Origin of the sequence: Hyphomicrobium sp., assembly GCF_041674905.1 — a bacterium.
Classification (GTDB): Bacteria; Pseudomonadota; Alphaproteobacteria; order Rhizobiales; family Hyphomicrobiaceae; genus Hyphomicrobium_B.
Map to the genome: position 1 here is coordinate 1 of NZ_JBAYUV010000024.1, position 51,151 is coordinate 51,151.

Sequence of the window (51,151 nt, forward strand, 5' to 3'; positions counted from 1 at the left end):
ACACCACCCCGGGGGGCGGACCCCCGGGGAGGCCAAACGCCACAACCCGCGCATCAAGGAGGGGAGGGAATTTCTGGCCCACGGGTCTGGGGGGGGGGGGGGGGGGATCATCGGACGCTACAGCTACAGCGTCAGCGGCGATCTGCAGACCTATTCAGACGGTATTTCCGCCGGGTGCAAGCCGATCGGGGGCATGAGCCTCTCCGACGATCTCGCCATCGCGCGCCATTACGTGACCGGCGGGTTTGAGGTCGGGCATCTCGATCTCGGCGGGCTCGACGTGCCGCACATCGCCGATACGAGGGCGCAGTTTCTGCCGTTGCTGGAGCAATGGCAGCGCGCCGGGCTGGTAGTGATGGAGAGTGACGTGGCCAATCTCACCCTCGCAGGCCGCTTCTGGTACAGCAACCTGATCGCGGCATTCAACGACATCATCACCAGCACAGCGCCGGTTTCTCACGCGACGCATGGCGCGTCGCCACCGCACTTCACCCCCCGATCGAAAACAGGAGACTCCGCATGAACGACATGGTCCCAGTCCTAAACCGCGTCCGCGAGGAACTGGCGGAGAAGCCGGACGGCGTGCTCGAGGCTGTGGCCTCCGCGCATGGCCTGTCGCTTCAACGTGTCGTCGAATGTCTTCCCGCCGGAATGGGAAAGCGCATCGCGGGCGCGCATTTCATCGATGTCATGCAAGATATCGCTGGCTGGGGCGACATCACCTTCATCGTCCATACCAAGGATGCCATCGTCGAATATGAAGGTCCGCTGCCCGGCGGTACGGTAGGCCACGGGTTCTATAATCTCAAGGGCGGCAACGGGCTGAGCGGGCATTTGCGTGCCGGCAACTGCCATGCGATCGTGTTTTTGCGCAGGCCGTTCATGGGGGTCGAGACGATGTCGGTTCAGTTCTTCAATGCCGACGGAGAGGCGATGTTTAAGATTTTTGTCGGGCGCGACAAGGAGCGCAAGCTCAAGGCCGACCAAGTCGAGCGGTTCACGGCGCTCGCAGCCAAATTCGGTTCGGACGGCGAGGCGTGAGATGCGTCCGATCCTGATTTTCGGCGCCAGTCGCGGAGTCGGGCTGGTGCTGGCCCGGCTCATGCAGCAGCACGACGTGCCGGTTACGGCCATGCTGCGTCCGGCGACGGCGAACGACTATCTGGCGTCCATGGGTGCTCACATCGTGCGCGGGGATGCGTTGTCGAAAAAGGACGTTGCCGGTGCCTTCGCGGGTATCCCAACCGGGTGCGATGTCGTTTCGACGCTCAGCGGGCGGGCGCCGGACGGCACCTATGTCGATGAAACCGGCAACATCAACGTCATCGACGCCGCCGTGGCTCACGGTGTCCACCGCTTCGTGCTGGTCACGTCGATCGGTTGCGGCGACATGGCGCCGTATCGCTCCGAGCGTGCCATCGCGGCATTCGGCGCCGCAGTCGATGCCAAGACGCGGGCCGAAGACTACTTGCGGCGCGTCATGCCTGCGGCGACCATCATCCGTCCCGGCGGGCTGCGGTCGGACCCGGGAACGGGCCGGGGTATTCTGAGCCGCGATCCGGAGATGCATGGTTTCATCAACCGCGACGACGTCGCCGAGCTCATCGTTCGCGTCCTGGGCGATCCGGCCACGATCGGGCAGGCTTTTGCAGCCGTTGACGCCGAAACGGCCCAGACGGTCAATCCGATCCGTCCTTTCGAGCTGCGGCCTGCGATACCGGTCGTCTCGTAGGGCGATACTCGACGTGAGGCGGAATCGCATTTCAATAATGCATGCTTCGCCGCTTAAGCTTTTATTATCTGTAAACTAATGTTCCGGTAACTTCAGCATACGGACGACTGATCGGATCGATCAGGGCATGAAGCCGCCTCGTTCCGCTCCGGCTTGTCCGGGATGATCTGAACTGCTTTCCAGTTTTCTCATATACGAGCGTTCGACGTCCTGTCGGCGCGTATCGTTTGCACGTGTTTTGACCACCGCCGGCTGTGTGATAACGCGCGGCCCAGATTATATCCGGAGATGGACACCACCATGTTTTTGAAATGGACCCGCCAGGCAGAACCCGAGCAAACAAAACAGGTGCATGTCGAAGCTCCCATCATAGATCCTGCAGAAGCGGAGCGAATCAAGGATCTGGAAGCGAAAGTCGCCGCCATGAACCGTTCGCAGGCCGTCATCGAGTTCAATCTCGACGGCACTGTGATCCAGGCCAACGCTAACTTTCTGTCGGTCCTGGGGTATTCGGCGGAAGAGGTCGCTGGGCGTCATCACCGCATGTTCGTCGAGCGCGATTATGCAAGGAGCGATGAATATCGCCAGTTCTGGGACCGGCTCAATCGCGGCGAGTTCGTCGCCGAAAAATTCCGCCGTATTGCCAAGAGTGGCAAGGATGTCTGGATCCAGGCGTCCTACAACCCGATGATCGATGCCAACGGCAAGGTTTACAAGTTCGTCAAGTTTGCGACCGACATTACCGCCGCCGAAGAAGAGCGGGCGCGTAACGAGCAAGATCGCGAAGCGCTTGCCGCGCGACAGAACCAGGTTGTCGACGCGCTCGGAGAGGGGTTGCGCAAGCTTACGGAAGGCAAGCTGACATTCCGCATCAGCGATGCCTTCTCGGAAGAGTATGAGCAACTTCGTAGCGACTTCAATGTCGCGATGGGCAAGCTTCAGGATGCTCTGAAGGGCATCAACGTCAACGCCAATGCGGTCCGTTCCGGCGCGGCCGAGTTGGCCGGTGGGTCGGATGATCTCTCCCGGCGGACGGAACAGCAGGCCGCCTCTCTGGAGGAAACCGCTGCCGCGCTCAACGAGATCACAACCACCGTCGGCAAGACCGCGGACAGCTCCAAGCAGGCCAGCGCGACCGTTACCACGGCGCGATCGGAGGCCGAGCACAGCGGCGAAATCGTGCGTCAGGCCGTAACCGCCATGCAGCAGATAGAGGCGTCATCGCGAAAGGTTTCGCAGATCATCGGCGTCATTGATGAGATAGCTTTCCAAACCAACCTTCTCGCCTTGAACGCCGGCGTCGAAGCGGCACGCGCGGGCGACGCCGGTCGCGGTTTTGCCGTCGTGGCGAGTGAAGTGCGCGCCCTGGCGCAGCGCTCGGCGGAAGCTGCGAAGGAGATCAAGGGGCTCATCTCAACCAGCTCGCATCAGGTTGAAACGGGGGCAAAGCTGGTGAGCGAGACGGGCGACGCCTTGAACCGCATCGTTATGCGTGTGAACGAGATCAGCGATCTGGTGCGGCACATTGCGAGCGGTGCCGAGGAGCAGGCGACCAGCCTGAGCGAAATCAACAAGGCCATCGCCCAGATGGACGAAGGCACACAGCAGAACGCGGCGATGGTCGAGGAGAGCACGGCCGCCGTTCATGCCTTGTCGGCGGAAGCCGATACGATGGCTAGCCTGATGTCCAACTTCGACATCGGCGAGGGAGATGCGCTGCGAAAAGACCTTGAACGGGCGGCGCCGCATGCCTTCCGGAGCGCGCCCAAAGCTCCTGCCGCGAGGGGGGCTGCACGGCCGCAGCTGGCCTCGTCTCGGTCTGCTGCCAAATCAGCTGCTTCGGGGCGCAAGGTCGTCAATGGCGCCGATGATGGTTGGACGGAATTCTAGAAATCGCGCGCATAAAGCCCGAGGGTTCTGGCGCGAGCCTCGACCCTCGAATCTCACCCAAGGGATGAAATCATGACGACAAGCTTGAAATCCGACGGGGCTCAGGGCCGCGAACTGATTGCGTTTCGACTGGGCCAGCAGGAATTCTGTCTCGACGTGATGAACGTTCGCGAAATCCGTGGCTGGACGCCCGTCACGCAGCTTCCGCATGCTCCGAGCTATATGCTGGGCGTTATCAATTTGCGCGGAACGGTCCTGCCGATCATCGATCTTTCCGCGAGGATGGGATTTCCGCCGGCAGAGCCGTCGACGCGCCATGCCATCATGGTCGTGGAGATGGGAAAGCAGGCGATCGGATTTCTCGTTGATGCCGTGTCGGAAATCTTCAGCGGCAAGGACGACGATATTCAGCCGACGCCGGATGTCGCGTCTGCGACAACACGAAGCCTGATCCAAGGTGTCATCGCGGGCGAAGGCCGGATGATCAGTGTTCTGTCGCTCGACAAGATTGCAGCAACGTCGGAAGTGCTGGCAGCGTAACACAAGGGCTTAACGATCGAGGCGATGCGGGGCGACGTTCCGCACCGCTTGAACTGTGTTGCCGACTGCGCGACGCGTATCAATAGCGATGGAAAATTTCGAGCTCGTGGGTCGTTGCGAACGCATCCAGTCGCTGACCCTGATGCGGGAAGGCCTTCTCGTCCCAATCGATCCGCCATTCCTGAAACTCTTCATTGAAGTGAGCTTCGGGAAATTCCTTCAGGAGCAGCTCGGTCAGCCTGCCCTCCTTGGGCAATGCAAACGCATGACTTGGAGGTTTGTCGAAATGGCGAGCCTCCGTGGCATGATGCATGCGAGTTCTCCGAGAAAAGCGCTGATTAAGGGATTTGGGAATCGCCGGGCGGGTTCGTCAGGACTCAGCACTTGTCGACGTGGACTACGGATGCGCCGTTGTCGTGAAAAAACGCTTCGAGGCGTGCATTGGATTCGGCGTATGCGCCCTTCTTCCAGACCATGCGCCATTCGCGAGCGGACTCGTCGAATGCGGCTGTCGGGAAGGCCTTTTGAAATTGCTCCGCGAGTTCGCCGTCGCGGGGCATCGCGATGGAATGCAGTTCGCACATCTTGGTCAGGGTTACGTGCTTCTCGCTGACGTCTGTCATCGCGTTTTAAAATCCTTATCCCTATCGTCATAAGATGGGTCTAGCCCGGCTCATGGAGAGCGCATCGCCAATGCCAGCGTTCGATGCAACGCCAAGGTTGTGAACGCCTATTCATAGCCTAACGACTACATTGGATTTTTGCAGCGTTCAAAAGCGCGCACCATGAGCCAAATCAAACTGAAAAATGCCGGCCCTGCTGCTGCGCCGCAGCAACGTGACCGGCACCCCGAATATCTCTCTTATAATGCGGCGGCACAGGGAGAAGGCGGACGCTAGTCTTCCTTCGTTCCGGTCTCCTGAATGCCTTGCTCGTTACCGTAATACTTGTACGGCAGGAACTTGCCCGACATCGATATTTGCACGCGATCGCCTTTGGCGTGCGGCTGGCGTTCGATGCTCATGTCGAAATCAATCGCCGACATGATGCCGTCGCCGAATTCTCCCTCGATCAAGGCTTTCCAGGCCGGTCCGTTGATCATGACGAGTTCGTAGAACCGATAGATCAGAGGGTCGGTCGGGGGCATTTGCGCGCCGCGATTTGGGACCTCATTGAGTAGGCGCTCTTCACTTTCCGACAAGCCGAAAAGGTTAGCTGCTTTCTTTGCCAGAGGCTTGATGAGCTTCTGCTGTCCGAGCAATGCGCCGACAACAAGGACAGGCGAAATACCGCCGATCGCATCGGTGATGTGCTTCCAGCTCCAGCCTTTCGCACGCTTGATATCAAGAATCTTCTCGGTCAATTGATCGCGACGCATGATGCTCTCCAAGATGGTGATGAGGCGGCAAGCGTTGCCGCTCGCCGCCGATTGTCATGTTGGGCTTGACGTTCTAGCGCTTGAATTTCGCGGCTTCTTCCGAGCCGCCCGTCGCGTTGCCGGCGCTGTAAGAATGCGCGCCGACGCCCGCAAGCTTGCCGCCCTGGACGATCAGGTATTCGTTGCGGATCGGCTTTTTCGCGAAGTAGCACTCGAGGATTTCGCGCGTGCCGGCCGCATAGCGAGCCTGCGCCGAAAGCGACGTGCCCGAGATGTGCGGGGTCATGCCATGATGGGGCATCGTCCGCCACGGGTGGTCCTGCGGAGCCGGCTGCGGGAACCAGACGTCGCCGCCGTATCCTGCAAGCTGGCCGCTTTCGAGCGCGCGCACGATCGCGTCGCGATCGCAGAGCTTGCCGCGTGCGGTGTTGACCAGATAGGCACCGCGCTTGAAGTTCTTCAGCGTCTTCTCGTTGATCATGTGCTCGGTTTCAGGATGCAGCGGGCAGTTGAGCGTCACCACATCGCAAACCTTCGTCAGGCTTTCGAGGCTCGTGTGATGAGTGAGGTTCAGCTCTTTCTCGACGGCTTCCGGCAAACGGTAGCGATCGAGATAATGCAGGTGAACGTCATGCGGCTTCAGCAGGCGCAGAACGCGAAGACCGATGCGGCCGGCGGCGACGGTGCCGACATGCATGCCTTCGAGATCGTAAGAGCGCGTTACGCAGTCGGCAATATTCCAGCCGCCCTTGATCACCCAGTTGTAGGATGGGATGTAGTTGCGGACGAGCGCCAGCATCGTCATCACGACATGTTCGGCGACGCTGTTGCTGTTGCAGTAGGTGACTTCGGCGACCGTGACGCCGCGATCCATCGCGGCCTGGAGATCGGTGTGATCCGATCCGATGCCGGCCGTCACGATCATCTTCAGCTTCGGCGCCTTGGCGATGCGTTCAGCCGTCATGTAAGCCGGCCAGAACGGCTGCGAAATGACGATCTCGGCGTCGTGCAGTTCCTGGTCGAGCTTGGAATTCGCGCCGTCCTTGTCGGATGTCACGACGAGCGTGTGGCCATTGCTTTCCAGATATTTGCGCAGGCCGAGTTCGCCCGAGACGCTGCCGAGCATTTCGCCTGGTTTGAAATCGATCGCCGACGGCGTCGGCGTCGTCTGGCCGTCGGGGTATTTGGTGATGTTGGGAATATCGTCCCGGGCATAGGACTTCGGGTGTCCGGTAACCGGATCATCGTAGAGCACACAAACGACTTTTGCCATTTTCATTTCCTTCATGGATTGAGCCATGAGGAAGCGCGCCCGCACTCGCGTGCAGGAGGACGACGGATCGGATGAGGGGCTAAAGTGCGGATCGACCGCGGCCGATCGGCTAAGCTGCTCCTCGCGCTTCCTCACCTCGACGGCGTGGCAATGTCTCCTGCCGTTGTCGCGCGTTAAGGTCAGTGGACTGTCGCGGCGTGCGACAGGATCGTCAAACAAATGGATTTTGTCGTTTGATCGATGGCATCGATCAGAACGCGATTATGGCCGCGTTTACGTTGTTACCATTGCGGCGTCGTCAAAATTCAAACGCGTTGCGCATTGCATGAGGGCGTGGGCGAGCGGTGTCATCGGATCGCGATCGGACGTGACGAGGCCGATGTACTGGCCATGTACCGGCTCAACGAGTTCGATCAATTTCAGCTCTTTGCATTCGGCGAACAGATACGAAAACGTATGCGGGATGATGCTCGACCATACGCCGCTGGTTACATAGGAACATACGGCGAGAAATGAATTTGTCGTTACCGTCGGGGTGAGCTTAAGGCCGACTGAACGCGCGATATTATTGAGCACGCGTCTGTTCTGCATGCCCTCGTGGAGCAGGCACAGATTTTCGTTCGATGCGTCGTGCCAGGTAATGTGGGGAAGTTTCGCGAACGGTCCGTGGGCGCTGGTCACGAACATATATTTCTCTTTATAGAGCTGGCGTTTGCGGACGTTCACCAGAGGCTCGTTGTCGAGATAGGTCAAGCCGGCGTCGAGTTCGAACTTGTCGAGGCCGCTCTGGATTTCGATCGATGTCATGGAGTTGACGTCGACGCAAACGTGCGGGTGGCGGGCGCAGAATGCGGCGGTCAGTCTCGCGAGGGCGGGTATCGCTGCGGGAATGACGCCGAGGCGCAACGTCCCTTTTAGTCCCTCGCGCAGTCCTTCGACATCCTGTTTCAGGCTTTCATAGTCGATGATGATCTGGGCTGCCCATTCGACGACGCGCTCACCTTCGGGGGTGAGGCCCATGAAACGCGGTTCACGGATCACAAGGCGCATATCGAGTTCGCGCTCGAGCGCCTTCAATCCGGCCGAAAGCGTCGACTGGGTGACGTTGCATTTCTCAGCGGCGCGCGCGAAGTGCTTTTCGCGTTCCAGCGTCACCAGGTAAGTCAATTGACGAACAAACATAGTGCGATCGGGCTTTCAGAGCACATGTTCAACGCATCAGTGAAATAGCAATGCGGATATATCGATCTTCAAGTCAAATTTATTCATAAAACTTCCCGCAGCCACTGTTGGCGCCGGATTTAGAACGTTTCGCAATTCTATTTGTGTTCCTACGATAGGTCTCTTACGCCATCGTTACAATGGACGGCTGCAGTTGCCCGACCGCATCTTGGAGGGAGCGTCTGCTGCCTTGATCAAGGCCCAACGCCTCAAACGTCCGCTCGAGGTATTGGAGAAAGACCCTCCAATCGCTCGCCGTGATCGGCAGATGCGCGTGAGCGCTTACCATATCGCGCCCGGCGTATCGCGTCGGGCCTCCAAGCTCTGAACACAGATACTGGATGAGAAGTTTCTCTTCCTGACGAATTCCGACGATGCTGCGATCGGACCAGAACCGTCCGACCTGCGGATCGGCTTGCATCCGGCCAAGAAGATCACGAGCCAACGCGGTGATCGTTGCGCGTCCTCCGATCCGCAAATACAGCGAGTCTGGCGCGGGGCGCTGGATATCCAAAGCCCGGAGGCGTGAGGCCAGCGTCGATGGGTTCATGCGCAGCAGATCGGCGGCGCCGCCTTTGCCGGATACGCGCCATTTCGCGACTTCCAGCGCAGCGATGAGATTATTGCGCTCGAACGCCAGAACTTCGTCGGCGGTCACGTAATCGCCATCCACCGTCTCGGTCGGCGCGCGCGGAAGCGCGGCGGCTCTCGGTTTCGGGGCAGGCGGCAACACGGCGTCCAGATCCGCGCTGCCAAGTATAATGGCGCGTTCGAGCACGTTGCGAAGCTCGCGAATATTGCCGGGCCAATCGTACGCGCAGAGCTGCCGCACTTGCTGTTTCGAAAGACGCGGCGGCTTGCGCCGCAAACGGCCCGCGATCTCGGCCAGAAAGTGATCCGCGAGCATCCCGATGTCGTCGGCGCGCTCACGAAGGGGCGGCACCTCGATCGGAAACGTGCTCAGCCGGTAGTAGAGATCCGGCCGGAACCTACCCGAAGCCGCATCATCGGCCAGGCAGCGATTGGTCGCCGCGATGACACGGACATCGACCTGCCGAGTCTGATCGTCGCCGACGCGTTCGAACGACATTTGCTGCAGCGCGCGCAGAAGTTTTCCCTGCAGCTCGGGCGGGATCTCGCCGACCTCATCGAGGAGGAGTGTTCCTTGATGCGCGGTTTCAAGACGGCCCTTCCGGTCACGCGTCGCGCCGCTGAAGGCGCCTCGCACATGTCCGAAGAATTCGCTTTCGAACAAGTCTCTCGGGACGGCCGCGCAGTTCACCACGACAAGGGGCTGGCGCGCGCGCCGGCTACGCTCGTGAATGCGCCGGGCGATCAGTTCCTTGCCGACGCCCGACTCTCCCAGGATGAGAACGGTGGCATCGGTGAGGGCGACCGCGTCCGCGCGCTCCACGCATTGCCGGAGGCTTCGGCTTTGCCCGATGATATTCGACGCGCCGGTATCGATCATTGTGAAAATTCGCGAGCGGTTGCGATTTCTCACGATAGCGCGGTTGTGACATTTCGCAAATGAGTTCGTCGCGAATTTTGGAGATGCCGTAACCCTATCATAGCGCAGAGAGATTTGCGTCTGGGCTAGGGTGGCACGCAAAATGCTCTTTCTTTTAGACAAAGGACACTTAGGGAGAGACATCGCATGATCAAAGCATCGGTTTTTCTGTCAGCGCTGTTCCTGGCCGCGCAGTCCGTCAGCGCGGCCGAGATCGGTTCGAACGTGCAGCCGCTGTCCTTCGGCAAGGACCAGACGATTGTCGATATCGGCAAGGCCGTTTGGGGCCCGCTTAAGGTTGAGGGACTGCCGGAAGGGGGCGAAATCGCGGTGCTCCGGGGCGACCTTTCGAAGGGCGATGCTGAGGTTCTGCTGCGATTTCCACCGGGATATGTCGTTCCCAATCACAGTCACACATCGGATGAAGTCTATCTCTGGCTCAGCGGGGCATTCACGCTCGTCGCGCATGATGGGACGAGGACGGCCTTCAATGGACCCGCCTACATCAGCTTTCCGGGTAATGCGCCGCCGCACGGCCTCGAGTGCGGCGCGGCCGCTCCGTGCGTGCTCTATCTGAAGTATTCCCGGCCGTTCGACATCCAGTATTTTCCTGAGCCGCCGCCGAAACGATAATTCGTGCGTCGGTCTTCTTGACGGAGACGCAAACGAAAGGGAAGGGCGATGGGACTTGGAAACGCGCCTTACCGCGTCGGGGTGCTTGCCGTCTTGGCAACGGCGATCGCCCCGATCGAGACGCACGGCACGGGTTTGAATCATGTCCTGCAGCCGGGCAGCTATCAGGTTGACGTGATTGCCGAAGATCCCGCGACCGGAGCACAGCGAACCGTCCGGCAGGTCGAGCGCTGCCTCGAAGTACCGGCGATCGTCAATCACGAGGTCTTCGCCATCCTGAGCGATATGCCGGCGTCAGCGTGCCCCAAATACGAGGTCTGCGCCGGCGAAACTCGAACCGGTTTCATCGCGCAATGCGCCTCGGCCGATCCATCGAGGGCCGTGGGCATGTTCGCCCTCGAGCCCACGGCGTTTCGCGGCCGCATCGAGGTCAAGGACGCGGCCGGAAAGGTGACGAACGTCGAAATCCAGTATGGGCAACGGATGGGGGCCTGCCGCGCGCCCGGAGCGCCGTAATCAACGGGAAATGGGTGCTCTGACGTCGAAAAATGCGTCTGCCGCGTCTCCACTGGCATGGGAGGCGTTCCCAAGCTCTCGCTAACCCCACGGCGTGTTACCGCATTGCCAGCAGGGCAGGTATGTTGGCCTATCGTGGCGCAGCATGGTGACAATTGCGTCACGGCGTGCTCATCCTCAAATCTCCGCTCAACAATACGGAATTCGACATGCCTCCCTATCGTTCACGCACGACGACGCACGGCCGGAACATGGCGGGGGCGCGCGGACTATGGCGCGCGACCGGCATGAAAGATGCGGATTTCGGCAAGCCGATCATCGCGGTGGTGAACTCATTCACGCAATTCGTTCCGGGGCATGTGCATCTCAAGGACCTTGGCCAGCTCGTCGCTCGTGAGATCGAGCGGGCGGGCGGCGTCGCGAAGGAATTCAACACCATCGCGGTCGACGACGGCATCGCGATGGGCCACGACGGGATGCTCTATTCCCTTCCCTCGCGGGAGCTGATCGCGGACAGCGTCGAGTACATGGTCAACGCGCACTGCGCCGATGCGATGGTGTGCATTTCCAACTGCGATAAGATCACGCCCGGCATGCTGATGGCGTCGCTTCGCGTCAACATTCCGACGGTCTTCGTTTCCGGCGGTCCGATGGAAGCGGGCAAGGTCGTGCTCGGCGGCAAGGAGCATGCGCTCGATCTGGTCGACGCCATGGTCGCTGCGGCCGACGACAATGTCTCGGATGAAGACGTCAAAACGATCGAACGAGCGGCGTGCCCGACGTGCGGGTCGTGCTCGGGCATGTTCACGGCGAATTCGATGAATTGCCTAACCGAGGCGCTAGGGCTTGCGTTGCCCGGCAACGGCTCGACACTTGCGACACATGCGGATCGCAAGCGTCTGTTCGTTGAAGCGGGGCACCTCATCGTCGATCTCGCGCGCCGCTATTACGAACAAAACGACGAAAGCGCGCTGCCGAGGTCGATCGCCAGCTTCGCGGCGTTCGAGAACGCGATGACGCTGGATATCGCGATGGGCGGATCGACGAATACGGTGCTGCATCTTCTGGCGGCGGCGCACGAAGCCGAGATTCCGTTCACCATGCAGGACATCGATCGGCTGTCGCGGCGCGTGCCGTGCCTCTGCAAGGTTGCCCCGGCGAAGTCGGACGTTCACATGGAAGACGTGCACCGGGCCGGAGGCATCATGGCCATCCTTGGCGAGTTGGACCGGGCCAGCCTGATCAATACCGAGCTTCCGACCGTTCATTCGGGAAGTCTGGGCGAAGCCTTGGCGCGCTGGGACATCAAGCAGACCAACGGCGAAACGGCTTATAAATTCTACAGCGCGGCACCGGGCGGCGTGCCGTCGCAAGTCGCATTCAGCCAGGATCGCCGCTATTCGGAACTCGATCTCGATCGCGAGAAGGGCGTGATCCGCGATAAAGCGCACGCATTTTCGCAGGACGGCGGGCTGGCCGTTCTTTACGGAAACCTCGCCGACGACGGCTGCATCGTGAAGACCGCCGGCGTGGACGACAGCCTGCTGACGTTCTCTGGCCGCGCGCGCATTTTCGACAGCCAGGACGCGGCGGTTTCCAGCATCCTCGGTGGTGACATCAAGCCGGGCGATGTCGTCGTCATCCGCTATGAAGGGCCGCGCGGTGGTCCGGGCATGCAGGAAATGCTTTATCCGACGAGCTATCTCAAATCGAAGGGTCTCGGCAAATCGTGCGCGCTCGTCACCGATGGCCGCTTCTCGGGGGGATCGTCGGGGCTGTCGATCGGGCACGTCTCGCCGGAAGCGGCGGAAGGCGGCGCGATCGCGCTGATCCGCGATGGAGACGTGATCGATATCGACATTCCCAATCGGAAAATACAACTTCGGATCGACGACAAGGAACTTGGCGAGCGGCGCGCGAAGCAGGCGGCGATTGGCTGGCAACCGGCCGTGCCGCGCAAGAGGCAGGTTTCGAAGGCGCTTCGGGCTTATGCCGCGATGGCGACGAGCGCCGCAAACGGCGCGGTTCGGAAGGTCTGACATCCGGATTTTGATCTAGAGCCTCTCCGATTTGATGGAATCGCGGAAAGGCTCTAGCCCTTTGTTTTGTCGTGCTTCCTGCGTCCGGCGCGGCCGTTGTCGCGCGCTGCGCCGGAGCTTGGCGGCGGCTACTGGCCGGCCATCACGAAGCAATCGACACCTTTGCGGCGAAGCTCGGTGCAGGTCGAGGCGGCGCGACCGGCGTCGAAACCGGCGAAACGCGCGCGGAAAATCTGGCGGCCGTTCGCCGTTGCCGGTTGCGTCACGGACGGAACGCCGGCGAGTAGCTTTTTGGCGCGATCCTGTACGGAGTTGAGGGCGCGCTGAGCCTCGGCGATCGACCCATAAGCGCCGATCTGCACCTCGTAGCCGCCGGCCGCGGCGCTGACCCGCGTGACTTGCCGCTGCTCGTATTGTGCCTGAGCGGGCGCCGCCTGCGGTCGTCCGGTCAACGCCCAGGCCTGCGCGTTGAGCGTCGAAGGCTGTAGCCCGCGTTGGCGGGGCTCGGCACTCTGCGCGGAGCGAAGGGCGGACGGTGGTGGCGCGGGAGCAGGCTCGATCTCGGCCACCGGCGCGGACGTCGCCGCAAAGGCGGCCGGTTGCGTGATTGGTTGCGCGACTGGCCGTGCGATTGGCCTTGCGGTGGCTTGCGCGCTGGGCCTCGCGGCGGGTCGTGCGATCGGTTCGGGCTCGGTCGATGCCCTGTCCGACGCATCTAGCAGTTCCGCGCGCTGGCCGAGGCGCTCGGCAGCGGCGAGAAACCCGGCGTCGGCATTGTGATCGGCATTTGCCGTTTGCACGACGCCAGCCTCTGGCGGTTCGCCGTTGTCCTGGTCTGAATTCTGGCCTGAATCCCGGCCTGAGTTCCGGTCTGAAGCTTGGCCCGAATCCTGGCCCGAATCCTGGGCAGTGTCCTGCATGTCCGTTGTCTCATCCGCGGCTGGCGTGGCAGGTTTTGTGGCAAGCGGAACGTGTTTGACCTTGAAGATCTGGATCGGCGTTTCGCGGCTTCGGGCCTCCGCGACGCGCTGGGCTGGTTTTGCAGGGAGCCGCTCCGGTTCGGCGGCCGCCACCTCGGGAACTTTCGGCGCGCGAGACGCCGCCCGCGATGCGGCCTTCGGCGAGCCCTTGAGCTTCGCGATCAGCATCGGCTTTCGCGTTTTCGCCGTCGAGGCGCGCGTGAACGCTTTCGTCAACAGAACGCGCATCTCCGCGTTCCGCGCAGCTGCCGTCGATCCGCCGAACACGACGCCGACGAGATGGCGGCCGCCGCGATGCACCGACGTGACGAGATTGAAGCCCGAGGCGCGGGTGTAGCCGGTCTTGATGCCGTCGACGCCCTGGAACGTGTTGAGCATCGTGTTGTGGTTGCGGTACGACTTGCCGCGATACGTAAACGTGCGCGTCGCGAAGACCTGATAATGGGCCGGAAAATCGTCCATCAGGTGCAGCGCGAGGATCGCCATGTCGTGCGCGGTGGAGACGTGATCGTCGTCCGGCAGGCCCGATGGATTTTCGAAATTCGTCTTCGTCATGCCGATGTCGCGGGCGCGGGTGTTCATCAGCCGGACGAAGTTGGCTTCCGTGCCGCCAATTTTTTCGGCGAGCGCCACGGCGATGTCGTTGGCCGACTTTGTGACGATCGCCTTGATGCCGTCGGCAACGGAAATCTGTGCGCCGGGTTTGAGATCGAGCTTGGACGGAGCGGCGCCTGCGGCGCGCTCGGAGATCGTGATCATGTCCGACATTTTCAGGCGGCCGCTCTCAATGAGCTCGAACGTCAGGTAGAGCGTCATCATCTTGGTGAGGGAAGCCGGATGGCGAACGGCGTCGCCGTCGTCGTTGTGGAGGATCGCCCCGGAATTCACGTCGAGGACGAACGCGGCGTGTCGTTGCACGGCCGCCGCCGCGCGCACCGGAAAAGCTCCGGCCAACGCCAGGAAAAGGAGCGCAAACGCAAACGCCCGTCGGAACACGACGCTAATCCCTCTGACCGCCCGATGGAGGCGGGTCGCTTGACTACCTGCTGCGCCGCGGGTTTGCCAAATTCGGCTCCCGCGGGTTTGCCCGCCCCGATTTTAGAGGAGAGCACTGTTTTTAGGCACCTTTTGGGCGTAAAAGCACCGGCCCGCGCCTTAAAGATGCTTATAGACTGTAGCCTGGAGGGACTGCGGTAACGTTAAAAACCGCGGTAAATATTGGGTAATTGTGCGTTTCAGATCGGGACGGCGTGAATTGTGTCGACAGCGGGAGGCGCGCAACGCCGCCCGCAGGATTTAGAAGCTTTCAACTCTGTCGTGGGGATTTATCTGGCCGTCAGCACCCGGCCGTTCGGCGTCGACAAATTGGGTGCGTCGATGATGCCAGCATAGAGCCGGACCCAAGCAGAAAATTTTTCGAAATGCGGATCTACACCTACATTGCCCATTCTGTTTTTTGCCGGGGCCATGCTTATATTGTGATCCTATCAGATGTGGGCGCGTTCTATTGGATATTTGGCGAAACGCATTGGTGGCCGTCTGGGCCCGGGTCTGGGCAGTGGAGCGTAGCTTTTCTGCCTCGCCCGTGTCCGCATTGACCGCTAGTTTCCGGAGGACAGAAGGATTCGGGACTGCCTTGAGGCGGGAGATGACGACGAGAAAATTGCCTATTGCTGCGCTGGTCAGGCTGGCGGGAAACAACGATCCGCCGAATGGCCCTGGTCGCGAAGATCGCGAGGGCGATTCCAAGACCGGCATTGTCACCAAGACCCGGCCGAAAACGAAGAAGCCGAGCCTGTACAAGGTTCTCCTTCTCAATGACGACTTCACGCCGATGGAGTTCGTCGTTCTTATTCTGCAGCGGTTCTTCAACAAAGGACAGGAAGACGCGACGCGCATCATGCTTCACGTTCACCACAAAGGCGTCGGTATCTGCGGCGTCTACACGTATGAGGTTGCCGAGACCAAGGTGACGCAGGTCATGGACTTTTCGCGGCAACATGGCCACCCTCTACAGTGCACTATGGAGAAAGAGTAGGACTCGATTGACATCGCTCTCCAAAAATCTCGAAGCTTCGTTGCACCGCGCGGTGCAATACGCGAATGTGCGCCATCACGAATTCGCGACGCTTGAGCACCTGTTGCTGGCGCTCGTCGACGACCGCGATGCGGCGGCTGTCATGCGCGCCTGCTCGGTCGATCTCGAGCAGTTGCGTGCGCGGTTGATCGAATACCTCGATACCGAACTCAAGCCGATCGTTTCGAAGTCGGCGCGCGATGCGCATCCGACGAACTCGTTCCAACGTGTCGTGCAGCGCGCGATCGTTCACGTGCAGACATCGGGCCGTGAGGAAGTGACGGGCGCCAACGTGCTCGTCGGCATTTTCTCCGAGCGGGAAAGCCACGCCGCTTATTTCCTGCAGGAACAGGAAATGACGCGGTTCGACGCCGTTCAATATATCGCCCATGGCATCGCGAAGCGTCCGGGCATGTTCGAGCCGCGCACGGTTCGCGGCGTCGACGAGGATGTGGCCGCGACCGAGGGTGAAGAGCGAAAGCCAGGCGACGCGTTGAACACGTACTGCGTGAACCTCAACAAGAAGGCGCGCGACGGCAAGATCGATCCTTTGATCGGCCGTGAGCAGGAAGTCATGCGCACGGTGCAGGTGCTCTGCCGTCGTCAGAAGAACAACCCGTTGTTCGTCGGCGACCCGGGCGTCGGCAAGACGGCTATCGCCGAAGGCTTGGCGCGCAAGATCGTTGGCGGTCAGGTTCCCGACGTGCTCAAGGGCGCGACGATCTTCGCGCTCGACATGGGTGCGTTGCTGGCAGGCACGCGCTATCGCGGCGATTTCGAGGAACGCCTCAAAGCCGTGATGAAGGAAGTCGAAGCCTTTCCGGGCGCGGTGCTGTTCATCGACGAAATCCACACGGTCATCGGCGCCGGCGCGACGTCGGGCGGCGCGATGGATGCGTCGAACCTGCTGAAGCCAGCGCTGCAGTCGGGCACGCTTCGCTGCATAGGCTCGACAACCTACAAGGAATATCGCCAGCACTTCGAAAAGGACCGTGCTCTCGTTCGTCGCTTCCAGAAGATCGACGTGAAGGAGCCGACTATCGAAGACGCGATCGAGATCCTCAAGGGTCTGAAGACCGTGTTCGAAGATTATCACAAGGTCAAATACACGAACGAAGCGATCAAGGCGGCGGTCGATCTTTCGGCCAAGTACATCCACGACCGCAAACTGCCCGACAAGGCGATCGACGTGATCGACGAGACGGGCGCGTCGCAGATGTTGTTGCCGGAAGGCAAGCGCAAGCGGAAGATTACGACCAAGGAGATCGAGGCGACTGTCGCGGTGATGGCGCGTATCCCGCCGAAGACGGTCACCAAGAGCGATGCGCAAGTCATTGCTCATATCGATCGCGATCTGAAGCGGCTGGTGTTCGGGCAGGACAAGGCGATCGAGGCTCTGTCGAGCGCGATCAAGCTGGCGCGCGCGGGTCTTCGCGAACCGGAGAAGCCGATCGGCTGCTACCTGTTCTCAGGCCCGACCGGCGTCGGCAAGACCGAGGTCGCGAAGCAGCTCGCCAACCTGATGGGCGTCGAGCTGTTGCGCTTCGACATGTCGGAATACATGGAGAAGCACACGGTTTCGCGCTTGATCGGTGCGCCTCCGGGCTATGTCGGCTTCGATCAGGGCGGGCTGCTCACCGATGGCGTCGATCAGCATCCGCATTGCGTGCTGCTGCTCGACGAAATCGAGAAGGCGCATCCCGATCTGTTCAACATCCTGCTGCAGGTGATGGATCACGGCAAGCTGACGGACCACAACGGCAAGTCGGTCGACTTCCGCAACGTCATTCTGATCATGACGACGAATGCGGGTGCTTCCGACATGGCGCGGCCGCCGATGGGCTTCAATCGCCAGAAGCGTGAGGGTGAAGATACGGAAGCGGTGACGAAGCTGTTCACGCCTGAGTTCCGCAACCGTCTTGACGCCATCGTGCCGTTCTCGGGCCTGCCGCCGGAGATCATCGCGCAGGTTGTCGAGAAGTTCATCTTCCAGCTCGAAGCCCAGCTGGCGGATCGCAGCGTTTCGATCGAACTGTCGGATGAGGCGACGCGCTGGCTGGCGGAGAAAGGCTACGACGAGAAGTTCGGCGCCCGGCCGCTGGCACGCGTCATTCAGGAGTACATCAAGAAGCCGCTGGCGGAAGAGCTGCTGTTCGGCAAGCTCGAGAACGGCGGTACGGTGAAGGTGCTCGTGAAGGGCAAGGGACAAGATCGCGAACTGGCGCTTGAAATCCTGCCGCTCGACCCGTCGAAGCGGGTCAGGTCGCCCGAGGACGAGGAGACGGACGACGATGGTCCGCAGCCCGTGCTCGCCGAGGCAACGCCGAAGAAAGCGCTGCCCGGTCCGAAAGAGAGGGGCGACAAGCCGAAAGAGTCCGGCGCGGTGCCGAGCGTGCCGCGCAAAAAGAAAGAAGAGTAGTTGCGCGGATCAAAGCGCAACAGGGATTGAGGAAGAGCGCGGTCCGGCCGCGCTCTTTTTCTTTTGTTGGCTTTTCAGTCGACCAGAAGCGGCGTCTTTCCAAAGATCGTCGCATCGTCGAGATGCTTGACCAGAAAGTCCGCGACGTCGGCGCGCGAGATGAATCCGCCGCGCCAATCCTTTGGTTCGTTCAGGATTTTGTAGCGTCTAGTCGCAGGTCTGTTTGTCAGTCCGCCCGGTCTTGCGATCGTCCAGTCGAGGCCGCTTTTCACGACGAAATCTTCGGCGATATCCTTGTCGTTATAGGCCCGCTGCAGGATGAGCGGAAAAACGAGGTTGTCATAAAGGAAGTTGATGCGGCCGCGACTGTTGCCGGCGCCGGCCCCCGTCACCATCAAAAGTCGGCGGACTCCCGCGTCTTGCATGGCGTCGACGAGCGCGCGCGTCGAATCCGAAAACAATGTCGTTCCGAAGAGCAGTTCGGACGGGCTGGCGGTTCCGACGGTGTAGATCACGGCGTCGACGCCTTGCACGGCCGCCGCGACTTCGCCGCGATTGCAGGCGTCGCCCGTGATCTTCGTCAGGTTGGGATCGGCGATGTCGATCGATGGTGCGGAACGTGCGAAGGCGCGCACCTTGTGCCCGGCAGCGAGGGCAGCCTTCACGGTTTCCAATCCGATGCCGCGGCTCGCGCCGATTACAAGGATCAAGGCCATAAGCGTCAACTCCCGTTCCACCGGATTTGTCGAGCGTATCAGAGCAAAGTCCTGAAGCCGAGCGGGGTTCCCTCGCTAGGCCGCGAGAGCCGCCTTCAGTTTCTCGGCATTGGCGGCGAGGATCGCGTTGTCTTCCATGTTGCGGGCATGCGTATTGAGCGGCTGGCCCTCGTAACGAGGAATGATGTGGACGTGCAGGTGAAAGACCGTTTGCCCGCCTGCGGTTTCATTGAATTGCGCGATGCTGACGCCGTCGGCATTGAAGGCCGATTTCGCGGCGACCGCAACTTTCTGCACGAGTGGAATGATTTTCGCGAGAACGGCCGGGTCGGCGTCCAGCAGATTGCGTGACGCCGACTTCGGCAGGACCAGCGCATGCCCCGGCGATTGCGGCATCACATCCATGAAGACGATCGCGTCCGCGTCCTCGTAGACCTTGTGGCACGGGATTTCGCCGCGCAGGATCTTCGCGAAAATGTTGTTCGTGTCATAGGACATGATGAGGCTCGCTTGCGCTGGCTTTCGCACGCCCGGCCCATCCGCACGCGCTCTACGCTTCGTCTTTGCGATAGGGACCAAGGTCGGTCAAGTCGGCAGAGTATTGTGTGATAAGCGCACGCTCCCTTTTGAGGAAACGTTCGACGGCGCGATGCAGGCCGGGGTCTGAAAGCCAGTGGGCGGAATAGGTTTCGACGGGGAGGTAGCCGCGCGCCAACTTGTGCTCGCCTTGCGCGCCCGCCTCGACGCGCGCCAGTTTGCGGCTGATCGCGAAATCGATGGCCTGATAGTAGCAGATCTCGAAATGCAGCGCGGGATGCTGTTCGGTTGCGCCCCAGTAGCGGCCGTAGAGGCAATCGCCGCCGATGAGATTCAGGGCTCCCGCGATGTAGCGCCCGTCACGCTTCGCCAGGACGAGCAGGCAGCTTTCGGGCATCGTCCGTCCGAGTTCGGAGAAGGATGCGCGGTTGAGGTAGGGCCTCCCCCACTTGCGGTTGCCGGTGTCCATGTAGAAGTCGAACATCGCGTCCCAGTGCGCATTTGTGATGTCGCTGCCTGTGATGTGCTCGATCTCGATTCCCGGTGCGACGGCGGTCTGGCGCTCTTTTCGTATCGCTTTGCGTTTGCGCGATGCGAGGCTCACGAGAAAATCATCGAAAGACGTGTAGTCGCGGTTCTGCCAATGGAACTGCTGGCCGGTGCGCGTCAGAAATCCGAGCGCGCGCAGGCGTTCGGCGGTTTCGGCGGAGAGAAACGTCAGATGCACGGACGAAAGCCCGCCCTGGCGCGCAAGCTCGATGGCGGCGGTGGCAAGGAGTTGTTCATCGGCGTTGGCCCGCGGGCCGGGCTTCACAAGAAGCCGTGGTCCCGGGACGGGCGTGAACGGAACGGCGATCTGCAGCTTCGGATAATAATGTCCTCCGGCCTGCTCGTAGGCTTCCGCCCAGCCGTGGTCGAAAACGTATTCGCCCTGACTATGCGATTTGACGTAGGCGGGCGCTGCGGCGGCGATCGCGCCCGTTTCATCTTCAAGAATGAGATGTCGTGGAATCCAGCCGCTTGCTCGGCCGACCGCATTCGAATCTTCCAGCGCCTTCAAGAACGCATGAGAGACAAACGGATTGAACGCGGATGGATCGGGATTTGCGCAGGCGTCCCATTGAGCAGCATCGACGGCTGCAATGGACGGTACGAATTTTACAACGGCGTCGGGTGAAGTCGGCATGACCTAACGAATGAACCGGACACAACGATTTTATGCAACGGCGGAGTGGAAGATAAAAGGGCCTCGAAGGCAGATCAGGTGTGCATCGATAGGCATGTCTCTTGAAACGCGATGTTCCGATGCTCGGTTAAGGTTCGAATCCCTCGAAAATCATCGCGTCGGCGGAACTCGCCGCAATGCGCCGCTGTTTCGCGGTCCGAACCGTCCAGGTGAACAGGGGCAGGCCTTGAACTAGGCGCGCGTATTCCGTGACCGGTGTCGGAAGCGCATTCACATCGTAGGCGTAGAAATCCGGCGTGACGGGGCCGGATTCCAACAGATCGCGCAGCGCGGCTCCCCGCTTCGCGCTGATTTTGCGCGACCACCATCCGGAACCGATGTACGTGCCCGAAATGATGCCTCGGGGAAGCTTGGGCGCCAGCGTGCGGATGACGGACATCACGGCGGGATCGAACGACATCAGCGCGATCGGCCCGCGATATGCGGATGCCGCCGCCGCGAGCTTGCCGAGAAACGATTTCTGTGGCGGATGCCATTCGCTCTTGATCTCGACGAGCAAGGGGACGCGTTCTGAAACCAGCTCGAGCAGTTCATCGAATGTCAGGATCGGCGCGCCGCCGACGCGATGGCGAAGAGATTGCAGCTGCCGTTCCGTGACTTTGGCGACCGGCCCGCGACCGGCGACGAGACGTGACAGCGCCTCGTCGTGAAACACGACCGGCAAGCCGTCGGCGGCCGGACGCACGTCGCATTCGATGCCGTAGCCCTTGGCGATCGCCGCCTCGAAGGCTGGACCAGTATTTTCGATGATCCCATGCTTCGCATTGTGCAGCCCGCGATGCGCAATGGGACGCAGGAATGTTGCACGGTCGAGCATGGTCTAGCGTATTTTCAAAATCGCATCGATTTCAACGCACGTGTTGAGCGGAAGGTTCGCGACGCCGATCGCGGACCGCGTATGCCGTCCTGCGTCGCCGAGGGTGGCGACGAGTAAGTCGGACGCTCCGTTGATTACGGTAGGCTGCTCGTAGAATCCGGGCGCGGAGGCGACAAATCCGGTTACCCGCAAAACCTGCACGACGCGGTCCAAGGTGCCGAGCGCGGCCTTGGCTTGAGCCAGAAGACTGAGGGCCGCGAAGCGGGCGGCGGTGCGGCCATCCTCTATTGAGACATCGCCTCCGAGGAGGCCTGTTAAGACGCGCCCGGTATGATCTTTTGCAATCTGGCCGGATATGAAAAGTTGGTCACCCGACACGATGTGAGGCACATAATTGGCGACGGGTTGCGGAGCTTCCGGGAGTTTCAGGCCCAGATCCGCAAGGCGCCGTTCGGCGTCCGACATGGCTTTTCCTTAGATTCCAGCGTAGGGGGCGAGAATTGGCCGTCGATGCGCCTCTTTGCAATGCCTTTATTGACCCATTAGATTGGGGCACTATGAAATGCCGCCCTTTTGGGAAAGAGAGCGAACGTCGATGATCAGCCGGTTTGAAATCAACGCCCGGAGCGCGTTCGCGGTTCTCGCCGGATTGGCGTGGAGCTATCCCGCCTTGGCGGAAGAGCCAGTGCATTTCGCGCCCCATCGCGCGGTCTATGAATTGTCGCTTGCCGATTCGAGCGCCGGGGCCGGTGTTTCGGGCGTTGCAGGCCGGATGGTGTACGAGCTGAACGGGTCGCCGTGCGACGGCTATACGCAGAACATGCGTTTCGTCACGGTGATGACCAATCAGGAAGGCACCGAAACGCTCAGCGATCTCCGGAATTCGAGCTGGGAAGATGCGGACGGCAAGAAGCTCAGGTTTTCTTCGACGCAGTATCAGAACGATGAACTGGCGGATGCGAGCCAGGGCGACGCCGCCCGCTCGAAAGGTGCGACGCCCGTCGTCGGCGTCGATCTCGTCAAGCCTTCGAAGAAGCGCGTCGCGCTGCCCAACGACATCTATTTTCCGATGCAGCACGCCTCGACGCTCGTGCAAGCGGCGAAGAACGGCGTCAAGCTTTTGACCGCCAATCTCTATGATGGCTCGGAGAAGGGCGAAAAGTATTACCTGACGAGCACCGCGATCGGGAATGAATATAAGCCCGGCGCCAAGCCGGTTTCGCCGGCTTTAAAGGGCGGCGACAAGCTCGCGGGCGTCGCGTCGTGGCCGATGTCGATCAGCTATTTCGATGCCGGCAAGGACCAGGAAGATCAGCTTCCTGCCTACGAGCTTTCGTTCCGGTATTTCGAGGATGGCGTCACCAGCGACTTGAAGATCGACTACGGTGAGTTCGCGATCAAGGGCGAGCTGAAGGAGCTGACGTTCCTCGATCCCGGCAAGTGCACGACGTCGGCCAGCACCCGATAAGTTGGATTATCGTTACGATCGGCTGAATCGTCTTGGGTGAGCAACTCCGGATGGGGCGCCTTGATGTTCAAGCCTGCCCGCCGAGCAAGGCGTACGCCGGGCCTATCGCGACGGGATCAATCCCGGCCTCCTGGCAAAACGCCAGCAGCAGGCTTTCATCGCCGAGCATATACTCGAGCGTCGCGGCCTGAAATTCCCGGTTTTTCGCCTCGGCACGCAGCTGTCCCGCGTCGCTACCCGTCAGAGACAGGAAGCGCGATACCCGCTGCGGATCGTCGGCCAGAAACCCCAACGCCTGCAATGCGATTGTCTCGGCGTCGTCGAGGGACAGTCGATCGGGTCTTAAGCGAGGCATGCGCGTCCTGCTGTTAACTGTTGGTTACGGCTTTTGGCGTCAAAGTAGGTCAATGGTTTAGCCAAGAATCGGTGCACAAACTGCCATAGGGAGCGTGGGCGGTTGCCATGACGTATCAGGAAACGAGAACCAACGTCGAGCGGCGCGGAGCGGATCCGCGCGTGGCGACGCAATCGGTCCTGATCGTCGAGGACAATGAGCTCAACATGAAGCTCTTCAACGATCTGCTGGCGGCACACGGTTACAAGACGATCCAGACGCGCAACGGGTTCGAAGCTCTGGAACTGGCGCGCAAGCATCGCCCCGATCTCATTCTGATGGACATTCAGCTGCCTGAGGTCTCCGGGCTCGAGGTTACGAAATGGCTCAAGGACGATGACGAACTGTGCCGAATTCCGGTCGTCGCCGTTACCGCGTTCGCAATGAAAGGCGATGAGGAGCGGATCAGGTCGGGCGGCTGCGAAGCTTATGTCTCCAAGCCGATTTCGGTCATGACCTTTCTTGAGACCGTCCGCAAGTTCATAGGTCCGTCGAAATCGTAAGGCTCCATGACCGCCCGCGTACTCGTAGTCGATGACATTCTCGCTAACGTGAAGCTTCTCGAAGCGCGGCTGCAAGCCGAGTATTTCGAGGTCTTAACGGCGAACAGCGGCCGGCAGGCGCTTGATCTGCTGGAGCGCGAAAGCGTCGACGTCGTGCTGCTTGACGTCATGATGCCTGGAATGGACGGGTTTGAAACCTGCCGCCACATCAAGGCCAGCCACGCGACCCATCACATTCCCGTCGTCATGGTCACCGCGCTCGATCAGCCCTCCGACAAGGTGCAGGGGCTGGAAAGCGGCGCGGATGATTTTCTGACGAAGCCTGTCGACGATATTGCATTGGTGACGCGCGTTAAAAATCTTGCGCGCCTGAAGATGCTCAACGACGAAATGATGATGCGAGCCTCGACCGGCCGCGACATGGGCATTCCCGATGACGGTTCCTATGCCCGCGCGCTGTCGGCGCGCTCCGGCCGCGTGTTGCTCGTCGACGATCATCCGCGTTCGGCAGCGCGGTTGCTTGAGGTTCTCTCGAAAGGCAACGACGCTTTTGCCGAACGCGATATGCATGCGGCGCTGACCAAGCTCACGGAAAGCAATTTCGACCTGCTGGTCGTCAGCCTGTCGCTGCAGGACGCCGACGGACTGCGGCTGTGCTCGCAAGTGCGCTCGCTCGAACGCACGCGACACTTGCCGATCATCATGCTGGTGGAGCCTGGCGACGAGGCGCGACTGCTGCGCGGGCTCGACATGGGTGTGAACGACTATCTGATGCGCCCGATTGATCGGCATGAGCTGCTCGCGCGCGTCAAAACGCAGATCAAGCGCAAGCGGCACTCCGATTTTTTGCGACACCGGCTGGCGGAAAGCGTCGAGCTGTCGGTCACCGATTCCCTGACCGGGTTGCACAATCGCCGCTACATGGAGGGGCATCTCAGGACGCTCGTCTCGGAATCCATTCGCACCGGGCGAAGCTTGTCGATGCTGGTTGCGGACATCGATCACTTCAAGGCGGTTAACGACTCGCACGGCCACGATGCGGGCGATGCGGTGCTGAAAGAATTTGCGGTACGGCTGAAGCGCAATACGCGTGGCGTCGATCTTGCCTGCCGGCTCGGAGGCGAGGAGTTCGTCATCATCATGCCGGACACCGATCTCGAACGCGCGTATCAGATCGGCGAGCGTCTGCGGGCGTGTGTTGCCGCGGATGAGTTCGCGCTCGATGGCGGGCAGAGCGTGCGCGTGACGGCGAGCGTCGGTATCGGGACGCTCGAGAACCCGCAAGATACGCCCGAGTCGATGTTCAAGCGTGCTGACAACGCGCTTTATACGGCCAAGCGGCGCGGGCGGAACCGGGTCGTCTCCGACGCGGCATAGCCATCGCAGGAGCACGCTAGCCTCGCGCGGGCAACGCTAAATTCTTGAGTGAGCCGCAGAGCCGTCAAGGAAAAGGCTCATATTTCCGAGACATTAGCGCAGCCAGCATTGATCCGGTCTGGCGAATCGTGACTACCAGGCAACAGGTAAAGCAGTTCTTGCATTCTGCACCGTTATCTGGCACCAAATACCGGATTGACACGGGGGGCCACGAGAAATCGAAGCCTTTACGTCATGTTGCCCGCTTAGGGCTGGATGGCGTTCTATGTTCCCGAGCTGCTGGGCCCGCCGCATAGCCTTGCAGAACGGGGATGGATCGATCCGAGTGACCACGCGAGTGGCCTCCTCGAACGGTTGCAGAGGGTCGATCGTGAAGCTGGGTGAGGAACAACGCCCTCTTTGAACTTCGCCCGGTTGTGGCCAGGGTCGTGAAGCTGTCTCGGAACGATTTACCCCGCTGCCGAGTTTGCTTTCAGCCCTGGCCACTTTATGCGGCCAGCGACCCCAATCAATCTCAAACAAAAAAACGGAATTCCGAATGAGCGACGCGGGCTGAGCCCGTGCGCCGGATTACATAACAGCGATTACTTAATCTTGGTTTCCTTGAACTCGACGTGCTTGCGAGCGACGGGGTCATATTTCTTGAAAACAAGCTTTTCGGTCGATGTGCGCGGGTTCTTCTTCGTGACGTAGAAGAAGCCCGTTCCAGCGGACGACAATAACTTGATCTTTTGTGTAACTGGCTTTGCCATGGATCACGCTTAGAATGAAAAAAGGCTGAAACTAGTCAGCCGCAGAGGCGCAACATACGCGTGGAATTTTCTATGTCAAGGTGCAGGCTGCGGTAGTGTGCACGAGATCAGGGTGCGCTGAAAGCCGCAGGCATCCTCATGATAAAACGGCAAGTCGGCGCCGCTGAAATCCCCCTCTGACGTGCTTTGCAGGCGCAGAGAAACATCGTCCAGCACGAGCCGGGTGATGTTCGGGAGATCGAGCTTGCGAGCCGCGTCGAGCGTAAACCAATCGAGATCAAGCAATTCGCCGTCCGGCGCCGATTGGGCGTTGGCGACCGCCGCGCGTGATGCCGTGAAAAACCACGTATCGTAGCGACGGACGCGGCCGGGCGGGGTTATGGCGCGTGCCAAGGGATGAAGATGGATGGGGGCCGGCGCGTAGCCCGCGGCCGCGAACGCGGGCCAATGTTCGTTTTCAAGATCTCCCGTCGCACCCGCGCCAATCAGCAGTCCGGCTTCCTCAAAAAGTTCGCGCACGCCCGCCAATGCGAAAGGGCGGAGTTCAGCGGCAAGATCGCGGGGGAGATAAGACGTGTCGAACGAACGGGCGAAGGTCCGGTCGGCGGCATCGACTCGGCCGCCGGGAAAGACCCACTTGTCAGGAAGAAAAATCTGATCGGCGTGACGCCGGCCCATTAAAAGCGTCGGCTCCTCCGGCTTTGCGTAATCGATCACGATCACACACGCCGCGTCGCGAATTTCGACATCGTTCGCAGCCGCGAGGGGTGGGGACGTCTCGATCATTGTGCAACCGCGACTGACTTACGGCACCGCTTCCGGCTCGGACGGCGGAAGCCGCGACAGGCTCTCGTTGTCGAAGGCGGGGTTGCCGAAGCCGTGCATCCGAAGTGCCCACTGATAGCCGATGAGCGCGCCTTTCACGCGTGGCAGCAGCCAGAGGCTGAGCAACACCGTGGCAGGCAGCCAGATTGCCAGTTCGATCCACACCGCAGGCGAGAACATCCTTTCGGTTATCAGAATGCCGCCGACGACGACGTGGCCGGTGATCGTCATGACGAAATAGGGCGGGGCGTCGTCAGCGCGATGGTGAAACAATTCGGTGCCGCACGTCGCGCACACGTCGTTGACCTTGAGGAATTTTCCGTAAACGCGGCCGCTGCCGCAACACGGACATTTCTGTCGCCATCCGCGCTTCAGCGACTGCCAGACGTCGCGATGCGGCAGGCTCTCGTCGCCGGGCGCTGTTTCTTGTGCAAAATCAGACATGCTCATGGTGATGGGCGGTCCAGGCAATGTGGTCAAGGCATAGGCTATTTCTGCGACGTTATCGACGTCGCTGGAATTTGCCGAATCTTTTTCTCGGCCCACCGCGCAGGCCGGCCTTGAGCGCCGCGAAATTTCCGCGCGAGGCGGGCGTCAGCATTTCAAATCGCAGTGCTCCGGCGGAGGGAATGGCCTCGAGCAGCCGCACCTCGACCGTATCGCCAAGGCGGTAGCCGGCGCCGGTTCGTGCGCCGACGAGGGCGTGCGACGCCTCGATGTGATGGTAGTAGTCGTCGCCGAGGCTCGAAATCGGGATATATCCGTCAGCGCCGGTGTCCTTGAGGCGCACGAACAGCCCCGAGCGCGTCACGCCTGCAACGCGTGCGTGGAACGTCGTACCGATGCGATCGGCGAGGTGGGCGGCGATGAGGCGGTCCGTCGTTTCGCGTTCGGCCGACATGGCGCGCCGCTCGGTATCGGAGATCGCTTTTGCAACGCTCGCGAGGCGCGGGATTTCCTCGTCCGTCAGGCCGTCGGCTCCGAGGTCCAACGCGCGGATCAGCGCGCGATGAACGATGAGGTCGGCGTAGCGGCGAATGGGCGAGGTGAAGTGCGCATAGCGCACGAGGTTCAGTCCGAAGTGGCCGATGTTCTTCGGCGCGTATTCGGCCTGCGATTGCGAGCGCAGGATCACCTCACTGATGAGATCGGGCACCGGCAGCGACTTCGCCTGTTCGAGAACCTTGTTGAACGCTTCCGGCCTGAGGGCGCCCGCGTGCGGGACCTTCATGTCGAGCGTTTCGAGGAAGTCGCGCAGGCCCTTTAATTTTTCCGCGCTCGGCGCATCGTGCACGCGGTAGACGAGGGGCAGCCGCTTTTCTTCGAGCGTTTCGGCGGCCGCGACGTTCGCCTGGATCATGAATTCTTCGATGAGCCGGTGCGCTTCGAGACGTTCTGGCGTGACGACGCGCGCGACGCGGCCTTTATCGTCGAGGACGATCCTGCGCTCCGGCAGGTCTAGGTCCAAGGGGCCGCGCTTGTTGCGCGCAACGGCAACGGCGCGATAGGCCGCCCAGAGCGGCTTCAGAGCGCGCTCCATCAGCGGTTCGCATTTCTCTGAAGGCTGCCCGTCGATCGCGGCCTGCGCTTCCTGATAAGAGAGCTTGGCGGCCGAGCGCATCATCGCGCGGACGAATTTATGACGCCGCTTCTCGCCGTGGCGGTCGAAAACCATATGCACCGCGAGGCAGGCGCGCTCTTCGCCTTCGCGCAGCGAGCAAAGGTCGTTGGAAATCTTCTCCGGCAGCATCGGCACGACGCGATCCGGGAAGTAGACCGAGTTGCCGCGCAACTGCGCCTCTCGATCGACCTTGGAATCGGGGCGGATATAGTGCGCGACGTCGGCAATTGCGACGGTCACGATGAAGCCGCCCTCGTTCTTGGGATCGCTGTCGAGTTCGGCATGAACGGCGTCGTCGTGATCGCGCGCATCGATGGGATCGATCGTCAGAAGCGGAACCGCGCGCAGGTCTTCGCGGCGATCCATCGTCGGAGGCGAGAGTGTCTCACACTCCTTCATCACACTTTCCGGGAAGTCCTCGGGAATGCCGTGCGCGTGGATCGCGATCAACGAAATCTGGCGTTGATCGTCGGGATTGCCGAGGCTTTCGACGATCTCGGCGCCTGGTGTCGCAAATTTTCCGCGCCGGACGAGTTCGAAACGGACGAGATCGCCATCGCTTGCTCCGCCCATATCGTCGGGCAGGATCGGCCAGCTTTTCAGTTCCTTGCGGTCGATCGGCTCGATCGTGCCGCCGCCGCGCTTCGAGGTCCGGAAGATGCCGAGCAGACGCCGTTTTTCCTTCGGCAGCTTTTTGATCGGTGTCGCTTCATAGAAACTGCCGCCACTGCCGCGCGGCAGTTTCGTGAGCTTAGCAAGAACCCGGTCGCCGATGCCGATGTCATTATCGGAGGAGCGCGCCGATAGCGACAGACGGACGGTCGGGCGCTTGCCCTCGTCTTCGTCCCAGTGCAACGGTTTCGCGATCAGATCGCCGTCGCCGTCGCGGCCGGTGACTTCGAGCGTCGTGACGGGCGGCAGCTTGCCCTTTTCCTTGAGGTGCTTCCTGTCGCCGGTAAGCGTGCCGTCGGCCGCCATCTCGGCGAGGATGCGTTTCAGCGCGATGCGCGCTCCGCCCGAGACGCCGAACGCGCGCGCGATCTCGCGCTTACCCGCCTTGCCTTGCGCGGAGTTCAGGAATTCGAGAATCTGCTCTTTGCTCGGCAGACCGCGATCGGTGGTAGCACGCGACGTGGCGTGCGGTTTTCCGTGCGGGGTCTTCCCTCGTGATTTCTGCTTCAGGCTTTGGCCTTTGCGAGTTTCTTGGCCGCCGGTTTGGCAGCTGTCTTCTTGGCTGGAGCCGCCTTCTTCGCCGCTGCCTGTTTCGCTGTGCGTTTCGCCGCGGGCGCTGCTTCTTCCTTGGCGGCCTTCGCGGCTTTGGCTGCCTTGGGCTTAGGAGACGCACGCGATGCCTTCGATTTCTTGCCGCCGCCGTTGGCGATCCGCTCGGCGATCAGGGCCACAGCTTCATCCATCGTCAATGATGCCGGGTCCTTGCCGCGAGGCACCGTAGCGTTGTTCTTATTGTGCGTGACGTAAGGACCGTAGCGGCCTTCGAGGACCTGCACCGGGCCGCCTTCGCTCGGATGCGCGCCAAGGTCTTTCAGAACCTTGGGAGCATTGCGCTGGAAACGGCTCTTGCCGCCGCCCGCGCGCTTTTCGGCAAGCAGCGTCACGGCGTGATTGATGCCGATCGTAAAGACGTCTTCGGTGCTTCCGAGATTGACGTAGGTCTTGGCGCCGTCGTGCTCGTGCAGAATGAAGGGGCCGAAGCGGCCGAGGCTCGCCGTGATCATGCCGCCTTCGGTCGGATGCAAGCCGACGTCGCGCGGCAGCGACAGAAGCTGCATCGCCTTCTCGAAGTCGAGCGTCGCTGCGTCGATGCCCTTCGGAATGCTGGAGCGTTTCGGCTTCTCGTCGCCCGCGGCTTCGCCGAGCTGGATGTAAGGACCGAAGCGGCCGGTGCGCAGCGTCACGGCAACGCCGTCGTCATTATAGCCGAGCACCTTGCCGTCGAGCGCTGCTTCGCCATTGTTGGCGCTCTGGGAAAGCTGGCGCGTATAGTTGCACTCCGGATAGTTTCCGCAGCCGATGAAGGCGCCGTATTTTCCTGAAATCTTGAGGCTAAGGCGTCCTTGCGCGCACTTCGGGCAGAGGCGCGGATCGCTGCCGTCTCCCTTGTCGGGGAAGACGTGCGGCCCGAGCATCTCGTTCAAGGCTTCAAGGACGTCGCCGACTCGCAGATCCTTGATCTCGCCGACGGAAGCAATGAATTGCCGCCAGAAATCCCTGAGTACGTCCTTGTACGCAAGATCGTTGTTGGAGATCAGGTCGAGCTTTTCTTCAAGCTCCGCCGTGAAATCGTATTCGACGTAGCGTTTGAAGAAGCTTTCGAGGAAGGCGATGACGAGACGGCCCTTGTCCTCCGGAACGAGGCGCTTTTTTTCCATCCGGACATAGTCGCGATCGACGAGCACGGCCATCGTCGACGCGTAGGTCGAAGGCCGGCCGATGCCGAGTTCTTCCATGCGCTTGACGAGCGTCGCTTCGGAAAAGCGCGGCGGCGGCTGCGTGAAGTGCTGGTCCGCGCTGATGTCCTTGTCTTTGAGATGATCGCCTTCGGTGAGCGCCGGCAGGCGGCGATCTTCGTCTTCGCCTTCCTGGTCGTCCTTGCCCTTCTCGATGTAGCGGAAGCGGTCGTCGCGGCCTTCCTCGTAAACTTTCAGAAAACCGTCGAACAGCAGCACCGAGCCGTTGGCGCGAAGTCCATAATTTTTGCTATCGCTGCCCTTGGTCTCGATCTCGACGGCGGTTTGCTCGAAGTCGGCGGGTGCCATCTGGCTCGCGATGGTGCGCTTCCAGATCAGGTCGTAAAGCGCCGCCTGATCCTTTTCGAGGTATTTGCGGACCTGATCGGGCTTGCGGCGCGGATCGGTCGGACGAATGGCTTCGTGCGCTTCCTGCGCGTTCTTGGCTTTGGTTTTGTATTCGCGCGCGAACGGCGTGTACTGTTTGCCGTACTCGGACGAGATGACGTCGCGAATCTGGCTCACGGCTTCGGGCACGATCTGAACGCCGTCCGTTCGCATGTAGGTGATGAGGCCGACCGTCTCGCCGCCGATATCGACGCCTTCATAAAGACGCTGCGCGATCTGCATCGTCTGCTTGGCCGAGAAGCCGAGCTTGCGCGACGCATCCATCTGCACGGTCGAGGTCGTGAACGGCGGATAAGGGTTGCGCTTGGCGGCTTTCTTCTCGATCGATGCGATGCGGAAATCGCGGCCTTCGAGCGCGGACTTGATCGCGGTTGCCGAAGCCTCGTCCTTAATGTCGAGCTTCTTCAACGCCGTGCCTTCGATCGCCACGAGGCGCGTCTTGACGTCATCGCCCTTGCTGGTCGTCAGCAGCGCTTCGATCGTCCAGTATTCGTCGGTCTTGAAGGCTTCGATCTCGGCTTCGCGGTCGCAGACGAGGCGAAGCGCAACGGATTGCACGCGTCCGGCGGAGCGTGCGCCCGGCAGCTTGCGCCAGAGGACCGGCGACAGCGTGAAGCCCACGAGATAGTCGAGCGCCCGGCGCGCGAGGTAGGCCTCGACGAGCGGCTCGTCGATCTTGCGCGGCTCTTTCAGCGCGGCGAGGATCGACTGCTTGGTGATGGCGTTGAAGGCGACGCGCTCGACTTCGGTGCCTTTCTTCAGCGCCTTCTTGTGAGTGAGGATCTCGAGGATGTGCCAGGAGATCGCCTCGCCTTCGCGATCAGGGTCGGTTGCAAGGATCAACTTGTCGGCGTTCTTGAGCGCCTCCGCGATCTCACGCATGATCTTCTGGGATTTGCCGTCGACTTCCCAGTGCATCGCAAAATCTTGGTCGGGCTCGACCGATCCATCCTTCGCAGGAAGGTCACGGACGTGTCCGTAAGACGCGATAACTTTGTAGCCAGACCCCAAATACTTGTTGATCGTCTTGGCCTTAGCGGCGGATTCGACGATAACGACGTTCATGTGGCGTTTTCCGCTCCTGGCCCGTCTGGCCTCCGAGCCAGGTCGAGAATCTGCCGCTTACATCGGTGTCCACGCGGCGGGCGGGGAACATGGTTGATCGCCGCAGCGGTGTCAAATACCGGAATTGCTACCTAAGGTGATGTATGTTATAGATTGCAATCTAAAGAAGAACGAGGTAATTGACGTTCACTATGGTGATGATGCTCGACGTGAGGAAATTGGGGATGTCGGAGGCTCAAGCGCGCGTTCTATCTCCCGACCCAGAAAGGCGCGAGCGCCTTGAATATCTTGCAGATTTGCTGAGTGAGCTCAAGACGCTCGCCGAGCGCGAAAGATGCGCAAAGCTCCCCGATCTGATTGCGCAGTCACGAGAAGAAGCCATCGCGGAATCTCTTAAACGCTAGCTCACCGTAGATTTCAATGCGACGAGGCTAAGTCCTTGTCGCTCGATGCGGCCGGCCAGATCGAGTTCCAGAAGCGCAATCTGGACGCTTTGGATGGGAAGGCCGGTGGCACGGGCTATGGCATCGATCGCGATCGGCGCCGGGCCTAACGCCGTCAGGACCGCGTCCATGTCTTCCGGGCCGCCCGATCCACGCCGAGGGTGGGGCGAGGGTGAAATGGGCCGCGGCGCGGGCTGATCTGCTGTAATACGTGGAGAGAATTCTGCATCGCTCGAAGGCTCGCGAAATGTCGGCTGACCAATAATCGGCTGCAGGACCTCGATCACTTCCTGCGGCTCGGTGACAAGCGTCGCGCCCTGCTTGAGCAGGCGATTGGTGCCTTCGGCGCGCGGATCGAGCGGATTGCCCGGCAGCGCGAAAACCTCGCGTCCAAGGTCGTTGGCATAGCGAGCTGTCGTCAGCGTTCCAGAACGCAAAGCCGCCTCGACGATGATGACGCCGTAAGCGAGCCCGGCGATGAACCGGTTGCGCCTTGGGAAATCTTTTTCACGCGGGTTGAAGCCGGGCGGACGATCCGTGGCAAGGCACCCATTCTCACCGATGACACGTTGAAGGTCGGCATGCTCGCGCGGGTAGACCCAATCGATTCCTCCGGCGAGAACGGCGATTGTCCCGGACGCCAGCGAGGCTTCGTGTGCTGCGCGGTCGATCCCGCGCGCGAGGCCTGACACGACGACGAGACCGGCTTCTCCCAAGTCGTGGCCAAAACGCCGCGCGAGCTGCGCGCCTGCGGCCGAGCATTGGCGCGATCCGACGATGGCGACGGCAGGCTTATTCAAAAGCTCGAGCCGGCCTTTCACATAGAGCATTGGCGGCGGCGCATCGATGCGCGCCAGCATGGCCGGATATCCGGGCTCGATCGTGAATAACGGCGTGGCACCGCAGCGGCGGGCATTTTCGAGTTCCTGCTCGGCTTCGGCGAGTGGGCAAATGCGAACGGGCCGCCCAAACCCGCCACGACGGGAAAGCTCCGGCAATGCTTCGAGCGCGTTCTGAGCGCCGCCGAAATGATTGATCAGTTCGCGGAAGGTGACAGGTCCGACGTTCTCGGACCGGATCAGTCGCAGGCACGCGACGCGCTCGGCTTCGGAAAGCTGCGCCGTCGGCAAGGGTGCGGGATTGAATAACTCGGACTGCTCAGGCCTTGGCACCGATCTTCGGCTCCTCGCCCGCCAGAAGCCTGCGGATGTTTCCGCGGTGCTTGATGAGGATGATCGCGGCCATCAGCGCCGATACGATCGCGATTTCATTGTAGCCAAGAACGTATGCCGCGACCGGAACGGCGACCGTTGCGACGAGCGCCGCGAGGGATGAGATCCGCGTCGTTGCGGCGACAGCGAGCCAGACGATCGCGAAGATCGCCGCCAGTTGCCACGCGAGTGCAATCAGCACGCCGAGGAAAGTCGCGACGCCCTTTCCACCTTTGAATTTCAGCCAGACCGGAAAAATATGTCCGAGCAGGGCTCCAAAGCCCGCGACGGTCGCGGCGGTCGGCCCGAACGCCGCGTGCGCGATCAGAACCGCGGCTGCGCCTTTTGCGGCGTCGAGCAGGAGCGTGGCGGCGGCGAGACCCTTGCGTCCGGTCCGCAGCACGTTCGTTGCGCCGATATTTCCCGATCCGATCTGGCGGACGTCTCCGAGGCCCGCGAGGCGCGTCAGCAGCAGACCAAACGGAATGGAACCCAAGGCATATCCGAGGCCGAATGCGATTAGCAGCACGGGGAGGGACGAGGGGGCCATGCGTCGCGTGAATTCCGTTGTTTTGCCGAACGAGCTTATGTGCGTTCAACGCCAGCGTATTCGTACACCGTTTCGCCAGCAACAACAGTTCTGAGCACGCGGCCTTGCATCTTGGCTTCGTCGAACGGCGTGTTCTTGGAACGCGAGCGGAGCAGGTCCTTGTTGACCACCCACGGTTCGCCGGGATCGAACAGCACAAGATCGGCAATCGCGCCCTTCGCGAGGCGGCCGCTGTGAAGCCCGAGCAGTCGCGCCGGATTGATGGTCAGCGCCTTGAGCATCGCGGCCAGCGTCACGTCGCCGGAATGCACGAGACGCAGTGCCGCCGAGAGCAGCGTCTCGAGACCGACGGCGCCGTCCGCCGCTTCCGCAAAGGGCCGCCGCTTGGTGTCGGCGTCCTGGGGATCGTGGCTCGAAACGATGACGTCGATGTCGCCGTTGGCCAAGCCCTGAACCATCGCCGCGCGGTCCTCTTCGCGGCGTAGCGGCGGGCGGACCTTGAAGAAGGTACGATAGGGGCCGATGTCGTTCTCGTTCAGCGTCAGGTGATTGATCGAAACGCCGCAGGTGACGGGCAGCTTTTTCGCCTTCGCGGCCTTCACGACGTCGAGGCTTTCCTGACAGCTGATGGTCGCGGCGTGATAGCGCCCGCCGGTCATTTCGACGAGACGGACATCACGCTCGAGGATGATCGTCTCGGCAATCTTCGAGGTTCCCGGAAGTCCGAGACGGGCGGCGACTTCGCCTGAGTTCATCGCGCCGCTGCCCGAGAGGTAGGGGTCTTCCGTGTGATGCACGACGAGGGCGTTGAAGTCCTTCGCGTAGCTCAGCACGTTGCGCATCACGCGCGTATTGACGATGCTCGATTTGCCGTTCGAGAACGCGATGGCCCCGGCCCGCTTCAAGAGGCCGATTTCGGTCATTTCCTCGCCCTTGAGGCTCTTCGTCATCGCCGCCATCGTCTGGACGTGGACGAGGGCGTTGTCGCGGGCGCGGCGCTGAATGAAGTCGACGAGAGAGACCTGATCGATAACCGGATTGGTCTCGGGCATGACGACGATGGTCGTGACGCCACCGGCGGCGGCGGCGTGGCTGGCGGTCTTCAGCGTCTCGCGGTGCTCGTAGCCCGGTTCGCCGGTGAACACCTGGGCGTCGATCAGGCCGGGCGCGAGGACATGGCCCTTGCAATCGATGACCGTCGCGCCGTCAGGCGCGTTGCGGCGCAAATGGCCGCCGAGGTCCGCGATGACGCCGTCCTTGACGAGCAACCCGCCCGGCTCGTCGCGATTGCTCGCCGGATCGAGCAGGCGTGCGTTGATGAAAACAGTCGCCGGACCGGCGCTTTTGGGCTTCTCGATGACTTTGCTTGCTGCCTTGCTCATCAGGCGACGTCCTTGAAGCTTGGCAGATGCGCCGAGAGCGCTTCGAGCACGGCCATACGCACGGCAACCCCCATTTCGACCTGTTCGCGAATGACGCTGCGGGAATGATCGGCAACGGTGGATGCGATCTCGACGCCGCGGTTCATCGGCCCCGGATGCATTACGAGCGCGTCGGGCTTGGCGCGGGCGAGCTTCTCGTGATCGAGCCCAAAGAAATGAAAGAACTCGCGGCTCGAAGGTACATACGAGGCGTCCATGCGCTCGCGCTGCAGGCGCAGCATCATCACCACGTCGACGCCGTCGATGCCTTTCCACATGTCGGTGAAGACCTCGGCTCCGAGCCGTTCGGGAGACGACGGCAAAAGCGTCGAGGGTGCAACAAGGCGAACCTGCGCGCCGAGCGCGTTCAGAACGTTGATATTCGAGCGGGCGACGCGTGAATGCAGGATGTCGCCGCAGATTGCGACAGTCAGCCCGGCGACGCGACCCTTGGCGCGGCGGATCGTCAGCGCATCGAGCAGGGCCTGCGTCGGATGCTGGTGCGCGCCGTCGCCTGCGTTGATGACCGAGCAGTCAACCTTTTGCGACAACAGCTCGACGGCGCCTGCGGCGTGATGGCGGACAACGATGATGTCCGGGCGCATGGCATTGAGCGTCACGGCGGTGTCGACCAGAGTCTCGCCTTTGGTCACCGACGAGGTGGCGACGTTCATGTTCATGACGTCGGCGCCGAGGCGCTTGCCGGCCATTTCGAAGGAAGCCTGCGTCCGGGTCGATGATTCAAAAAAGAGATTGATCAGCGTTCGCCCGTCGAGGACGTCACGTTTCTTGCCGTTCTGGCGGATGTGGTCGGCAGCCTTGTCGGCAAGATCGAGCACAAAATTGATCTCATTCGCTGACAGGCCCTCGCAGGTCAGCAAATGGCGGCGCGGAAAAACCTTCAGCGCATTCGAGTTGGGTTTTGATGTCATTAAAGCGGTTTCTATAGGCGGAGTCTGAGGCGCCCGCAAGCGCGGCGCGTGGACGTAGTGGAAATCCCTTAACGGCAGGTGGACGTTTCCGAGACGAAACGCCCGCGAACCCTTTCAGCCCTGCCGTCTCAGGCGGTCAAGGGCGCTTTGCAGAATAATCGTGGCCGCGAGCTTATCGATGACCTCGCCACGGCGTTTGCGGCTCTGGTCGGCATCAATCAGCATGCGCTCGGCCTCGGCCGTCGTAAGGCGCTCGTCCCAAAGCAGGATCGGAAGCGGGCTGAGTTTGTTGAGATTGCGTGCCAAGGCCCGCGTCGCTTGCACGCGCGGTCCTTCTGTTCCGTCGAGATTGAGGGGCAGGCCGAGCACGAGCCCGGTGACGGCGTGCTCGGTGGTGAGCGCCAGAAGCCGCGCAGCGTCAGCGGTGAACTTCGTCCGCCTGATGGTTTCGAGCGCGGAGGCGATCGTGCGCGTCACGTCAGACAGCGAGAGGCCGAGCGTCTTCGCACCGCCGTCGATGCCGATCAGGCGGCCGGACGCGGCCGTGGCGGCAATAAATTCCTGTGGGTCTTCCGTGGTGCGCCCGGGCGGCGACGGGGAAGCGGATTGACTCATGACGGTCGCCATTTGCTCTGAATTCATGCTCGCCTAGGCAGTAGCAGCGCCGCGCGCCCAAGGACACCGCAAAAGCAAAGACAAACAAGACCCTTGGAGCCAGCCGTGGCGTCTCCGCGCAAGACCCTGCCGGGCCGGTTGCCTCGGAGGCATCGGGACGGGTAAGAGAACAGCGAAGACCCGTCTCCGAGCTTTTCGAAGGAATCCCAAATGCAGGTCGACGAAGCGACCGTTCGCCGGATCGCGCGCCTCGCCAGGATCAGGATCAGCGATGCCGAGGCCAAGGGCCTGGAAAAAGAACTTTCCGGCATTCTTGATTGGGCGAAGCAACTCGACGAGGTCGATACCTCGGCGGTCGAGCCGATGACGCGTGTCGTCGCCCAGAAGCTGGCGATGCGGAACGACGTCGTCAACGACGGCGAGATTGCCGATGCGGTGACCGCCAACGCGCCGCTTACGGAAGATCATTACTTCGTCGTTCCGAAGGTCGTGGAGTAGGCGAGATGCTTCGCATCATATTTCTAACGGCGTGTCTGTGTTTCGTTTCGACCGCAGGCGTGAATGCCGAGGAAAAGATCGATGGCGCATTCGTTGGAGCGGGGACCTATTCCCCGACGACTGGATGCAAGAAGCTCAAGGACATCGAGAGCGGCAAGGCGACGCCCAACATCTCGACCTATCCGCTGACGCTGACGCGCGAAGGAACGAGAAGCTGGGAAGGCGGCTGCACGTTCGAAGCGATTCGCGAGACGACGGCGAACACGTTCGAAGCGAAGATGCAATGCTCCGAAGGCGCAGAGGAATACGAGGAGACGGTGACGTTCACCCGTCTCGATGCCGAGCGCATCAAGGTTGCGAGCGACGGCGACGCGCTCGTCTATGAGCGCTGCAAAGGACTGAAAGGGACTGTTGAGTGACGGATCTCACTAAGCTGACGATGGCCGAGGCTCGCGACGGCCTGAAGAAGAAGTCCTTTTCGGCGCTGGAATTGACGGACGCATTTCTCGCAGCGATCGACGCGGCGAACCCGGCCCTCAATGCTTATGTTCTGGAAACGCCGGAGCATGCGCGCGCGCAGGCCAAGGAAAGCGACAAGCGAATTGCAGCCGGTCAAGCCCGCCCGCTCGAAGGGCTTCCGATCGGCAACAAGGATCTCTTTTGCACGAACGGCATTCGCACGACGGCGTGCTCGAAGATCCTCGACGATTTCAAGCCACCGTATGAAGCGACCGTCGGGCAGAATCTTTGGGATGCGGGCGCGGTCATGCTCGGCAAGCTCAATAACGACGAGTTCGCGATGGGCTCGTCGAACGAGACGAGCGCCTTCGGCAACGTCGTAAGCCCGTGGCGCCGCAAGGGCGCGGACGGCAAACTTTCCGACGATAAGCTCGTGCCGGGCGGTTCGTCCGGTGGTTCGTCGGCCGCTGTTGCCGCCGATCTCTGTCTCGCCGCGACCGCGACCGACACGGGCGGCTCGATCCGCCAGCCCGCCGCGCTGACGGGCACCGTCGGCATGAAGCCAACTTATGGGCGCTGCTCGCGCTGGGGAATCGTCGCGTTCGCGTCGTCGCTCGATCAAGCCGGTCCGATCGCCAAGACAGTTCGCGATAGTGCGATCATGCTCCGATCGATGGCGAGCTATGACGCGAAGGACACGACATCGGTCGATGCGCCGGTTCCCGACTACGAAGCCGCGATCGGCAAGGGCGTCAAAGGTCTGCGCATCGGTATCCCGAAGGAATATCGTGTCGACGGCATGTCGGCCGAAATCCAGAAGCTGTGGGACGAAGGCATCGCGTGGCTGAAGGCAGCGGGCGCGACAATCCATGAGATTTCGCTGCCGCATACGAAATATGCGCTGCCCGCCTATTACATCGTTGCGCCAGCCGAATGTTCGTCGAACCTCGCGCGCTACGATGGCATGCGCTACGGCCTGCGTGTCAACGGCGATAATCTGACCGATACTTATGAGAAAACGCGCGCGGCCGGATTCGGCAAGGAAGTCCGCCGCCGCATCCTGATCGGCACGTACGTGCTATCGGCGGGGTATTATGACGCGTACTATCTCAAGGCCCAGAAGGTGCGCACGCTGATCAAGCGCGACTTCGACCAGGCCTGGGACAAGGTCGATGTCGTGCTGACGCCGACGACGCCGTCGCCCGCATTCGCGTTCGGCGAAAAGTCCGGCGATCCGCTGGCGATGTATCTCGAGGACATTTTCACCGTGACGGTGAATATGGCGGGGCTGCCGGGCATGTCGGTTCCGGCCGGGTTTTCTTCGCAAGGGACGCCGCTCGGACTGCAGCTGATCGGCAAGCCGTTTGACGAAGAGACGCTGTTCCGGACAGCGCAGGTGATTGAAGATGCGGCAGGCCGGTTTTCCGTGCCCGCCAAGTGGTGGATGAAGGGTTAGACGATGGATCCGAAACGGCCATGGGAATGCGCCGACATGTCCCAAGTGCGCAGCGAGATCGACCGCATCGATGCGGCGCTCGTCGATCTCATTGCCGAGCGGTACGGATATGTCGATCGCGCCTGGCAGCTGAAAATGTCGACCCAGGAAGGCGCTGTCGTTCAGTGGCGCATCCAGCAGGTGATCGATCGCGTGAAGGCGCGGGCCGTCGATAAGAACATGCCGCCGGAAATGGTCGACATGGTCGGCGCGCAATGGCGCAACATGATCGGCTGGTTCGTGCAGTTCGAAGAAGAGAAGCTTCGTCAGGCGCAGGACGCCGCCAAAGCAAGAAGTGGAGATAACGGCAGTGCCTGACTTCGAACAGACCGTGCCTCTGATCGAGGTTCTGCTTTATGGAGTTCTCAATCCGGCGACGATCATCGTCGCGTTCATGCTGGGTCAGCGGGCGGACGAAAAGAGCAAGCTGCTGATCGCGGCTTTCGCTGGCGCGATGGCTGGCGTCGCGGTGCTCTACGTCGCAACGCTGTTTCGCATCTGGGATGCACCGACGCTTGGCCGCTCCGTCGCAGGCGTGTTCATAGTCTCGCTTGTCGCTGGATTCATCTACGCGGGCGCGGGCTATCTCATGAAGGGCAACCGGAACTAGGAATTGTCTCGCGCTTCGCCCTCGGCGAGGGCAGCGCCGGGCTGGAGATGACGAATGAGCTCTCAGAAAGTCGCAGTGAAATCCAAGCCGAACAACCTGATCGCAGGCGCGACCGGCGATTGGGAAGTCATCATCGGCCTGGAAGTCCATGCTCAGGTCGCGTCCAACGCAAAACTGTTTTCCGGGGCCGCGACGGCGTTCGGGGCAGAACCCAACAGTCATGTGTCGCTCGTCGACGCGGCGATGCCGGGAATGCTGCCGGTCATCAACAAGGAATGCGTGGCGCAGGCGATCCGCACGGGCCTCGGTCTCAAGGCCGAGATCCATCTGAAAAGCGTGTTCGATCGCAAAAACTATTTCTATCCCGACCTGCCGCAGGGCTATCAGATCTCGCAGTACAAGCAACCCGTGGTCGGCGAAGGCGAAGTCGAGATCGATGCCGACGGCGAGACGCTGAGGGTCGGCATCGAGCGCCTGCATCTCGAGCAGGACGCGGGCAAGTCGCTGCACGACCAGCATCCGGATTATTCCTACGTCGATCTCAACCGGTCGGGCGTGGCACTGATGGAAATTGTCTCGAAGCCGGATTTGCGATCGTCGAAGCAGGCGCAGGCGTATGTCACCAAGCTGCGCACCATTCTGCGATATCTCGGGACGTGCGACGGCGACATGGAGAAGGGCAACCTGCGCGCCGACGTCAACGTGTCGGTCCGCAAGCCCGGCGATAAGCTCGGCACGCGTTGCGAGATCAAGAACGTCAACTCCATCCGCTTCATCGGTCAGGCGATCGAAGTTGAAGCGCGCCGCCAGATCGACATCATCGAGGACGGCGGAAAAATCGACCAGGAGACGCGACTGTTCGACTCGGTGAAGGGCGAGACGCGTTCGATGCGCTCGAAGGAAGAGGCGCACGATTATCGGTATTTTCCCGATCCCGATCTGCTTCCGCTGGAGCTGACGCAGGACTACGTGGACGGCCTCAAAGTGAAGCTGCCCGAGCTTCCGGATGAAAAGCGCGCGCGCTTCATCAAGACCTTCGGCCTTTCTGCTTATGATGCAGACGTGCTCGTCGCCGAACGGTCGTCGGCCGATTATTTCGAGAGCGTCGCGAACGGCCGCGACGGCAAGCTCGCGGCGAACTGGGTCATCAACGAGCTGTTCGGCCGCTTGAACAAGGAAGGCAAGGACATCGAGACTTGCCCGGTGTCGGCGCAGCAGCTCGGCGCGGTCGTCGATCTCATTTCGTCGAATGCAATCTCGGGAAAAATCGCGAAGGATCTTTTTGAGATCGTCTGGACCGAAGGCGGAGAACCTGCCGAGATCGTCGAAAAACGCGGCATGAAGCAGGTGACCGACACGGGCGCCATCGAAAAAGCGGTCGACGTCATCATCGCTTCCAATCCCGACAAGGTCGAGCAGGCGAAGGCCAAGCCGTCGATGCTCGGATGGTTTGTCGGTCAGGTCATGAAGGCAACGGGCGGAAAAGCCAATCCTGCCGCGGTCAATGACATCCTGAAGGCGAAGCTCGGGATTTGATGCTTCGCATCCCGCGATGACGTCAGGCGGGCAATCCTGCCGCCTGGCGCTGCCGGCGTTCGCGGAGCCCGACCCGGACGACGTGCAGAATTCCGATGCATGCGAGAGCGATGAATCCGCCTGGGATGATTGCAGCTACGGCATAAAGCGCTTTTGTCATTGTCATTGGCCTCTCCTTTGGAGTCGGCATTTGTGATGCGACAAAACATAGCAGCAAGTGTTTGCGATCCCGCTCACGCGGATGCGCGAAATGCGAAATGAAAATTTGCAGGTTGCTAATCTCGGTAAATGAAACGCTAACGCATAAACCCGCCGCGCGGCGCGTCAGAGCGCTTTGACGATCAGAGGCATGCCGCCCTTGGGCCGAAGCGTGACGCGGCTCACGGGCTCCGGCGCGTGACGTCCGTCCCACTTAAAACGCGCGCTGTGCAATAGCGTGGCAAGAATCGCCGTCGCCTCGATCAGCGCGAACGATGACCCGATGCAGATGCGCGGACCGAAGCCGAATGGCATGAACTGCGTGCGCGGATATTTGGCTTCGTTCTCAGGCAGAAACCGGTCCGGATCGAAGCGGTCGGGATCGTTCCATAGACGCTGGTGGCGATGCAGGACGAAAATCGGAATGACGATCAGCGATCCCTTCGGCACGTGGATGCCTGCGAGGTCGAGATCCTGGTTCGCGAGACGCGTCATGACCGGCGCCGGAGGATAGAGACGCATCGACTCTTTCAGCACGCGCAACGTCAGCGGCAAGCGCTCGATGGTGCCCGGGCCGACGCGTTGCGAGGAGCGGATGGCGCGTTGCACCTCGTCGCGCAGGCGATCCTGCCATTGCGGCGCGCGCGCGAGCAGATAAAGAGTCCAGGTCAAAGCCTTGGCGGTCGTTTCGTGGCCTGCAAACAGAAACGTCGCCAGATTGTCGACGATCGCGGTGTCCGACATCTGATCACCGTTCGCCGGATCGCGTGCGCTGATCAAGCGAGCGACCAGATCGCCGCTCAGTCCGCGCACCTGGCGACGCTGTGCGAGCAGGCGCTCGACGATCGTTCGAACCTCCTTCGCGGCGGAGCGCATATTGGCTTTGCCGGGATGCCACATCGCAGGAGGCAAATGCAGCATCGCGGCTGCGATCTCCCATGAAATGCGGTCGAGATAGGTGCGTGCGGAGCGCTTGACCGCGCTCGCCTCGGTCTCGTCGATCCCGGCCAGCACTGTGCGTGCGATGACCGAGAAGGTCGTTTCCGTCATCGCCTCCTCGATATCGGTAGTAAATTCCTTGCCGCGCGGTTGCCATGTCTCCAGCAACTGCTCGGTTGCTTCGACCATTGCCGGCACGTAGCTCAGAATTTCGGAGTAGCGAAATATCGGGCTGGCGATTTTTCGCTGCCAACGCCAGCTCTCGCCTTCGGCCGTCAGGAGTCCATTGCCCAGCATGGGAACAAGTACGCGGCGATCGAGCGGCGTCTTCGGAAACTGTTCGAAGTCTTTGAGAAGAATTCGCTCGACGAGTGCAGGATCGGTGACCCAGGTGACGAGCGGTCGCTTACCGCCGTAGGCGACGACTGGCTCGGTATAGACGGAGCGCGGTAAGGCCTGCAGTGGATTTCGAATGAAGCGCGCGATGAACCGAGGCAATGACAGCGCTTGGCTAGGCGGCTGCACCGTCGGAGGATAGAACGTCTCGGTAGGCGGAATTGAGTTCACGTAGCCAGCGCCAACAAGCCATCGCGACATGGCCATTCCAACCGGTCAGGCTCAGCCAAGGCGAGGCGAAGCCTGATCCGGGTCGTCTCGAACTTGGCAGTTAAGCTGAAGCCTTCGCGGAGCGCGCTTTGCCGGCAAGCTTCTTCAGACGCTTTCTGACGCCTGCGGTATTGCCTTGAATGCGCGACTGTGCCGGACGCGGGATGGTGCGGCTGGCCTTCTTCTTCTGCTTCTGGGTGTTCTTAAGCGATGTCTTTGACATGGAAAGGCCTCGGCCATAGCGGGTTGCGAAAGCGCCGGTGCGGCGCCAAATCGAACCGCTCCTCTAAGGGATCGGCCTTGCCGACGCAAGCTTCCGCTGCTGCCAGCCTCCTCACTTGAGCAAATAGCTCAGCCCGAAGTAGGTCGGCGCGATAACGCCTGCCGCCCAAATGAACGCCGACGTCATGTTGGCGAGTTGAAACTGCCACTGCGGCACTGCGTACATGCCGGCAATGACCGGAATGACCGCGCGGACGGGTCCGAAGAAATGGCCAAAGAAGACGCCGATCGCCCCCCATTTCTGAAAAAAGACTTGCCCGCGATCGACCAGTTCCGGATTACGGCTGAAGGGCCAGAGTTCGCGGATGCCGTCCTTGTAGTAGCGGCCGATCCAATACGACACGGCGTAGCCGAGCGAGCCGCCGACGCCTGCCCAAATGATCGCGGGCCAGAGGATGCTCATCTCGACGCCGCTCTTGGCGAGAAGCGCCGATATGCCGATCAGGATCGCGGTTCCCGGCCACAGGATCGAAAGAAAGCAAAAGCTTTCGAGAAAGGCCACGAGGAAGGCGACAGGTCCCGTCCAGCTTTCGTGGGTCCGAACGAACGCAACGATGGCATCGACGAAATCCTGAACGTTCATGAACGTGCTTTCGCGTTGAGGCGGATGAGATCCGAATGTTCGCACTCAATGTGGATGTATCGTGCGCCGTCCCGGCCACATAGGAAAACCGAAATGTTTCTTCAAGGATCGGAGGTTCTAGCGGCAGCGGCGCGCCATTTCGTTGGCAAGCTCGCGTGAGACTTCGCGTGCGAGCATTGCGCCGCGCGCCACCTGCGCTGTCGTGAGCCCGACATAGGAGCCGCCGCTGAGCGACGCCGGACCACGGTCGGCTTCGTCCTTGGCGTGGGCAAGCTGTTCACACGACAGGTCCTTTCGCGTCTTGCTGTAGGCCATGAGGCGGACGCCGGAGGCATATTCGTGAGGCCCTGCAGGCTGCTTAATCCAGGCGCGAGATTTGTCGGCCATGTAGGAATCGAACACCATCTTGCGCTGGCTGATGCAGACGTTGCTGTCGTCGACACACTTGAGACCGCGCTGCTGTGCAAATGCGGGGTCCGGGGCGCCGGCGCAGCCCGCGATTTCGAAGCACGTCGCAAGCGCCGCGATCAGTCGCAGTCCCCTGAAGTCGGACGAAGATCCCAAAATGGTCAAAGCGAATCCCGGTTTATAATTTTAAATGGCCCTAGAAAGTCAGCATGGCAGACTCGTGGCGGATGCACCATGAAGCGGCGAATTGCCTGTTGGCGCGGGATCGGATTCGCCGTCAGGCTGTCTGTGACCCAAAATCCTGGAAAAAAGGAGCCGTGATTATGGCGTATGCGGTGCGAGTTCACGCCTATGGCGGCCCAGAGGTTCTGACCTACGAGGAGATTGACGTCGGCCAGCCGGGTCCGGGCGAGGTTTTGCTCAAGCAACACGCGATCGGCGTTAATTTCATCGATATCTATCAACGAGATGGTCTCTACAAGTTGCCGAGTCTGCCGGCGGTCCTCGGTTCGGAGGGCGCGGGCGAGGTGTTGGCCGTCGGACCGGATGTCGAAGGCTTCAAGGTCGGGGACAGGGCGGCTTACGGAAGCGTGCCGGGAGCCTACGTCGATATCCGGCGCGTTCCGGCGAGCAAGCTGATCAAGCTTCCCGACGGCATCTCATACGACACGGCCGCGGCGATGATGCTGCAGGGCATGACGGCGCGGTATCTGCTGCGCGAAACGTACAAGGTCGGCTCCGACACGGTCCTGCTGTTTCATGCGGCTGCGGGCGGCGTCGGGCTGATCGCCTGCCAATGGGCGCGTGCGCTTGGCGCGACGATCATCGGGACGGTCAGCACGGATGAAAAAGCCGAGTTGGCGAAATCCTATGGCTGCACCCACACGATCAATATCAAGCGCGAGGATTTCGTTGCGCGCGTCAGCGAACTGACGAACGGCGCAGGCTGCGATGTCGTTTATGATTCCGTCGGCAAGGATACGTTTCCGAAATCACTCGATTGCCTGAAGCCCACGGGGTTGTGGGTGTCGTTCGGCAACTCCTCGGGGCCTGTCCCGCCGTTCGAGCTGACGGCATTGAAAGGCTCGCTGTTCGCCACGCGTCCGTCGCTTTTCGCCTATACCGCGACACGCGAGCAACTCGAGCAGAACGCCTCCGACCTGTTTGCGATGGTGCTGGCAGGGAAAATCAAGATCGCGGTCAATCATCGTTACGCTCTAAAAGCAGCGAACGAAGCTCATCATGATCTTGCCGGACGCCGCACGACCGGCTCCATTATTCTCGTTCCATAAGGACAGACATGCAGGACGACGGACTGGACGAGACGATCACGCTTTATTTCTGGTCGACGCCGAACGGATACAAAATTGCGATCATGCTCGAGGAGCTTGGCGTGCCGTATCGCGTCGAGTTCATCGACATCACCAAGGGCGAACAGCACGCGCCGGCGTTCCTTGCCGTTTCGCCGAATAACCGTATCCCGGCTATCGTCGATCCCGACGGGCCGGATGGGCAGCCCCTGTCGCTTTTTGAATCCGGCGCCATTCTGCAATATCTCGGCCGCAAGTTCGGTGCGTTTTATCCGTCCAGCGAACGTACCAAGGCTGAGATCGATCAATGGCTCTTCTGGCAGGTCGGCGGTCTCGGCCCCATGGCCGGGCAATACAAGCACTTCAAGTATGTGGCGACGGAAAAGATACCTTATGCCGTCGATCGCTATGCGACGGAGGTCGAGCGGCTTTTCGGCGTTCTCGAAAAGCGCTTGCAGGGTCGCCAGTACATCGCGGGCGCGTATTCGATCGCAGATATCGCGAGCTTCACATGGGCGCGAGTCTGGGCGGATATCGGCCAGGATATTCGCAAGTTTCCGAACATCGAAGCCTGGCTGTCGCGTGTCGGCGAACGTCCCGCCGTCGTGAGAGGTCTGGCGCTCAAAAAGCCCGAGGCCGGATGACGAGCCGCGTGCGTGAGACTTGGTGACGTTCGTCGCTGTCAGTTGCCGCTCAGACGCTCAGGATCGACGGTGCGACCTGTGATGCGCTGAAACGCCATCGCGCCAAGCACCTTGTTCGACTGCACGTAGCGCGTCGCATCCGACGGCTGTTCGGTTGAGATGGTCTGGGCGCTGGCGTCCCCGGCTGTGAGGTCCATGAGCCCGATGTAGGACGGCCGGGCCCCGCTATCCTGGGCGCAGCCCGCAAGCGCCATGAAGCTCGCAAGCGCGAGCGTACGGCAAACGAATGTCTGCTTCATCATCCCTCGTCCGGAACATTCCGTCCCGGACCCTCCGAACCCCCTCGGCGAAGACGTTCTCCGTCAACGAGATCATGGTTACCGAACCGAGGCTGAACCATCGCTGAATGTCGCGCTGCCCCGCGCAACCGAATGCGTGCCCATAGGCGGATTCAAAACATGGTTAGTTAAAGATGACAATCGCCGTTAAGGGGTCGTAACGGTATGCCGCATATTGGACAAAATGTGCCGTTTTTCGTCGAAGGTTGTGAGTGCTGAAACGAAAATTCCCTAAGTATTACAGAGATTTTGCGACGCTTTTTACGAGATTTCATCCATCCGCTGCAATTCTGATGGCGCGCCGCGAGGACGAGAATGCCGATTGACGGCTGGATGTCTTCGCAACCCTTCACCAGCGTTGTGGCGCTCATTGGAGAACTTAAAAAATGTCGCGTATGGACATGTTATCGCGTGAGATCGGGGGATACGCAGCTCAAGGCGGCCACCACGACGCGCTTTTTGAATTGGGCCTCAGTTTCTGCACGGGACGCGACGGGACGCTCGATCTCGTTGAAGCCCACAAGTGGTTCAATATCGCCGCGTCGCGCGGCAATGACGAAGCCAAGCGGTATCGTCTCGAACTCGCGAGAGACATGAGCAAGGCGGAAATCATGCGGGCGCAGAAGCGTGCGCGCGAGTGGCTTTCGACCGTCCACTGAGCGGGTTGCACGCTTAAGCGATCGATAGCCGCCGCTCTTGGTCTTCAGCAGTTCGAGAAGAACGACGAGAGACATTTCCAGGATGTCTTGGCGGCGGAGCCGACTGCGGAGCCCGCCTTCTCGAGTGCGGTTCCGGCCGATTTTGCGGCGTCGCCCGCAGTCTTTTGCGTCTCGGCGAGGCTCGCGGAAACGGGGCTCTTCTCAACCATTTCCTTCATCGTCTTCGGTGGCGCGTCGTTCGCCGTCTGCGGCGGCGGTTGTTCGCCGGAAGGTTCCTGGCCGGTCTGTAGCGGCGCGCCATTTGTAGACGCACCATTCGGAGGCAGCACCGGCGCGCCGGCGTTGGCGTTCTGCTCCGGCCCTCCGCCGAAAGGTCCGTCAATACTCGCAGGAATTGTGAACTCTTTGCGTTCTCCCTGGCACGGAGAAACGCTGGCGCGGTCAATGGCGCAACTTGCGTGTGGGCCGACTTTGGCCAGCGCCGTGATGCAATAAAGCTTCGTGACCGTATCGGCCGGAGCTGAGCCGTTGACGACGCAATCGTAGCTCGCATCCGGGCCGGTGCACTTGACGCAGATGTCTGCTGCGCCGGACGTCCCGGATACCAGCACAAGCGCAGCGACGCAGAGTTGTGATTTTATCGCGATCGACACGGCGGCTTACATCCCGCTGAGAGAGATACCCATTTCAGCACACTAGGACGACTTTGCGGCAACGAACAGGACAACATCCGTCGAGACGGGGAAAGGTCATGGAAACGAGGGGCGGGTTGCTTGCATTGCGGCGGGCGCGCCTCTATAGGGTTGCGACCCACTGATTGGGGAGACGTGGCCGAGTGGCTGAAGGCAACGGTTTGCTAAATCGTCATACGCTTTATAGGCGTATCGAGGGTTCGAATCCCTCCGTCTCCGCCATTAACCATATAACAACTTGAAATCATTGAACAATTTTTAATCCGTATACGGACTCGGCATAACTCCGGCCTGTGCATAACTTGGCGTTTTAGCGCGATCCGTTAAGTGATTGTAGGACCACAGAAGCGCACCGGCGACAGGACAAATTTCGTCGAATTTTTTAGCGCTGAAGTTATGCCAGCGCAATTAATCAGTTGACGGATTAATCCGTCGCGGCTAGGGCGGAATTGTTGATTCATCTGAAGGGAATTGCCAGTGAACACGACCGGGCCAAATGAGCCATACGACCTAGAGTCGGACCCTGTGCGGGCGCGCGTGCTGGCGCAGCGCGCGATTGATGACGCTCAGCGGATCATTGACGATGAGCGTCGCCGGGAGGCGGAGCGCGCACGAGTTGTCCGCATCACAGCCCTGCGTGATCCAGTGGAAATCATCCGCCGGCTGGTTGACGGATACGACTATGACCGCTGGGGCGAAGACAGCCCGATCATTCTCGCAGCGTCCGCATGGCTGAAGGAGATGGGGAAGTGATGGGCGATGAAGCGCAGGGCCGCATAGAGGCCAGCGACGAGGGGCGCCGCCGCGCGCTGCGGTCGAGAAGCGAACCAATCGCCCGCGTCCTGCGCGTCATCGAATATGTCGGCCCGCGATCCGCCGTTGAGATACAGGTTGCAAAGTCACTACATGGCGACCTGCATCTCAACGGCGTGACCATCAAGGCGGCGACAGTCGGGACGTTCCCTGAAATTCTGTCGGGGGAAAACGTGCCTAGCGCCGATGCCTCGGCTATCATCCGAGATTTGCTAAGCACCTGCCATCCCGACTGTGACGTCTATGCCGTTACGCGCGCCAGGGCGTGGCTTGCGGAGTGCGGCAAGTGAACGGGCCAAAATGGGCAGCGTGGCCCAAGCGTAACCGCGATGGCTCACCCGACCGGCTGGCCCGCTGGATTGTGGTCGATGAAAATTCGCCGGGACGGGGGAAGGAAGTCATTGCGGAGAACATTCGCACCGAAGCAAATGCCCGCGCCCTGGCGAGTGGCCGGGAGGCCCGCGCCATCATTCGCGATCTATGCGAAGCCGCAGACGCCCTTGGCTGCTACGAAGGCAGCAGTGCGCTTTACGATGCCGTCGAGCGCGGCGAGACATGGCTAAAGGAGAACGGGATTTGGGGAGTTTAGCTATGGGTGCCTAGGGCAACCGCAAAGAGGCGCACGATACTGGGCCAGGCAACACAAAGAGCGAGCATTGCAGCCGCTAGCTGCACAAACACCATGGCCAGACTTGGAATGAACATGGACGCGTAACCCAATTTCGAGACTGATCCCATTTGCTTCACGTGTTCCGGATCAATCATTCTAGCGAACTGCGGCGCCGCAAAGAGAAATCTGATGGATACGAGCACGGAATAAATAAGAATTATCCCAAGCGCACCGCTTATAACAAATGGGTCTTTGATCGAAATATCCGCCCCAGCAATCGACACTTTATCGATAGTGAGGTGCGCGTAATTTACCGCCAGTATTAGCGCTGAGACGATTAAAGACAGGTTTGAATTGGACGTTTGCTGGTCCAGAAGCAGCTTATACATTTCTTCGGATACTTTCATCGCGTCGCCCCACCAATCCGCGTAACCTAGTAATAAAAACGGCCCGGCATTCACGCCGAGCCGCGGTAGGCTCAGTCCCAAAGGTTCCGATGCATTTCGAGCGCATTTCCGTAGGGTCGGAAAGCGGCCAAAGCATTTGCGAGAGTCGGTTCCGGTTCGAAAAAGCCAGCGAGAAGCCCGAGGTTCGTTAGGCTCATGCCAGTGAGCGAGATGGGCTGGTACGGGACGCCTGCAGCCTCCGGCTCTTTGCCCTTTTGCATTTGAGTCGAGTGTGGGTCGTAAGGCGCAATGATTACCCGATCGTCGCTCGTAAACAGGGGCGATAGATAGATGCTTAGGTCGCCGATGTATGAGACGTGATACGTCTGTAAAAGCCGGAGCAATAATCCCTCACAGAAGCGGCTGATTTGTTCGGCCGCGCCGGACTAAAAGTGCGGCAGATTGGAGCCCTGTGCCTGCGTCGGCGCGAGGGCGGGGATGAAGCAGG

56 protein-coding genes, 1 tRNA gene and 1 pseudogene are annotated in these 51,151 nt (G+C 60.9%); 27 read left to right on the forward strand and 31 right to left on the reverse strand.

Annotation, left to right across the window (positions count from 1 at the left end; all coding sequences use genetic code 11):
* The 5 genes and pseudogenes from WC026_RS10800 to WC026_RS10820 all read left to right on the forward strand — a co-directional run.
* A pseudogene (locus tag WC026_RS10800) lies at positions 1 to 523 on the forward strand (hypothetical protein); the annotation flags it as partial.
* Positions 520 to 1,041 (forward strand): heme utilization cystosolic carrier protein HutX, encoded by a 522-nt coding sequence (hutX, locus tag WC026_RS10805; RefSeq protein ID WP_372710949.1) that lies wholly within the window; start codon positions 520 to 522, stop codon positions 1,039 to 1,041. The pseudogene WC026_RS10800 and the gene hutX, both read left to right, overlap by 4 nt.
* Before the next feature lies 1 nt (position 1,042).
* A complete protein-coding gene (locus tag WC026_RS10810) occupies positions 1,043 to 1,732 on the forward strand; it encodes an SDR family oxidoreductase (protein WP_372710950.1) in 690 nt (229 codons plus the stop codon).
* Positions 1,733 to 2,032: 300 nt separating this feature from the next.
* Entirely contained in the window at positions 2,033 to 3,622 is a 1,590-nt protein-coding gene (locus tag WC026_RS10815) for a methyl-accepting chemotaxis protein (protein WP_372710951.1), read from the forward strand.
* A 72-nt stretch (positions 3,623 to 3,694) separates the two neighbouring features.
* Positions 3,695 to 4,162 (forward strand): chemotaxis protein CheW, encoded by a 468-nt coding sequence (locus WC026_RS10820; protein ID WP_372710952.1) that lies wholly within the window; start codon positions 3,695 to 3,697, stop codon positions 4,160 to 4,162.
* A 79-nt stretch (positions 4,163 to 4,241) separates the two neighbouring features.
* On the opposite strand, the gene WC026_RS10825 is transcribed toward WC026_RS10820, so the two are convergent.
* The 6 genes from WC026_RS10825 to WC026_RS10850 form a co-directional block, all read right to left on the reverse strand.
* Complete coding sequence (locus tag WC026_RS10825; protein WP_372710953.1) at positions 4,242 to 4,475, reverse strand: hypothetical protein; 234 nt, start codon at positions 4,473 to 4,475, stop codon at positions 4,242 to 4,244.
* Positions 4,476 to 4,539: 64 nt separating this feature from the next.
* Positions 4,540 to 4,785 carry a hypothetical protein gene (locus WC026_RS10830; RefSeq protein WP_372710954.1) on the reverse strand — a complete coding sequence of 82 codons (246 nt, stop codon included), beginning with the start codon at positions 4,783 to 4,785 and terminating at the stop codon, positions 4,540 to 4,542.
* A 272-nt stretch (positions 4,786 to 5,057) separates the two neighbouring features.
* Entirely contained in the window at positions 5,058 to 5,540 is a 483-nt protein-coding gene (gene cynS, locus WC026_RS10835) for a cyanase (protein WP_372710955.1), read from the reverse strand.
* Between the two features lie 73 nt (positions 5,541 to 5,613).
* Complete coding sequence (locus WC026_RS10840) at positions 5,614 to 6,813, reverse strand: NAD-dependent formate dehydrogenase (protein ID WP_372710956.1); 1,200 nt, start codon at positions 6,811 to 6,813, stop codon at positions 5,614 to 5,616.
* A 273-nt stretch (positions 6,814 to 7,086) separates the two neighbouring features.
* The gene (locus WC026_RS10845) at positions 7,087 to 7,995 is read right to left on the reverse strand and encodes a LysR family transcriptional regulator (protein WP_372710957.1); all 909 of its coding nucleotides are present in this window, start codon (positions 7,993 to 7,995) and stop codon (positions 7,087 to 7,089) included.
* A 163-nt stretch (positions 7,996 to 8,158) separates the two neighbouring features.
* Positions 8,159 to 9,505: a sigma 54-interacting transcriptional regulator gene (locus WC026_RS10850; RefSeq protein ID WP_372710958.1), complete on the reverse strand. Its 1,347-nt coding sequence runs from the start codon at positions 9,503 to 9,505 to the stop codon at positions 8,159 to 8,161.
* A 186-nt stretch (positions 9,506 to 9,691) separates the two neighbouring features.
* On the opposite strand from WC026_RS10850, the gene WC026_RS10855 reads away from it, so the two are divergent.
* The 3 genes from WC026_RS10855 (at position 9,692) to ilvD (ending at position 12,732) form a co-directional block, all read left to right on the forward strand.
* Positions 9,692 to 10,177, forward strand: a complete 486-nt coding sequence (locus WC026_RS10855; RefSeq protein WP_372710959.1) for a cupin domain-containing protein — start codon at positions 9,692 to 9,694, stop codon at positions 10,175 to 10,177.
* Between the two features lie 48 nt (positions 10,178 to 10,225).
* Complete coding sequence (locus WC026_RS10860; RefSeq protein ID WP_372710960.1) at positions 10,226 to 10,693, forward strand: hypothetical protein; 468 nt, start codon at positions 10,226 to 10,228, stop codon at positions 10,691 to 10,693.
* Between the two features lie 209 nt (positions 10,694 to 10,902).
* Complete coding sequence (ilvD, locus tag WC026_RS10865; protein WP_372710961.1) at positions 10,903 to 12,732, forward strand: dihydroxy-acid dehydratase; 1,830 nt, start codon at positions 10,903 to 10,905, stop codon at positions 12,730 to 12,732.
* 128 nt (positions 12,733 to 12,860) lie between these two features.
* On the opposite strand, the gene WC026_RS10870 is transcribed toward ilvD, so the two are convergent.
* The gene (locus tag WC026_RS10870; protein ID WP_372710962.1) at positions 12,861 to 14,708 is read right to left on the reverse strand and encodes a serine hydrolase; all 1,848 of its coding nucleotides are present in this window, start codon (positions 14,706 to 14,708) and stop codon (positions 12,861 to 12,863) included.
* A gap of 652 nt (positions 14,709 to 15,360) precedes the next feature.
* Between WC026_RS10870 and clpS the strand changes: the two genes are divergently transcribed.
* Positions 15,361 to 15,750 carry an ATP-dependent Clp protease adapter ClpS gene (gene clpS, locus WC026_RS10875; protein WP_372710963.1) on the forward strand — a complete coding sequence of 130 codons (390 nt, stop codon included), beginning with the start codon at positions 15,361 to 15,363 and terminating at the stop codon, positions 15,748 to 15,750.
* 7 nt (positions 15,751 to 15,757) lie between these two features.
* On the forward strand, positions 15,758 to 18,208 hold the full coding sequence (gene clpA, locus WC026_RS10880; RefSeq protein ID WP_372710964.1) for an ATP-dependent Clp protease ATP-binding subunit ClpA: 2,451 nt from the start codon (positions 15,758 to 15,760) through the stop codon (positions 18,206 to 18,208).
* A 74-nt stretch (positions 18,209 to 18,282) separates the two neighbouring features.
* Here the strand turns inward: clpA and WC026_RS10885 are convergent, their stop codons facing one another.
* The 5 genes from WC026_RS10885 to WC026_RS10905 form a co-directional block, all read right to left on the reverse strand.
* A complete protein-coding gene (locus WC026_RS10885) occupies positions 18,283 to 18,924 on the reverse strand; it encodes an NAD(P)-dependent oxidoreductase (RefSeq protein WP_372710966.1) in 642 nt (213 codons plus the stop codon).
* Positions 18,925 to 18,999: 75 nt separating this feature from the next.
* Positions 19,000 to 19,422, reverse strand: coding sequence for an HIT family protein (locus tag WC026_RS10890; protein ID WP_372710967.1), 423 nt, complete (start codon positions 19,420 to 19,422; stop codon positions 19,000 to 19,002).
* Positions 19,423 to 19,474: 52 nt separating this feature from the next.
* Complete coding sequence (locus WC026_RS10895; RefSeq protein ID WP_372710968.1) at positions 19,475 to 20,647, reverse strand: GNAT family N-acetyltransferase; 1,173 nt, start codon at positions 20,645 to 20,647, stop codon at positions 19,475 to 19,477.
* 127 nt (positions 20,648 to 20,774) lie between these two features.
* Positions 20,775 to 21,524, reverse strand: coding sequence for a glycerophosphodiester phosphodiesterase family protein (locus tag WC026_RS10900; protein WP_372710969.1), 750 nt, complete (start codon positions 21,522 to 21,524; stop codon positions 20,775 to 20,777).
* A 3-nt stretch (positions 21,525 to 21,527) separates the two neighbouring features.
* Positions 21,528 to 21,989: a RidA family protein gene (locus WC026_RS10905; RefSeq protein WP_372710970.1), complete on the reverse strand. Its 462-nt coding sequence runs from the start codon at positions 21,987 to 21,989 to the stop codon at positions 21,528 to 21,530.
* 130 nt (positions 21,990 to 22,119) lie between these two features.
* Between WC026_RS10905 and WC026_RS10910 the strand changes: the two genes are divergently transcribed.
* Positions 22,120 to 22,992 carry a cell envelope integrity EipB family protein gene (locus tag WC026_RS10910; protein WP_372710971.1) on the forward strand — a complete coding sequence of 291 codons (873 nt, stop codon included), beginning with the start codon at positions 22,120 to 22,122 and terminating at the stop codon, positions 22,990 to 22,992.
* A 67-nt stretch (positions 22,993 to 23,059) separates the two neighbouring features.
* Here WC026_RS10910 and WC026_RS10915 read toward each other — a convergent pair whose 3' ends face one another.
* The gene (locus WC026_RS10915; RefSeq protein WP_372710972.1) at positions 23,060 to 23,347 is read right to left on the reverse strand and encodes a DUF3572 domain-containing protein; all 288 of its coding nucleotides are present in this window, start codon (positions 23,345 to 23,347) and stop codon (positions 23,060 to 23,062) included.
* Positions 23,348 to 23,454: 107 nt separating this feature from the next.
* Here WC026_RS10915 and WC026_RS10920 point away from each other — a divergent pair, with 107 nt between their 5' ends.
* Complete coding sequence (locus tag WC026_RS10920) at positions 23,455 to 23,889, forward strand: response regulator (protein WP_372710973.1); 435 nt, start codon at positions 23,455 to 23,457, stop codon at positions 23,887 to 23,889.
* Between the two features lie 6 nt (positions 23,890 to 23,895).
* Positions 23,896 to 25,266, forward strand: coding sequence for a PleD family two-component system response regulator (locus WC026_RS10925; protein ID WP_372710975.1), 1,371 nt, complete (start codon positions 23,896 to 23,898; stop codon positions 25,264 to 25,266).
* A 584-nt stretch (positions 25,267 to 25,850) separates the two neighbouring features.
* Here WC026_RS10925 and rpmG read toward each other — a convergent pair.
* The 5 genes from rpmG to topA form a co-directional block, all read right to left on the reverse strand.
* Entirely contained in the window at positions 25,851 to 26,018 is a 168-nt protein-coding gene (gene rpmG / locus WC026_RS10930) for a 50S ribosomal protein L33 (RefSeq protein WP_013214665.1), read from the reverse strand.
* A gap of 75 nt (positions 26,019 to 26,093) precedes the next feature.
* Positions 26,094 to 26,804 (reverse strand): NUDIX hydrolase, encoded by a 711-nt coding sequence (locus tag WC026_RS10935; RefSeq protein WP_372710976.1) that lies wholly within the window; start codon positions 26,802 to 26,804, stop codon positions 26,094 to 26,096.
* Between the two features lie 18 nt (positions 26,805 to 26,822).
* The gene (locus WC026_RS10940) at positions 26,823 to 27,293 is read right to left on the reverse strand and encodes a DUF983 domain-containing protein (RefSeq protein ID WP_372710977.1); all 471 of its coding nucleotides are present in this window, start codon (positions 27,291 to 27,293) and stop codon (positions 26,823 to 26,825) included.
* A gap of 52 nt (positions 27,294 to 27,345) precedes the next feature.
* Entirely contained in the window at positions 27,346 to 29,646 is a 2,301-nt protein-coding gene (gene rnr / locus WC026_RS10945; protein ID WP_372711012.1) for a ribonuclease R, read from the reverse strand.
* Positions 29,643 to 32,405: a type I DNA topoisomerase gene (gene topA / locus WC026_RS10950; RefSeq protein WP_372710978.1), complete on the reverse strand. Its 2,763-nt coding sequence runs from the start codon at positions 32,403 to 32,405 to the stop codon at positions 29,643 to 29,645. The genes rnr and topA overlap by 4 nt, the downstream gene beginning before the upstream one ends.
* 191 nt (positions 32,406 to 32,596) lie before the next feature.
* Between topA and WC026_RS10955 the strand changes: the two genes are divergently transcribed.
* Positions 32,597 to 32,809 carry a nodulation protein NolW gene (locus WC026_RS10955; RefSeq protein WP_372710979.1) on the forward strand — a complete coding sequence of 71 codons (213 nt, stop codon included), beginning with the start codon at positions 32,597 to 32,599 and terminating at the stop codon, positions 32,807 to 32,809.
* Here WC026_RS10955 and dprA read toward each other — a convergent pair.
* The 5 genes from dprA to ruvX form a co-directional block, all read right to left on the reverse strand.
* Positions 32,806 to 34,020 carry a DNA-processing protein DprA gene (gene dprA, locus WC026_RS10960; protein WP_372710981.1) on the reverse strand — a complete coding sequence of 405 codons (1,215 nt, stop codon included), beginning with the start codon at positions 34,018 to 34,020 and terminating at the stop codon, positions 32,806 to 32,808. The two genes, WC026_RS10955 and dprA, sit on opposite strands and share 4 nt — an antisense overlap.
* Positions 34,007 to 34,609, reverse strand: coding sequence for a glycerol-3-phosphate 1-O-acyltransferase PlsY (plsY, locus tag WC026_RS10965; RefSeq protein WP_372710982.1), 603 nt, complete (start codon positions 34,607 to 34,609; stop codon positions 34,007 to 34,009). Before plsY ends, dprA begins: the two co-directional genes overlap by 14 nt.
* A gap of 35 nt (positions 34,610 to 34,644) precedes the next feature.
* Positions 34,645 to 35,991 carry a dihydroorotase gene (locus tag WC026_RS10970; RefSeq protein ID WP_372710984.1) on the reverse strand — a complete coding sequence of 449 codons (1,347 nt, stop codon included), beginning with the start codon at positions 35,989 to 35,991 and terminating at the stop codon, positions 34,645 to 34,647.
* Complete coding sequence (locus tag WC026_RS10975) at positions 35,991 to 36,962, reverse strand: aspartate carbamoyltransferase catalytic subunit (protein WP_372710985.1); 972 nt, start codon at positions 36,960 to 36,962, stop codon at positions 35,991 to 35,993. The genes WC026_RS10970 and WC026_RS10975 overlap by 1 nt, the downstream gene beginning before the upstream one ends.
* 114 nt (positions 36,963 to 37,076) lie before the next feature.
* Positions 37,077 to 37,577 (reverse strand): Holliday junction resolvase RuvX, encoded by a 501-nt coding sequence (gene ruvX / locus WC026_RS10980; protein WP_372710986.1) that lies wholly within the window; start codon positions 37,575 to 37,577, stop codon positions 37,077 to 37,079.
* 210 nt (positions 37,578 to 37,787) lie between these two features.
* Between ruvX and gatC the strand changes: the two genes are divergently transcribed.
* From gatC to gatB, 6 genes are read left to right on the forward strand one after another with little or no spacing between them, the layout of a single operon-like run.
* Positions 37,788 to 38,075 (forward strand): Asp-tRNA(Asn)/Glu-tRNA(Gln) amidotransferase subunit GatC, encoded by a 288-nt coding sequence (gene gatC, locus WC026_RS10985; protein ID WP_372710987.1) that lies wholly within the window; start codon positions 37,788 to 37,790, stop codon positions 38,073 to 38,075.
* A gap of 5 nt (positions 38,076 to 38,080) precedes the next feature.
* Positions 38,081 to 38,494, forward strand: a complete 414-nt coding sequence (locus tag WC026_RS10990) for a hypothetical protein (RefSeq protein WP_372710989.1) — start codon at positions 38,081 to 38,083, stop codon at positions 38,492 to 38,494.
* Positions 38,491 to 39,990: an Asp-tRNA(Asn)/Glu-tRNA(Gln) amidotransferase subunit GatA gene (gene gatA / locus WC026_RS10995; protein ID WP_372710991.1), complete on the forward strand. Its 1,500-nt coding sequence runs from the start codon at positions 38,491 to 38,493 to the stop codon at positions 39,988 to 39,990. Before WC026_RS10990 ends, gatA begins: the two co-directional genes overlap by 4 nt.
* 36 nt (positions 39,991 to 40,026) lie before the next feature.
* A complete protein-coding gene (locus WC026_RS11000; protein WP_372710992.1) occupies positions 40,027 to 40,347 on the forward strand; it encodes a chorismate mutase in 321 nt (106 codons plus the stop codon).
* Positions 40,340 to 40,639 carry a hypothetical protein gene (locus WC026_RS11005; RefSeq protein WP_372710993.1) on the forward strand — a complete coding sequence of 100 codons (300 nt, stop codon included), beginning with the start codon at positions 40,340 to 40,342 and terminating at the stop codon, positions 40,637 to 40,639. Before WC026_RS11000 ends, WC026_RS11005 begins: the two co-directional genes overlap by 8 nt.
* Positions 40,640 to 40,693: 54 nt before the next feature.
* On the forward strand, positions 40,694 to 42,175 hold the full coding sequence (gene gatB, locus WC026_RS11010) for an Asp-tRNA(Asn)/Glu-tRNA(Gln) amidotransferase subunit GatB (protein WP_372710994.1): 1,482 nt from the start codon (positions 40,694 to 40,696) through the stop codon (positions 42,173 to 42,175).
* Positions 42,176 to 42,197: 22 nt separating this feature from the next.
* Here gatB and WC026_RS11015 read toward each other — a convergent pair whose 3' ends face one another.
* The 5 genes from WC026_RS11015 to WC026_RS11035 all read right to left on the reverse strand — a co-directional run bounded on the left by WC026_RS11015 (position 42,198) and on the right by WC026_RS11035 (position 45,356).
* Positions 42,198 to 42,341 (reverse strand): hypothetical protein, encoded by a 144-nt coding sequence (locus WC026_RS11015; protein ID WP_372710995.1) that lies wholly within the window; start codon positions 42,339 to 42,341, stop codon positions 42,198 to 42,200.
* A gap of 158 nt (positions 42,342 to 42,499) precedes the next feature.
* Positions 42,500 to 43,909, reverse strand: a complete 1,410-nt coding sequence (locus tag WC026_RS11020; RefSeq protein WP_372710996.1) for a cytochrome P450 — start codon at positions 43,907 to 43,909, stop codon at positions 42,500 to 42,502.
* Positions 43,910 to 43,979: 70 nt separating this feature from the next.
* Positions 43,980 to 44,141, reverse strand: coding sequence for a hypothetical protein (locus WC026_RS11025; protein WP_372710997.1), 162 nt, complete (start codon positions 44,139 to 44,141; stop codon positions 43,980 to 43,982).
* A 111-nt stretch (positions 44,142 to 44,252) separates the two neighbouring features.
* Positions 44,253 to 44,783: a DedA family protein gene (locus WC026_RS11030; protein WP_372710999.1), complete on the reverse strand. Its 531-nt coding sequence runs from the start codon at positions 44,781 to 44,783 to the stop codon at positions 44,253 to 44,255.
* Positions 44,784 to 44,900: 117 nt separating this feature from the next.
* Positions 44,901 to 45,356, reverse strand: coding sequence for a hypothetical protein (locus WC026_RS11035; RefSeq protein WP_372711000.1), 456 nt, complete (start codon positions 45,354 to 45,356; stop codon positions 44,901 to 44,903).
* A gap of 158 nt (positions 45,357 to 45,514) precedes the next feature.
* On the opposite strand from WC026_RS11035, the gene WC026_RS11040 reads away from it, so the two are divergent.
* Positions 45,515 to 46,483: a quinone oxidoreductase gene (locus WC026_RS11040; RefSeq protein WP_372711002.1), complete on the forward strand. Its 969-nt coding sequence runs from the start codon at positions 45,515 to 45,517 to the stop codon at positions 46,481 to 46,483.
* Positions 46,484 to 46,491: 8 nt separating this feature from the next.
* Positions 46,492 to 47,145, forward strand: a complete 654-nt coding sequence (locus WC026_RS11045; protein ID WP_372711003.1) for a glutathione S-transferase N-terminal domain-containing protein — start codon at positions 46,492 to 46,494, stop codon at positions 47,143 to 47,145.
* Positions 47,146 to 47,183: 38 nt separating this feature from the next.
* Here the strand turns inward: WC026_RS11045 and WC026_RS11050 are convergent, their stop codons facing one another.
* The gene (locus WC026_RS11050) at positions 47,184 to 47,447 is read right to left on the reverse strand and encodes a hypothetical protein (RefSeq protein WP_372711004.1); all 264 of its coding nucleotides are present in this window, start codon (positions 47,445 to 47,447) and stop codon (positions 47,184 to 47,186) included.
* A gap of 422 nt (positions 47,448 to 47,869) precedes the next feature.
* Between WC026_RS11050 and WC026_RS11055 the strand changes: the two genes are divergently transcribed.
* Complete coding sequence (locus tag WC026_RS11055; protein ID WP_372711005.1) at positions 47,870 to 48,142, forward strand: sel1 repeat family protein; 273 nt, start codon at positions 47,870 to 47,872, stop codon at positions 48,140 to 48,142.
* Between the two features lie 44 nt (positions 48,143 to 48,186).
* Here the strand turns inward: WC026_RS11055 and WC026_RS11060 are convergent, their stop codons facing one another.
* Positions 48,187 to 48,795 (reverse strand): hypothetical protein, encoded by a 609-nt coding sequence (locus WC026_RS11060; RefSeq protein WP_372711006.1) that lies wholly within the window; start codon positions 48,793 to 48,795, stop codon positions 48,187 to 48,189.
* 168 nt (positions 48,796 to 48,963) lie between these two features.
* Here WC026_RS11060 and WC026_RS11065 point away from each other — a divergent pair.
* The 4 genes from WC026_RS11065 (at position 48,964) to WC026_RS11080 (ending at position 50,236) form a co-directional block, all read left to right on the forward strand.
* Positions 48,964 to 49,056: transfer RNA gene (locus WC026_RS11065), tRNA-Ser, on the forward strand.
* A 255-nt stretch (positions 49,057 to 49,311) separates the two neighbouring features.
* Positions 49,312 to 49,587 (forward strand): hypothetical protein, encoded by a 276-nt coding sequence (locus WC026_RS11070; RefSeq protein ID WP_372711007.1) that lies wholly within the window; start codon positions 49,312 to 49,314, stop codon positions 49,585 to 49,587.
* Positions 49,587 to 49,937, forward strand: coding sequence for a hypothetical protein (locus WC026_RS11075; protein WP_372711008.1), 351 nt, complete (start codon positions 49,587 to 49,589; stop codon positions 49,935 to 49,937). Before WC026_RS11070 ends, WC026_RS11075 begins: the two co-directional genes overlap by 1 nt.
* The gene (locus WC026_RS11080; protein ID WP_372711009.1) at positions 49,934 to 50,236 is read left to right on the forward strand and encodes a hypothetical protein; all 303 of its coding nucleotides are present in this window, start codon (positions 49,934 to 49,936) and stop codon (positions 50,234 to 50,236) included. Before WC026_RS11075 ends, WC026_RS11080 begins: the two co-directional genes overlap by 4 nt.
* Here WC026_RS11080 and WC026_RS11085 read toward each other — a convergent pair.
* Positions 50,233 to 50,664, reverse strand: a complete 432-nt coding sequence (locus WC026_RS11085) for a hypothetical protein (protein ID WP_372711010.1) — start codon at positions 50,662 to 50,664, stop codon at positions 50,233 to 50,235. The genes WC026_RS11080 and WC026_RS11085 overlap by 4 nt on opposite strands.
* Between the last annotated feature and the right edge of the window lie 487 nt (positions 50,665 to 51,151).

What these genes read in the sequence shown, in the direction of transcription:
- WC026_RS10825 (WP_372710953.1), bottom strand. Translation starts at nt 4,475, where the DNA reads ATGCATCATGCCACGGAGGCTCGCCATTTCGACAAACCTCCAAGTCAT.
- topA (WP_372710978.1), bottom strand. Translation starts at nt 32,405, where the DNA reads ATGAACGTCGTTATCGTCGAATCCGCCGCTAAGGCCAAGACGATCAAC.
- WC026_RS11015 (WP_372710995.1), bottom strand. Translation starts at nt 42,341, where the DNA reads ATGACAATGACAAAAGCGCTTTATGCCGTAGCTGCAATCATCCCAGGC.
- WC026_RS10920 (WP_372710973.1), top strand. Translation starts at nt 23,455, where the DNA reads ATGACGTATCAGGAAACGAGAACCAACGTCGAGCGGCGCGGAGCGGAT.
- WC026_RS10895 (WP_372710968.1), bottom strand. Translation starts at nt 20,647, where the DNA reads ATGCCGACTTCACCCGACGCCGTTGTAAAATTCGTACCGTCCATTGCA.
- ruvX (WP_372710986.1), bottom strand. Translation starts at nt 37,577, where the DNA reads ATGAGTCAATCCGCTTCCCCGTCGCCGCCCGGGCGCACCACGGAAGAC.
- WC026_RS10845 (WP_372710957.1), bottom strand. Translation starts at nt 7,995, where the DNA reads ATGTTTGTTCGTCAATTGACTTACCTGGTGACGCTGGAACGCGAAAAG.
- WC026_RS10940 (WP_372710977.1), bottom strand. Translation starts at nt 27,293, where the DNA reads ATGAGCATGTCTGATTTTGCACAAGAAACAGCGCCCGGCGACGAGAGC.
- WC026_RS10890 (WP_372710967.1), bottom strand. Translation starts at nt 19,422, where the DNA reads ATGTCCTATGACACGAACAACATTTTCGCGAAGATCCTGCGCGGCGAA.
- WC026_RS11040 (WP_372711002.1), top strand. Translation starts at nt 45,515, where the DNA reads ATGGCGTATGCGGTGCGAGTTCACGCCTATGGCGGCCCAGAGGTTCTG.
- WC026_RS10955 (WP_372710979.1), top strand. Translation starts at nt 32,597, where the DNA reads ATGGTGATGATGCTCGACGTGAGGAAATTGGGGATGTCGGAGGCTCAA.
- WC026_RS11030 (WP_372710999.1), bottom strand. Translation starts at nt 44,783, where the DNA reads ATGAACGTTCAGGATTTCGTCGATGCCATCGTTGCGTTCGTTCGGACC.
- WC026_RS10925 (WP_372710975.1), top strand. Translation starts at nt 23,896, where the DNA reads ATGACCGCCCGCGTACTCGTAGTCGATGACATTCTCGCTAACGTGAAG.
- WC026_RS11050 (WP_372711004.1), bottom strand. Translation starts at nt 47,447, where the DNA reads ATGATGAAGCAGACATTCGTTTGCCGTACGCTCGCGCTTGCGAGCTTC.
- ilvD (WP_372710961.1), top strand. Translation starts at nt 10,903, where the DNA reads ATGCCTCCCTATCGTTCACGCACGACGACGCACGGCCGGAACATGGCG.
- WC026_RS11055 (WP_372711005.1), top strand. Translation starts at nt 47,870, where the DNA reads ATGTCGCGTATGGACATGTTATCGCGTGAGATCGGGGGATACGCAGCT.
- WC026_RS10935 (WP_372710976.1), bottom strand. Translation starts at nt 26,804, where the DNA reads ATGATCGAGACGTCCCCACCCCTCGCGGCTGCGAACGATGTCGAAATT.
- WC026_RS10975 (WP_372710985.1), bottom strand. Translation starts at nt 36,962, where the DNA reads ATGACATCAAAACCCAACTCGAATGCGCTGAAGGTTTTTCCGCGCCGC.
- WC026_RS11045 (WP_372711003.1), top strand. Translation starts at nt 46,492, where the DNA reads ATGCAGGACGACGGACTGGACGAGACGATCACGCTTTATTTCTGGTCG.
- gatC (WP_372710987.1), top strand. Translation starts at nt 37,788, where the DNA reads ATGCAGGTCGACGAAGCGACCGTTCGCCGGATCGCGCGCCTCGCCAGG.
- WC026_RS11025 (WP_372710997.1), bottom strand. Translation starts at nt 44,141, where the DNA reads ATGTCAAAGACATCGCTTAAGAACACCCAGAAGCAGAAGAAGAAGGCC.
- WC026_RS11075 (WP_372711008.1), top strand. Translation starts at nt 49,587, where the DNA reads ATGGGCGATGAAGCGCAGGGCCGCATAGAGGCCAGCGACGAGGGGCGC.
- cynS (WP_372710955.1), bottom strand. Translation starts at nt 5,540, where the DNA reads ATGCGTCGCGATCAATTGACCGAGAAGATTCTTGATATCAAGCGTGCG.
- clpS (WP_372710963.1), top strand. Translation starts at nt 15,361, where the DNA reads ATGACGACGAGAAAATTGCCTATTGCTGCGCTGGTCAGGCTGGCGGGA.
- WC026_RS10990 (WP_372710989.1), top strand. Translation starts at nt 38,081, where the DNA reads ATGCTTCGCATCATATTTCTAACGGCGTGTCTGTGTTTCGTTTCGACC.
- WC026_RS10915 (WP_372710972.1), bottom strand. Translation starts at nt 23,347, where the DNA reads ATGCCTCGCTTAAGACCCGATCGACTGTCCCTCGACGACGCCGAGACA.
- WC026_RS11020 (WP_372710996.1), bottom strand. Translation starts at nt 43,909, where the DNA reads ATGTCGCGATGGCTTGTTGGCGCTGGCTACGTGAACTCAATTCCGCCT.
- WC026_RS10860 (WP_372710960.1), top strand. Translation starts at nt 10,226, where the DNA reads ATGGGACTTGGAAACGCGCCTTACCGCGTCGGGGTGCTTGCCGTCTTG.
- WC026_RS10840 (WP_372710956.1), bottom strand. Translation starts at nt 6,813, where the DNA reads ATGGCAAAAGTCGTTTGTGTGCTCTACGATGATCCGGTTACCGGACAC.
- WC026_RS10810 (WP_372710950.1), top strand. Translation starts at nt 1,043, where the DNA reads ATGCGTCCGATCCTGATTTTCGGCGCCAGTCGCGGAGTCGGGCTGGTG.
- WC026_RS10970 (WP_372710984.1), bottom strand. Translation starts at nt 35,991, where the DNA reads ATGAGCAAGGCAGCAAGCAAAGTCATCGAGAAGCCCAAAAGCGCCGGT.
- WC026_RS11000 (WP_372710992.1), top strand. Translation starts at nt 40,027, where the DNA reads ATGTCCCAAGTGCGCAGCGAGATCGACCGCATCGATGCGGCGCTCGTC.
- WC026_RS10850 (WP_372710958.1), bottom strand. Translation starts at nt 9,505, where the DNA reads ATGATCGATACCGGCGCGTCGAATATCATCGGGCAAAGCCGAAGCCTC.
- WC026_RS10855 (WP_372710959.1), top strand. Translation starts at nt 9,692, where the DNA reads ATGATCAAAGCATCGGTTTTTCTGTCAGCGCTGTTCCTGGCCGCGCAG.
- WC026_RS10905 (WP_372710970.1), bottom strand. Translation starts at nt 21,989, where the DNA reads ATGTCGGACGCCGAACGGCGCCTTGCGGATCTGGGCCTGAAACTCCCG.
- gatB (WP_372710994.1), top strand. Translation starts at nt 40,694, where the DNA reads ATGAGCTCTCAGAAAGTCGCAGTGAAATCCAAGCCGAACAACCTGATC.
- WC026_RS10885 (WP_372710966.1), bottom strand. Translation starts at nt 18,924, where the DNA reads ATGGCCTTGATCCTTGTAATCGGCGCGAGCCGCGGCATCGGATTGGAA.
- WC026_RS10815 (WP_372710951.1), top strand. Translation starts at nt 2,033, where the DNA reads ATGTTTTTGAAATGGACCCGCCAGGCAGAACCCGAGCAAACAAAACAG.
- rpmG (WP_013214665.1), bottom strand. Translation starts at nt 26,018, where the DNA reads ATGGCAAAGCCAGTTACACAAAAGATCAAGTTATTGTCGTCCGCTGGA.
- WC026_RS10820 (WP_372710952.1), top strand. Translation starts at nt 3,695, where the DNA reads ATGACGACAAGCTTGAAATCCGACGGGGCTCAGGGCCGCGAACTGATT.
- hutX (WP_372710949.1), top strand. Translation starts at nt 520, where the DNA reads ATGAACGACATGGTCCCAGTCCTAAACCGCGTCCGCGAGGAACTGGCG.
- WC026_RS10830 (WP_372710954.1), bottom strand. Translation starts at nt 4,785, where the DNA reads ATGACAGACGTCAGCGAGAAGCACGTAACCCTGACCAAGATGTGCGAA.
- WC026_RS11085 (WP_372711010.1), bottom strand. Translation starts at nt 50,664, where the DNA reads ATGAAAGTATCCGAAGAAATGTATAAGCTGCTTCTGGACCAGCAAACG.
- WC026_RS10910 (WP_372710971.1), top strand. Translation starts at nt 22,120, where the DNA reads ATGATCAGCCGGTTTGAAATCAACGCCCGGAGCGCGTTCGCGGTTCTC.
- WC026_RS10900 (WP_372710969.1), bottom strand. Translation starts at nt 21,524, where the DNA reads ATGCTCGACCGTGCAACATTCCTGCGTCCCATTGCGCATCGCGGGCTG.
- plsY (WP_372710982.1), bottom strand. Translation starts at nt 34,609, where the DNA reads ATGGCCCCCTCGTCCCTCCCCGTGCTGCTAATCGCATTCGGCCTCGGA.